Raw genomic sequence first — 45515 nt, 5'->3', positions numbered from 1 at the left:
GGGGCCTGCCGGGCCGATATCACCTGCATCACCTTTTGCCCCTTGCGGACCTACAGGGCCAGCTGGACCTACGGGGCCTGCCGGGCCGATATCACCTGCATCACCTTTTGCCCCTTGCGGACCTACAGGGCCGGCTGGACCTATCGGGCCTTCGGGGCCGGCTGGACCTACGGGGCCTGCCGGGCCGACATCACCTGCATCACCTTTTGCCCCTTGCGGACCTACAGGGCCGGCTGGACCTATCGGGCCTTCGGGGCCGGCTGGACCTACGGGACCTGCCGGGCCGACCTCACCTGCATCGCCTTTCGTCCCTTGCGGGCCTACAGGTCCAGCTGGGCCTGCCGGGCCGACCTCACCTACATCGCCTTTCGTCCCTTGCGGGCCTACAGGGCCGGCTGGTCCCGGGTTGCCTCCTGCGGCATACAAAGCAAAAGGCACGCTCATCAATTGCATCGTACCCAAATCTGTATATGTGCCATTGTCTACTGCCACTTCAACTTTAACAAATTGATTGGCATCGCGCCACGGTATGTCCGAAAACGTTCCCTGCGAGGCCGATCCTTTGCCAATCTGCAACGTGAAAAGACCCAATGCATTGGTCTTTACCTGGTGTTCTTCCCGGTACTGCACCGCGCCATTCGCCGAACCACCTAAAATGGATATACGCACACCGACGTCTTTGTCCGCCATAACGGTTCCGTTGACATTGCGGGCAACCGCTTGGTAATTGATTCCGGTCAGTCCCGATTGTGCCTGCGCCCTTAAGACCAAAAGCGTCAGGAAAACGCCCATACCATATGAAAAATACCGCTTCATAACTTGTTCTTTTCTGATTAGCCAATTTGGTTCATTGCACTTCTTTTGCATTGCCCTGGGTGGGCGGTGCTTGCGCAGGAGATATCTCCTTGTCCACGGTCTTCTTCACTTCTTCCGACGACAATTCCGACGGCAGCTTATCGGCACCCGAGGCCCGCAAGTTTTGCGGGCCTGCCGTTGCCTGCCGCATGGCGCCCCCCGGTGGCGTGTAGTTATCGAAAATCTGCTCACGCAACGCTTGCGGCGTGGCCGGAGAAGCCGCGCCCGTAAGATTGACCGAGCGCATCTGTACCCGCTGTACGGTTTGGGGCGCGAATTTAAGTGCCGTTTTTTCGGTATCTTCCGGAGACTGCAAAGCACGTATACGCTTTTCCGAAACGCCACTTTCCGCGGTCTGTGCCTGCGTCTGCATGGCCGCGACCGACGCGAATGCCACGATTAACATGGCGTAGATTGTCTGCCTTTTCATATTTTGTTTGTTGTTGATGTTTGTACTGCTATGTTGTTATACAATCGATATTTCTCAATCCTGGTCCAGCATATTGTTTGGGTGGAAACTCACGGTGAATTTAAGTTCATTGCGAAACGTATACCGCCGCGCCATGGGCGCCAGGTAACCGATGTCTACCTGAAGTGATTTAACGCGAAACCCAACACCTGCAGCAAAATGCTGCCGATTACCCTTTTGGGGATCCTCATAGAAATAACCCGAACGGATAAAAAATTGACGATAATAACAAAACTCGAAGCCCCCTGATACTGCGTCCTCCGATAGCTCCTCGAAAATCCCCTCCCGCTCGTCGAAAAAGGAAGTAAACAAAGCCGTCGGCACACTCCGGTCGGGATCCCTCCCCTTTTCAATCTCAGTGGTTACATTCCCCTGTTCATTTATCCGATATTGGGGGCGTGACGGCACCAAAAGTTTAGTGATATCCAGTAATAACGTTAAGCGGTTATTGGGGTCATTGTTTAAGCCATACCCCACACCCATACGCAGGTTCATCGGCAGAAAGCTTTCCTTGGCATTGGTGTAGTTGAGTTTGGTGCCGATATTGGTTACGTTGATTCCCCAAGCAAAGCGCTTGCTAAATTGCCGCGAATTGATGTAACTCTTCTCCGAATACAGACCAAAGTCGACCGCAAAGGCATTGGCCTGGTCCATGTCTATGCCGTTGTAAGTGCCCGAACCGAGGTTGCTATGAATATACCGCGCCGTAAGTGCCATTGAAAAGTGTTCACCGAATAAACGGGCATAACTCGCATCGATGGAAATTTCACCGGCGTTATACCGCTGCGACAGATTGCCCATTTCGTCCCGGAAATTGATTTCGCCCATATCGAGGTATTTAACCGAAAGCCCGAGTGCTTCGCGTTGGCTAAGTCGATGGAAAGCAGTAAAATAGCCAAGATGCTCGTCTTTTACCAATTGGCGCATCCAGGGCGTATAAGAGAAGCTCAACCCCTTCTCGCCGGCAAAGTTCAACTTTGCTGCATTGACAAAGACCGAATTCGCATCCGGCAGAAGCCCCGTTCCCGCCTCAGCCACCCCCGTGGTCCGGGCATCCGGGCTTAATAGGAGAAAAGAGGCTCCGGTGGTGATGGTGCGGCCGCCAAGTTGGGCCGAAGCACCTTTGGTGAACACCGTTGCCATTACGATGCAGGCAAATGGTAAAATCTGGTGTCTCATGGCAGACTCTTGTAAGTTACTGGATGATTAATTTTTCGGTGTAGGTACGGTAACCTGTCCGGATCACAAGATAATACAGTCCGGATGCATAATTGCTAAGCGGTAGGTTGTAGGTCAAGCGGCCGGCAAATAGCTCCTTAGCTATTGTAGCGACCACCTGCCCCGCATTGTTCACCAACATGAATACCACACGCCCGTCCTGCAGCAAATCAAACTCAAGGTTCACTTGGTCCGAAGCCGGGTTGGGATAGACGATGAGGTCCTTAACGAACGGTGCTTCGGGCGGCTTAATCGGGCCTGTCACTTCGGGCTGCTGGAACCCTTGTGTAAGCAACAGGGGGCCTAAATCCAGCGTGGCCACCATCGGCTCACCAATCGTGTATTGGAATACCACGTGGCCCACAGTCCCCTCGTGGCCCGCATTGGCTACGACTTGCCTTACCAACTCTTGCGAAAATGCCGGGATTGCCGAGCAACAGAACAAACCACAGGCAAGAAAGACGGTTTTCATAAAGGGCTATATTTTAGGCCAATATCGGAAGTTCGGTAGAACCTGACAATACACCAAAATAGGTATTTCGTAATCCGCAGTTGTGCGAAAAACAGGCCGGTCCTCGACGAAACAATCGTACAGATGAGTAGGAATGATTTCATATGGGTAGATGTCGTAAATGCTTGACGCAAGTTATGAAAAAAATAAATTTATGTTGTAAATTAATTCCCCACCAATTTTCTCATCTTTTCGTGTCTTTGGGTTATCATCGTGTACGTTGAAAAAAACCTTCAAAGGCTAAAAGGCATCCCCAATACCCGCCTTCTCCCATAATATCAGCACCTGCTTATCCTCTGTATTGCCAACATATACGGGTATTTGCATTCCTTTTTTAATAAGAGACATATATATTGGATCAATTAGCTTTTTTTCGGAGCTGGCAAACGTAGCTCCGGAATCGGGCCGCACATGGAAGCTGAATTTGTACTGATGGATACTATTGACGATATTACCGGTTCTTTCTATGGATAACAGGGTAGCCATACCGGGGGTGCCGGTACGAATCAGTTCTTCGCGCTCCCGCTCCGAAGGGCCCGATTTAGAAAAGGTGGTGAAGATACCCCATGCCGAGGCGCCGAGGGCAAAGGTAACAACAAGAGCAGCCATTATTCCACCAACTGTTTTCCTTTTCATTCCGGTAGTATTTAGTTTAGATGGGATACTGGTCTCACTTTACACTTATTTCCAAAAAGCCTTCCATAAACTTTGTCCCGGGTTTCATATGCTCGCTTTTTTTCATAAAAGTATACGAGCACTAACGCATCAAATTGTAAAAAAGACGCAATTTTGAAAGGCAGCAGTATTTGCTTCATAAATGGGCGATATTACTTAACAACTCGTCGCCACATGAATACAAAGTCGGGGTTCTCCCGTAAAAAAGTTTAAACTCTTTTATAAAATGAGCCTGATCGTAATAACCAAAGTGATACGCCACATCTGTCCAACGAATATTTTGCTGCCGGCGGATGTACCTGAGTACGGTATTAAAGCGCGCGATAATCTGATACTGCTTGGGCGTAATACCCAACATGGTCTTGATTTGCCGGTCGAGCGTAGTTTTAGTAAAGCCTTCATCGTTACAAATTTCTTTTATTAACTGCGGCTCATTACATCGGGCAACCAACTGCCCCATAACATAAGCCATCCTATCCGCACTAGAGGGCTTTTTTCTTGAAATTAATAGTTGTAGTAAAAATTGTTCTACAATATCCTTGACAGTTGTGGGGGCTTGCGCCCCCTCGATCCGACCACGGATTTCGCGGACGATACGCTCTTCAAAGATGTTGGCAATGTCCTCGGATCCATCTGTAAAGTGGTGTTGGTCAATACCCAATAACCTGAAAGGACCACAGGGCTTAAAAACCACAAAAAGCAAACGATGCTGGTCTATTAGTTCAAGCGTATGGAAGCGGGTCGTTTGCCCCGTAAATGAGATGGACGGAGATTCTATAAAATTTCTGTCGTCGTTTTTAATAAAGCATTTCAAGCCATCGATTTTCACGGCCAAGATGGCACTACCCGCCGGAACGACGGATAATTTCTCGCGGTTGCCCGAAGTGCCTATAACGATAAAAACATAATGCTGAATATAGGGCTGCAATGCCGGATGCGGATAAAAAAGTTGTGGCTGCATTTTGACAGTGGTTTATATCCGTAATAAAGCAGGAGACAAACGTACATAAAACTTATCTTAGTGCAAGCAGCTTTTTTATTCGAACGCTACCTATTCAAAGTCATTTAACTTGACCCCATGGGCGCCCGTGTGCTGTTAGCCATCCTAGCCGATATCGCAATCTTCCATCAGCTGGGCACCTGCATGCGCACATGCCGTCCATTAAGCCCACCGAGCCTAGCGGATAAAAATTAAATAAATGAGGCCCATAATCACAATGGCGAGAATAACCGCCGCCCAGATCGTATTGCTAGCGGGACGATCATTTGGCTCATTGATGGCTTCCGGCGAGGGGGCCGGGTTTTCTTCGTGGGCCGTATAGTTATCTTCCGCTTCCGGCTTGCCGTCCTTGTCCGTTCGGTGACTGTGCGTTTCCATAGCATAAACCTTTGGTGCTGGTAGTTATAACAATCCGCCAAAACGATTGTTTGAAGGTGACGGTCATTTGCCGTCCCCTTCTGCCATCCAAATCACAATCTCATTTGCCGAATGCCAAATCTTTTCCTTATCATTGCACATCATATTATTCGGACATGAGATTCATTGTATCTACTTCCATTTTATTAAAACAACTACAAGCCATCAGCGGAGCCTCTAGCAGTAGTACCGTACTCCCGATATTGGAAAATTTCTTGTTTGAAATTAAGGATAATGTGCTGACTATTTCGGCTACCGATTTGCAAACCAGCATGGTTACTTCCCTGCCTATTGAGGCGAAGGAAGAAGGGCGCGTAGCCATGCCGTCCAAAATATTGATTGAGACACTCAAAACGCTTCCCGACCAGCCCGTTGCATTTTCGGTAGACACCGCTACGCTAGCCATTGAAATCAGTGCCGGTGATGGTAAGTACAAACTCAGTGGTGAAAATGCGGAAGATTTCCCGAAGATTCCCGTGGTAGATAATGCTTCGTCGGTAACCATACCTGCTTCCGTACTGGCCGAGGCCATCAACAAAACGATATTTGCGGTCAGCAACGACGAGTTGCGCCCGGCCATGTCGGGTGTGCTGGTGCAACTGGCCGAGCAATCCGCCACTTTCGTAGCGACCGACGCACATAAACTCGTGCGCTACCGACGGAAGGATATCAGCACCGAAAGCCCCACATCGTTGATTTTGCCCAAAAAGGCGCTTTCACTGCTGAAATCATCGTTGCCGATCGAAGACACCGCCGTGGCTGTGGAATATAACAGTACGAACGCTTTTTTCAAGTTTGGCAATATCCACTTGATTTGCCGGTTGATTGATGAGCGCTATCCCGATTACGAAGCGGTAATCCCCCAGGTCAACCCCAATAAGTTGACGCTCGATCGGCATACGTTCCTTAACTCATTGCGCCGGGTGGTCATCTTTGCCAACAAAACAACGCACCAAGTGAGGCTGAAGATTTCGGGTAGTGAGCTTAACATCTCGGCCGAAGATCTGGACTTTTCCAACGAAGCGCACGAACGGTTGAGCTGCCAGTTCGAGGGCGAAGACATGGAAATCGGCTTCAATGCGAAGTTCCTTGTGGAAATGCTAACCAACCTCGACAGCGAGGAGGTTGTCATCGAAATGAGTACGCCTAACCGCGCGGGATTATTAATTCCCGCTGTGTCGGAAGAAGACGAGGACATTCTGATGTTGGTTATGCCCGTCATGTTGAATAATATGGGTTAACGGCATTGGAGCTTATCTATTCACTGATTGATTTTGTTCTTCATATCGACCAACATTTGGTCGAAATCGTCAACGAGTATCAAACATGGACCTACCTCATCCTATTTCTCATTATTTTCATTGAGACAGGTATCGTGGTGATGCCCTTTCTTCCGGGAGACTCCCTGTTGTTCGCAGCCGGAATGCTTGCCGCCCAGCCCAACGAGCTCAATGTCGGGATTGTCATCCTCCTTTTGTTAGTGGCGGCAATTACCGGGGACTCCCTCAACTACGCCATCGGAAAACGTTTCGGGATGCAGGTGACCAAATTCAAGCTTTTTGGCAAACAGGTCATCAAAGAAGAGCAATTAGAAAAAACACACTCGTTTTACGCCAAATATGGCAGTAAGACCATCGTAATTGCCCGCTTTGTGCCGATTGTCAGAACATTGGCGCCGTTTGTAGGCGGAATCGGAAGAATGAACTACGGCACTTTTTTAACCTATAATGTGATAGGGGCCGTTTTATGGGTAGTGGGTATTACCTTGGCGGGATATTTTTTGGGCAATATCCCCATTATAAGGGATAACTTTTCAAAAGTGGTGTTGCTAATCATCGTCATCTCCATCCTGCCCATTATTTTCGAATTGGTAAAAGAAAAGTTCCGGAAAAACGCGGCATAATCCTTGCGTATTTTACGATACCATAATGATTTCGCCTATGAGGATAATTGCGTGTTTAGCCGCATGCTGGCTTTTTTCTGCCTTTTCGGCACCACTTCCAGTCCGGCCAAAGATAGAACGTAAAGAGGCCTTGGCCGCCTTTACCCTGATCAATAAGATCCGTCAAAATCCGCGTGCCTTCCGCCGTGAGCTGCATTTAAGCCCCCGCACACCCATAACCCAGACCCCATTGCGGTGGAACCCCACACTGGCAAACGTTGCCGAGATGAGGGCCTTGGATATGGCCCGACGCGATTATTTCGACCATACCGACCCAGACGGATTCGGCCCCAATTACCACATCAACCGCGCCGGTTATACATTGAATCCCGACTGGCTGAAACGCCGCGCAGCGAATAACTTTGAATCCATCGGCGCAAACCACCCAACAGCCATCGATGGGGTAAAAGCGATGATTATTGGTCGGAACTCACCCGGCTACGGTCACCGTAAGCACTTGCTCGGCATGGATGAGTGGAATGGCTCCTTACAGGATATCGGTATCGGCTACGTGCGTGTACCTTCGGGAAGCACGTACCAATCATACCTGTGCATCCTCATCGCCAAGCACGATTGGTAGCGAATGCACCGGCAGCTGCTGGGCGAATAGGCTGCGACAACAAGCAATGTAAGACGAAGCTGTCAAAAGCTGGCAGCTAATTATTACATTTGCACATGATTAAATCCATGACTGGTTATGGCATCGGGACCAGAGATAACCAGAAGGTAAAGTATACCGTCGAAATCAAATCGCTGAACTCAAAATTCCTGGAGCTTAACCTGCGGCTTCCCAAGGCATTCTCAGACAAAGAACTCATGCTGCGGGGCGAATGTTCCCGGCTCATTGAACGGGGAAAAGTAAACCTTAACGTAGGGGTGGAATACATCGACCAAACCGCGGGGGCGGCAACCATCAACGCTCCCTTGCTCAAGGGCTACTATAAGCAGCTTGAAGCCATCGCACGCGACCTCAACACCGACCAAGGAAACCTTTTTGAATTGGCGCTCAACATGCCCGAGGTGATCAGCCATAACGAAGAACAGGCTGACGAGTCAGAGGCGGCTCTCCTCGTGGGCGCATTCCAGGATGCGGTGGCGCAACTCAACCGCTTCCGTGCCGACGAGGGCGCCGTGCTGAAACAGGATTTGGCAGCACGCACACAAGGTATCGAGCGCCTGCTCACTGAGGTTGAGGCTGTGGAGACAAATCGGATCCCCCTCATCCGCGAACGGATAGGCCAGTACCTTGATGAGGCTGTGGGCAAAGAGCAGGTGGACATGAACCGCTTTGAACAGGAACTCATCTTTTACATAGACAAGCTCGACATCACCGAAGAGAAGGTACGGCTCCGGAGCCACTGCAACTATTTCCTCCAAGCACTCGAAGATGCTGATGCAAATGGAAAGAAATTAGGCTTCATTTCGCAGGAAATGGGCCGCGAGATCAATACGCTGGGGTCCAAGGCAAATCACGCCGGTATCCAACAAGTGGTGGTACGGATGAAAGAAGAGCTCGAAAAAATCAAGGAACAATTGCTAAACGTACTGTGACGCCATGGAAGGTAAACTCATCATTTTTTCTGCACCCTCCGGCGCCGGTAAGACCACCATCGTGAAGCGCCTGCTCGCGGACCACCCCGACAAAATCTCATTTTCCATCTCTGCCAGCACCCGGCAGCCGCGCACCGGCGAAGTAAACGGCAAAGATTATTATTTCATCTCGAAGGAAGAATTCCTACACCGGATTGCCAAAAAGGAATTCATCGAGTTCGAAGAAGTTTACTCAGGTACCTTCTATGGCACGCTGCGGGCCGAAGTAGATCGGATATGGGCTACGGGAAAGCATGTCATCTTCGACATCGACGTCGAGGGTGGCCTCCATCTAAAACGCAAATTCGACGACCGGGCACTGGCGGTATTTGTACAACCCCCATCGTTAGATGTGCTGGCAGCGCGTCTCCGTGGGCGCGGCACCGACAACGAAGAGAAGCTCCAAGAGCGCATCGTAAAAGCGGAAAAAGAATTGGGATATGCCGACCGGTTTGATGTCATCCTCCAAAACGATGACTTGGAAAAGGCATGTGCTGAAGCCGAACGGCTATTGCTGGGCTTCCTCGGCGAAACATAAACAGAAACGTATGCAATATATCGGGTTGTTTTTCGGATCGTTCAACCCCATTCACACGGGTCACCTCATCATTGCCAATTACATGGCAAATTATACGGAACTGGACGAGGTCTGGCTGGTCGTAACCCCGCACAACCCACTGAAAAAGAAAGACTCGCTAATTAATCAGTATGATCGCCTGGAGATGGTAAACCTCGCCATCGAAAAAGCGGAAAACATCCGAAGCTGCACCATCGAATTCTCCCTGCCACAACCGTCGTACACGATAGACACACTCACCCATCTAAACGAAAAGTACCCAGAAAAGGCGTTCGTTCTCATCATGGGATCGGATAACCTGGTCTCTTTCCATAAATGGAAGAACTACGAGATGATCCTGCGGAGCCATCGCATCTTGGTATACCCACGACCGGATTTCCCCACCCCGGCCGAGTTCGTCGGCCATTCCGCAGTCACGATCACCGATACGCCGCTGATGGAGTTTTCGTCTACCTTCATCCGAAACGCTGTGAAAACCGGCAAAGACATCCTTTACTTCGTTCCCGACGGCGTCAAAGCCTTCATCGAAGGCAAAGGGTTGTATCGGTAGTTACCTTCCCATCCACCCACCGTCTACGGTCAGCACGGTCCCATGGACATAATTAGCGGCGTCGGATGCGAGGAATACAGCCGGCCCTTTGAAATCGTCCGGCTCGCCCCAGCGGCCCGCGGGAATACGTTCCAGGATAGAGCGGCTACGCTCAGGGTCATTGCGCAACGCTTCGGTATTGTCTGTAGCGATGTATCCAGGTGCGATTGCATTGACATTGACTCCCTTTGACGCCCACTCATTGGCAAATGCCTTGGTAAGCTGGGCGACCGCGCCCTTGGAAGCCGCATAGCCCGGCACGTTGATGCCACCTTGGAAGGTAAGGAGGGAGGCGGTGAAAACAATTTTCCCACTTCCACGCCCCACCATGTCCTTGCCGATCTCTCGGGTAAGGATAAATTGGGCGTTCTGGTTGATTTCGATGACCCGGTCCCAATAGTCATCCGGGTGCTCGATAGCAGGCTTACGCAAGATCGTCCCTGCGTTGTTGAACAGAATATCGATCCGGGGATGGTCCGCTTTCACTTGTTCAATAAATGTATAAAGCGATTCACGGTTACCGAAGTCCGCCTGGTAAGCGTAGAAACGGCGGCCCGTGGCTTCCACGGCTTTGGATACGCCGCTCCCCTCCAACTCCAGCGACGCCGAAACACCGATCACGTCCGCTCCCGCAGCGGCCAACCCTTCGGCGATTGCCTTGCCGATGCCCCGCTTGCAGCCCGTCACCAAGGCTATTTTTCCACTCAGATCGAATTTATCTCTTATCATCTCAAAAAATCTAATCGAATAAAATGTTCATTTGATCTCCACTTGCAATGGGAAGGTTTCCTTCTCCTTCGCCGCCCGCAGGTATGCAAACCATTCATCTGCCGACGCGATACGGCCCCCACGGTCCCACGCACCCCCGTTATAATACACAATAGGTTCGCTATCGTGGGCCGTAAGTACCGAAAGGTATTGCTTGGGCTGCGCAATGAACTGTTCGAATGGTCCATCCGTTAAGATCACGCCCACTCCCGTGGTACCATGCGCCGCGTCGGTTGGTTCCCAATAGCCAAACATACCGTTATCTTTCTCGCTAAGGAGCCTGCCTTCCGTCGCCCGGCGCGATACCCCAATCGCCACAGGAAGGGTCCCGTCGCCATCGATGGAATAGATAACCTCAACACGGTTCAACTGGGAACCGACATCCAGGGTATACCGCTTGCTCACCGAAACGGTTTTTTCGCCCACCTGCCAAGGTTCATAGTCCAGTTGGAATGTGGTGCGCAGCGGACCATTGTCCAGCACCTCATGCCCACGATAATGTTTCGAATAAACTACTTCGCCCCCGGCCAGCGGGGCAACGTCTCCCGCACCCAATGTCATGCCCACCGAATAGTAATCCATGCCTTCTCCATGGTCGGTATGGTAGTCGCCGTTAGCATACCATTTATCCACAACCAACCCCGGGGTCCGCTTCGACCATAGGTCTAAACCGTGGGCATCATCAGGACGTCCCTCCAGTGCCTTTCCGTACATCCGGAAAGCAACGACATCATTTTCCCAAGCGAAGTCATCATACCGTTCGGGTACATACCTTGCAAACGTCTTGGTCGGCACGGGTGCCGGGGCGGCCTTCTCGACGAGGAGCTCAACATTGCCCGATGCCGGGACCGACACATAGAGCAGGATATGCTGCGGCGAGGGTCTTCCCTGGGTCTCCAGTTGGTAGGGTATTTCAGCACCATTTGCCGCATTCACCACTTTGAATACGCTGTCCGATCCAAAAGCTGTGACAAACGCTTCATAGGGAACGGCGACAAGCTCATGCCGTTCAATACCCAATGGGTTGGTTACCACGATGGAAGGGGATTGTTCGTGGCCTCCGCACGCCATCGCTGCCACCGCTAGCGGCAACAAACTGTAAGCCTTCAACTTGTTCATAATCATTTTAATGCTAGTTATTTGAGGTCCGTAATGGCACATCCATCCATATCGCCATAATCCAAGTTTTCGCCTGCCATGCCCCAAATAAAGGTGTAGTTACTGGTCGCTGCACCGGCATGCACCGACCACGGGGGTGAAATGACCGCTTGTTCATTCTGCATCCAGATGTGGCGCGTTTCCTGCGGTTGGCCCATGAAATGGCTTACCGATTGTCCATCGGGCACTTCAAAGTAAAAATAGACTTCCATACGGCGGTCGTGCGTATGCGCGGGCATGGTATTCCATACGCTCCCCGTTCTAAGCTCGGTCATGCCCATCTGCAGCTGGCAGGTATCGACCACGCTTGCCACGAGCAACTTGTTGATGACCCGATGGTTGGCGGTTTCCAAGCTCCCGAGTTCCACGACCTCCGCCTCTGCCTTGGTTACCTTCTTGGTGGGATAGGCCTGATGCGCCGGAGCCGAATTAAGGTAAAATTTGGCCGGATCGGCGGCGTCATTGCTCGAAAATATAACTTCTCTGCTCCCCTTGCCCACATATAGCGCCTCCTTGAAGCCCAGCGTATATTCCTCCCCGTCAACCGTCACCTGCCCGCTTCCGCCAACGTTGATCACACCCAGCTCGCGCCGTTCGAGAAAATAAGGAGCCTTCAATGCATCGATGGTTTCCAGTTCGATGGGCTTATTTACCGGCTTTGCGCCTCCGGCGATATAGCGATCGTAATGGGTATATACCAATTGGATTTCATCGTCGGCAAACACCGTTTCGATCAGAAAGTTTTCTCGTAGGCCAGCCGTGTCCAAGCCTTTTGTTTCCACGGGTCCCAATGCATAACGGGATTCATAATGTACGCTCATTCCGCTTTTCGTTGATTTTGTTTATATTTTGTTTTGTATCGGCCACCAAATACCCGGTGGCGCGACTAAGATAAGGACATTTTATATAGGTTGCAAACGTTTACACTGTTGTTTTGCACAGTCGGATGGTGATGATGAAGCCGGACCCACAGGTCCGACCACGGGTGGGTCAAAAATCGAATTTGATTCCCTGCGCCAAGGGCAGTGAGTCCGAATAATTGACCGTGTTGGTCTGTCGGCGCATGTAGGCCTTCCAAGCATCCGACCCGGATTCGCGGCCCCCTCCCGTGTCCTTTTCGCCGCCGAATGCGCCGCCGATTTCCGCCCCCGACGTGCCGATGTTGACATTCGCGATACCACAGTCCGACCCGCTCGCCGCCAGGAATTGTTCCGCTTCGCGGACATTTAGTGTCATGATCGCCGAAGACAGCCCTTGGGGCACATCATTCTGCATGCGGATGGCGTCATCGAGCGAAGCATACCGCATCATATACAATATCGGGGCAAAGGTTTCCGTCTGAACGATCGCCATATCGGGCGAAACCTCGGCGACGCATGGCTTTACATAACAACCCGATTCGTATCCTTCGCCTGTCAGCACCCCTCCCTCTACCAGGAAGTGGGCACCTTCGCTTTTGCACCGGGCGATCGCCGCTTCATACTTGTCTACCGCTTCCCGGTCGATCAGGGGTCCCACATGGTTGTGTTCATCTAACGGGTTGCCGATACGGAGCTGTGCGTAGGCCCCGGCCAGCCGCTCCTTAAAAGCCTCGTAAACCGCCTCCTGGATAATCAATCGCCGCGTGGTCGTGCACCGCTGCCCGGCCGTACCCACAGCGCCGAACACTGCCGCGGGAAGTGCAACGTCCAAATCGGCATGCGCCGTAATGACCATGGCGTTGTTCCCTCCCAATTCTAAAATACTTTTGCCCAGCCGCGACGCTACGGTCTCCGCCACCGCTTTGCCCATTCGCGTGGAACCTGTAGCCGACACCAACGCAATCCGACGGTCGCCGGCAAGTCGCTCGCCGAGCTCCCGTCCCCCCTGCACCAAACACGAAATGCCATCGGGCATGCCGTTCCGCGCCAACACAGCAGCAACAAGCCGTTGGCATGCCGCCGCCGTGATGGGGGTTTTCTCCGACGGTTTCCACACGCATACATTCCCACAAACCCATGCAATCGCCGCGTTCCAACTCCACACGGCCACCGGGAAATTGAAGGCGGAAATGATACCCACCACACCCAGCGGATGCCACTGCTCATACATCCGGTGGCCCGGTCGCTCCGACGGCATAGTAAGGCCATAGAGCTGCCGGCTCAAGCCGGTTGCGAAATCACAGATGTCAATCATCTCCTGCACCTCGCCAAGGCCCTCTTGGAGACTCTTGCCCATTTCATAGGACACCAATGTGCCGAGATCCTGTTTGTGCTTACGGAGCTCTCCACCGAACTGCCTCACGATTTCCCCGCGTTGCGGACCAGGTACCTGCCTCCAGTGGGCGAACGCCGATACCGCGCAATCAACCACATCGTCGAATGCTTCAGCGGTGGTTAGCCCCACCGATGCGATATGCCGGCCATCCACCGGAGAATGGCTGCCCATGCCGGCTTCCTGCCCCGTTCCACATGCCGTTCCGGTACTCCAAGCCGGGTTTTCGGTTTTGATCCCCAACCGGTCGAGTATCTTCGAAATATCAATTGCTTCCTTCATGCTAACTGGTTTTGATGGTGCTGTGCCTATACCAAAGATACACTTTTCGATTAGTATTACGTATCTTTGCATCGTTATTTGGAACCCACTTGGTGAATAATGAAAAAGGGAACGCAAGGAGTTCGTGTTGAAGGGAGTTCGTTTGTTGACAACCCCACATGTCGTAAGCAGTTGATTTTCTATGGGTTTTGACCGAATATTGAAAATTGTTGAAAACTTGTGTTCACAATATCATCCGACAAGCCCTATTTTGTTATCATCAAAAAGCGACTCAGGTAAGGTCCGCTAAGGTGTTAGTTCTTAAACAAGGAGAGATAGATGGAAGACGATTTCGAATATGGGCCCGCTGAAGACCCTAAGCTTTCGGTGGAGCGCTACGAAGAAATGATTCGCAATAAGGATCAATACTTTTTTGACGCGCAAGCTTTTGAGGGGATCATTGACTATTACATGGAGAAGAATGACCCGATAAAAGCACTGCAGGTTGTTGATTATGCCGTTAGTCAGCACCCGTTTGCCGCGGTCTTTTACCTCAAACAAGCCCAGCTGTTTGCAGTAACGAACCAGTTCGCCCACGCCCTTGATGCGTTGGATAAAGCCGAAACGCTCGAACCGTCCGAAGGGGACATTTACCTGATCAAGGGCGGCATACTGGGCAGCCTGGAACGTTACGACGAAGCCTTCCGGAGCCTCAATAAGGCCCTCGAACTGGCGGAGAATCCGGATGATATTTATTTGCAAATAGCGCTTTTGTATCAAAATAAGGGCGATTACGATGACGCCATCCACTACCTGAAACGCAGCTTGGAGCAAAATATGGAAAACCAGGATGCCCTGTACGAGCTGGCTTTTTGCTATGACGTGCTCGATAGGCAGGAAGAGAGCATCGGGTTTTATAAACAGTATATCGATAACGATCCCTACTCGTATGCCGGGTGGTACAACCTCGGCAACGCCTACCACAAGCTAGGCCGATACCCCGAGGCTATCGATGCCTACGATTACGCCATACTCATCAAAGACAATTTTGCGTCGGCTTATTTCAATAAAGGTAACGCACTGGTGAATCTCGACAAATACAGTGAGGCCATAGACGTGTACAAGCAGACCTTCGAATATGAGCCACCCGGGGCGGAGACTTATTGTGCCATCGGCGAATGCTACGAGAAGTTGGAACAGATGGACGAAGCCCGGTCTTATTACAAGAAAGCGGTCAAAATCGATGTCGCGTTGGCAGACGCATGGTTCGGGATCGGCGTAACGCTTGACTATGAAGAGCGCTACTTCGAATCGTTGCACTTCTACAAGAAAGCACTCGACCTCGAACAAGACAACCCCGATTACTGGTTTGCCATTGCCGATGCGAGATACAAACTCAAGCAATTCGACGAGGCAGAAGCCGCTTATGAGAAAGTGGTGGAACTCAATCCCATAGATCTGGAAGCATGGCTCGACTATTCGTCTATCCTTTACGAACGCGACAAGCTGGAACGGGCCATCGAAACCATTGCCGAAGCCATCAAGAACAATCCCGATGGCGCTGAACTATACTACCGCATGGTGGCTTACCTGATTGCCGCGGGCAGGTATAACGAAGCATTGAACTACCTCGAACTGGGGCTTGGCGCAGACCCACAGAAACACGGCGTGTTGTTTGAATATCTGCCCCAATTGCGCGACAATAGGGCCATCGCCGAAGTGATCAGGAAATACATGCCCTAACCCCGAAACCTATGGTAAATGGCCACCGGTATGCAGGCCCGTTGCATGGGCGTATTTCAGAAAATTTTCAGATTTTTTCTGGTTATTTGCCTATAATATTCCATTTTCGCCACTAACAACAATTTGCATATAGATGAATTTTCAGCTTAATAATGTTCCTTCACGAACGCAAAAACCCAGAAATAACGGGTTAACTATGGTCATGGACAAAGGGCTTAGCGTACGCCAGGCCGAAGACCTCATGGCCGTGGGCGCGGCGTATATCGATTTTGTGAAATTGGGGTGGACTACCGCCTATATCATCCCACAATTGGAGGAGAAGCTGGCCGTTTATCGCAACGCGGGCGTACATCCTTATTTCGGGGGTACCTTGTTCGAGGCATTTGTCGCCCGCGACCAATTCGACGAGTTCCTTCGCGTGGTAGAAAAATTCGGGCTGGCGTATGCCGAGGTGTCCGATGGGTCCATCACGCTGCCACATGAGAAAAAATGCGAATACATCGCTGCCGTTGCACAACATGCTACCGTGATTTCGGAAGTGGGATCGAAAGACAATACCAAGATCATGGCTCCCTATAAATGGATTTCGCTGATGAAGGCCGAGTTGGAAGCCGGCACATGGCGGCTCATCGCCGAATCGCGCGAAAGCGGCAATGTGGGCCTTTACCGCGAGTCGGGCGAGGTGAGGCAGGGGCTTGTCGACGAAATACTCAACGAGATTCCCAACGAAAAAATCATTTGGGAGGCGCCCCTCAAAGCACAGCAGGTATATTTCATCAATCTCGTGGGTCCCAACGTCAACCTCGGCAATATCAATACCAATGAAATCATCGCCCTAGAAACCACCCGGATGGGACTCCGGGGCGATACGTTCCATAATTTTATTTAGCGATGAAGACGTTCGGGCTGATCGGCTTCCCGCTGGCACACTCCTTTTCCAAGAAATACTACGATGCGAAGATCGAGCGGGAGCGAATCCCGGGGGTAGGCTACGAACTGTACCCCATCCCCGACATTACGGATTTCCCCGGTTTGGTCGAGAAACACCCGCGGCTGATGGGGGTTAACGTAACCATTCCCTATAAAATAGCGGTAATGGATTACGTCGACCGGTTGTCTCCCGAAGCGGAAGCCATTGACGCGGTCAACTGCATCCGTATCGAGCGCGGAAACAGCGGCAAACCCATACTGACCGGTTACAATACCGATATATATGGTTTTACCGAATCGTTGAAGCCCCTGCTCAAGCCCCACCATAATGCCGCACTCGTCCTCGGCAACGGGGGGGCAGCCAAAGCCGTTTCCTTTGCCCTCGGCAAGTTGGGGATTGCCCACACCCTTGTTTCGCGGTCGGCCCGGCCGGGACAGCTTGGGTACGCGCAGTTGGATTCTGCCGTCATCGGGATCCATCCCCTCATCATCAACACCACCCCGTTGGGTACCTTCCCCCATGTTGCAGACTGCCCCGACATCCCGTATCACCTGCTGGACGACCGGCACCTCCTTTACGACCTCGTCTACAACCCGGCGGAAACCGCGTTTCTAAAACAGGGCAAGGTAAGGGGTGCGGCCATCAAGAACGGACTTGAAATGCTCGAGCTCCAAGCCGAGCGGAACTGGGAAATATGGAACGCGGGCGGATAAGGTTGTCTTCTACCCTGTGGGTGGCCCCTTTCCTCCTCCTCGCCCTCTGTGCTTGGGGTTGCCAGCGACATTATTCGCCGAAGCCCCGTGGCTATTTCCGTATCGAACTCCCCGAGAAAACCTATACCTCCTTTTCTCCTGCCGATTGTCCCTATTCGTTCGACATCCCCCTATATGCAGAGATGGTGCCCGATCGGTCGGCAGATGCGCAGCCTTGTTGGACAGATGTTTATTTTCCGCGGTTCAACGCTCGCATCCACCTGAGTTACATGGCCGTTTCCAGCCCCGAAAACTTCCGTGAGCTCGTGGAGGATGCCCGTACATTCGCCTTCAACCACACCGTCAAAGCCACAGCCATCGACCAGCAACGCATCCGCCGCCCCGAAGCCGGTGTGTATGGGCTCAAGTACGAAATCAGCGGCAACACCGCCTCCAATATCCAGTTTTTCGTTACCGACAGCACGCACCATTACTTGCGGGGTGCACTTTATTTCCACGAAAAGCCGCGGTTGGATTCCATACAACCGGTATTGGAATTCCTCAAAGCCGATATCGATACCCTGATCGGCTCCTTGCGGTGGAAATGAATAGATGCGCAAAAAGCCCTACATTTGCCCTATGATCCATATCAAATCGTTCGTGTGCAACCCTTACCAGGAGAATACCTATGTATTATATGATGATACGGGGTCCGCGGCCATCGTGGACCCGGGCATGTACGGCCCGCAGGAAGAAAAAAAACTGAGCGACTTTATCAGCGCCGAGGGGTTGAAGCCGGAATTGTTACTCAATACGCATTGCCATATCGACCATGTGCTGGGCAACCGGTATGTGTACGAAACGTATGGCCTGTTGCCGCAGTTCCACGAGGGCGAACTACCCCTCCTCATCGAAGTACAGAACTACGCCCCCCAAATGGGCATACGGTACGATGTATCGCCCATTGCCGAATCATTCCTCCCCGCGTCAGGGGCCGTCACATTCGGCAGGCAGGAGCTGGCGCTTATCTTCGCACCCGGCCATTCGCCCGCTCACCTGTGTTTTTATAGCAACGCCCACGGGTTCCTTATGGGGGGAGATGTCCTTTTCCGGAACAGCATCGGCCGTACCGATTTGCCGGGGGGTAATCACCAACAGTTATTGGATAGCATCGCGCAGCGGCTTTATGTGCTGCCGGAAAACACCGTTGTATATCCGGGCCACGGACCGGAGACCACTATCGGCCACGAGAAGAAGACCAATCCGTTTATCAGGGGGTAGCCTATGAACACCGCACTATACCTCGCCAAGCGTTACCTCTTTTCGAAAAAAACGGTCAATGCCGTCAATATCATTTCCGGTATCAGCGTGGTCGGCGTATTGGTCAGCAGTGCATCGCTCATCATTATCCTGTCGTTTTATAACGGGCTGGAAAAACTGGTCCTCTCCATGTTCGGCGCATTTGCACCCGAGCTCCGTATCGAACCCGCTACAGGCAAGGGCTTCGTGGTGGATTCGGCACTTACCTACACATTGGAAAGCCGCACCGATGTGCACACCTACCGTGAGGTATTGCAGGAACGCGTATTGCTGCGCTATGGGGAGGGTCAATACATCGCCACCATCAAAGGGATCACCGTAGACGGCAAGGTGCCGCAGCACATGGATACCCTATTGCAACGCGGACACTTCGCGTTGCACCGGGACGGCGAGGATTACGCCGTGATGGGCGCGCGCGTGCAGGGCATGCTTGGGGTATCGCTGAATGACGAGTCGCGCGTGATTGAGGTCTTTTCACCCCGCAAGGGCAGCACACCCGGCGGTCTCAATCCAGCGGATGATTTCACTATGCGGACCATACGACCCAGCGGCGTATTGCAATACCAACCGGAGTTTGACGACCTGCTGATCGTGCCCCTGGCATTTGCACGGGAGGTCGTGGGCGAATATGCCCGGGTATCGGCCATCGAAATCAACCTCGTGCCCGGCAGCGATGTTCCGGCCGTGCAACAAGCGCTTTCCGCCACCTTGGGCAGCGATTTCGTCATAAAAGACCGTGAGCAGCAAAACCCCACGCTATACAAAATCGTGCGCACGGAAAAGTGGGCCGTTTTCGTCATCATTGCTTTTACGGGCATCATTGCCCTCTTCAACATCGTGGGTTCGCTGACCATGCTGGTCATCGACAAAAAGAAAGACATCTCGGTACTAATGGGCTTGGGAGCGAATGATGGCCTCATCCGCCGCGTTTTCTTTTATGAGGGTCTGCTCATATCGCTCATCGGCTGCGTGGCCGGGTTGGTACTGGGCCTGCTTTTTTGCCTTTCGCAACAAGCCTTCGGCTGGGTCCGGTTTGGCGAAGGCGAAAACCTGATTACCGAAGTTTACCCCGTGGATATCCGATACAGCGATTTCCTGCTGGTTTTCCTTACCGTATTCGTTATTTCCGCCCTTATTTCATTGGTGTCTTCGCGCCTGAGCGTAAAGCAGACCGTACGGTTGTCTTGATGTGGGCCTGCTTTTTCGAGGGACCATTCGAAAGCGATATATTAACCAGTTAACCTAATGACTTGACAATATAAACAGAATCATCTAATAATCTCGCCATTATTTGAAGTTCTTCTTTCTAGAATCACTACCGGTTCTTTTGATGGAATGAATTTCCTATACTTCTCAGTAATTTCATATTCAAACCCTTCCCAAACCTTGGTGTTATCATCATATCGAAATGCCAAACGCTGCACTTTATTATTATCTTTTGTGGTAAATTCAAGAATACGATAGTCTTCATAGTGGATTCCTGGAGGTGAAAAACTTACCGTTCCCGCTTTGTAAGTTATCCACTCTGGATGGCCTTCGATTTGCCCATTTAGTTTAAACTTAACATTTGTTCCTATTCCGTTAATCGAAGTGCGGTAATCGCCGGAAAGCAATACTGAATAGTAAGTGGTATAAGGCTTCTCGAATGCATACGGCCCTAAACTTTTGATAAAATAGATACTGTCAATCCTCATACCCCTTTTGTAGTCCATTTCAAGTAGCATTCTATCGGGATTCTCATAGGATATGAAAAAGCGGGTATCGTCATATTGCCCCTCCCGAAAATATTTTAGGTTCAATATGAGTGGCCGAATCAGTTTCTTCTTTTTTCCTTTCTTCTTTATTTTGGGCTTGTTAAGTTTTCCGTGGAAGGATAAGACATAAAGTTCCTCGTCGCATATCGCAATGGCTTGTACGGGCCCGCTAAACCTCGGATAATTTGAAATGGTGTGTTTCGTCAGGATATCTTCTATCGCTTTTTCGGGCAGCCATATTTCTTCACAATCCGTCCATCGTTCCGGCAGTTGCGCAAACAGCGGTTGCATACACATGTGCAGCGTGAGACAACTCATTAGAATGCGGATAATCATAATTTTCAATCTAACGGATAAAACCAAATTCCCTCTGCGTCATAATATCCAGATTGAGTAAGGCCGTACCCTGCATAAACGTCTATATGGTTTAAACCTAGCATACTAAAATAATATGCTATAGCAATATGCGGGAAGCTTCGTTGTCCCATATTTCCAATACAAAGTTATTGACTTTCAAGTTAATTTTGATGTTTGTCGTTAGTGATCAGAACTGTTACCTTTGGCATTTATAATTCTATCTAAATAAAGAAATCTAAACGTTATTTTTTTGGTTTCGGTGAGGGAACTTGCCCCTTAACCGCTTCAATAACATCCGGCTTTCCGACTACTTTGGTCACTGGCTCTATACTGATAATCCTTTTTAACAGGAAAACATTATAGTGGTCAAATTGAAGGGTATTTGGCGTTATACCTTGTAAAGACGTTGGCTTTTCATTAACTTCAAACGCCTCCCATTCACCCTTAAGTACCCAGAACTTCCCTACATATGTGTTGTTGTACCAAGTAAACACGTCGTTTGTTGCTTTGAGTTTATTCATGTCGATTTGGGGCTCCGATTCGGCCCCCGAAAATATATGGTCAATCGAATGATAAAACTCATTTTGTGCTCCTTCCACCAACGAAGAAGAAAGATAAACGTCGTTAAACATATAGATGTACGGGTGATTGCTTACGAGGTCTCTGAAATGTAATGCAATGTGTATAGGATCTCCATTGCTGAGTTTTTTATCATTTGGCAGTATTTGACAGGAAAAAAAATCTTCGGCAGACCCCATGCTGAAGCGCTCAATGGCCTTCCCTTCTGCATCGATGCTATCGACCGCTGGCGGCAGGCCCGGCACTAAAACGTTCTGACCGCCCATTAAATATACAAGAAGAGCCTCTTTCTCCACAATCCCTTTACGCTCATATTGGAGCTGGGCATATGCAGGATCAACTCGCAGAGTTAAAATAACAACAATAAATAGGCAACAAATTCTGAAAAGAATGCCAGCAAGGTCAATATTAAAAACGAAGTGATAATGCTGGGATGAGCTCAGTATTGGCATTTTATATTCAATACATTTCCTAGTATCTAACGTCTCTATTTCTTTCTGCAATAGCTCCAATGCCAATCGAACTTCTTGATTTCTTTTCATAATTATTTGATTTATAATTCCTAGAATAGCCCCAAAAATATGTGGGCAATATACGGTGATTATTAATCTACATATCGGATTACCCCTGCGGTTTCATCTATGATCTTTTCAATCTGTTCATGGGTTGTCGGTTCTTTAAAGAAATAGCTGATTTCGATGCAACCTCTACCTTTCTTCTGGATGAAAACGACCTTGCTGTATGGATACTTTTCCTCGTACATAGAGGTGCAGTTTCGGTAGAACTCGCCTCCGTTGTCTGCATTGTATTTCTTGATGAGAAAATTTGGTTTATAGTAGGTGATTTTGTGATTGATTGTGTCGGCAAAGCGTATGATATGCGCAAGATACACCTTGTCGGAATCATATTCAGGTTGCCATGCGGCTATTTCTTTCGTAAAAGCTTCAGCCAAGGGCCGTAACACAGCAAACCCGATCCGGATGCTATTGTCGCCATTGCCTATCGTATAAATCATCGTATTGTTTATTTCCCGTTGAAGGCAGGTGAAATCCTTACCGGAGTCAAGCTCACGGAAACCTTCTGGCATACTGAAAGTCGCACCTACCGTCTCTAACGCTGTCTTAAACCTCGTGTCGATTGCCCTAGTAGCTTGCGCTGATGCATGATGGTTAAAAAACGAATTAAATGAAAATGCAAGGCAAAACGCTAGTGCCGTCCTCTTTGAAGAAACAATCATAACGTTTGATCTTTAAAACAAATAATCCCCGCCGTTTGGTCGATTACATCCATCACGTAATCCTTGGCACTGTCAGTATAGAAGTAGGTTATTTCGATATGCCCCCGACCACGTTTGTAGACAAAGACGATTTTATGGTATGGATACTTATCTTCATAGGGAAGGGTGCAGTTCCGGGTATACATCGCCCCGATATCCGCATTGAATTTTTTCAGATGTTGGTTGTTAAAAAACAACACCTCATGATTAATCGTGTCTGCTTGGGCTTTTATGGTGTTTAGGTGGGCCATTTTAACTTCAAAATTGGGGTTTTGCCGCCTCATTCGGTTTAAAATCCTTTCCGAAGGCTCGCTGACAAACGAAAATGCAATACGGATGCTACTGTCCCGATTGCATATCGTATAAAGCATGGCGTTTGTAATATTGTAATCCCCACATGGAAATCGCCTACCAGCGTCTAGCTCTGAAAAGTTGTCCGGCATGGTGAATTCGGCATTAAAACTAGTGAGACCACCTGCCATCCTTTTAAAGTACTTTTCCTGATAGGAAACAAAGGAAGCACTGATAAAACCTACCCACAAGAAACCGATCAACACTTGGCTGCTGAATCGCGGTACAACCCATTCCTTGGTCATTGCTTTTCCAGATTTCGTTAACGCTTACCGATCTATCGATAAACACTTAAGATAAAGGTAGTTGGTTTGAATTAAAATGCAAGAAAAAAAAGAAACCCACGTTTGCGGTTGTTGTTTTTCACCGGTTCCGCTGCCGGCTCTTGTTCCCTTCGGAAATCTGGCGGATGAAGTTACCCCAAGCGAAGGGGCTCAACAGCGGGTTCGCCATGCGCTGGTTTACCGCTTTGTTGGTGAGCCCGATGTGGTTTTGCGTAGCACTATAGCTTTGTATTTCCTGCGCACTGCGGGGCGTCACCGCAGCTAATGCAGCCAACGACTCAGGTGAAAGGTTCTTCTTGGCTACCACGATGTCATCATCAGCGATTTCGAGCGACATGAAAGCCATGTTGAACTCGTCGATACTGGCCCAAGGATAGGGGGTTACCATGGGCAGCTCCTTGAGCTCAGCCTTCATGTTTACCATCGCCGTATACTTGTCCTCAGATACTTTCGGGATGATTACACGTGCCGATAGGTAACCCACCGAGGTGAAAAGGATGGTGTCGCCCTCATGTGCCACAAACGAAAAATAACCTTGGTGGTTGGCATTTACCGTATGGTTCTTGTATGATAAATTCGTGACAGACACATAGGGCACGACGACGTTTGTGTCGGCATTGTGGATGACCCCACTGAACTGCACAAGTTTCTTTTGCTGCGCAAACGACATCGTTATCGTTCCCACGGTAAACAAAACAATCAGTATGTTGCGGATCATCCTCATAGCTATGCAACAAAGCTACGTATTCGTAAGTTCGTGCCCCGTTAAATAATGTTAAATCGCCAAATAGGGCTAACCACCCACCCGCGGCATAGGCATGGTGGCGTTCGGATCGTCCATGTCGGTAATGTTGATGGCCTCCACGGCAGTAACCTCCGGAACAGCCTTTTTGATGGCCTGCTCTAGGCCCGCCTTGAATGTCATGATGCTCATGGCACACGAAGCACAGGATCCCAAGAGCTTTAGTTTCACCACATTATCTCCCGTGATCTCGTCAATGCTCACGTTACCCCCATCCGTCTCGAGATACGGCCTGATGGATTCCAAAGCCTGTTCTACTCTTTCCCGTATTTCCATAACCTCTATGATTATTACAAGTCTGTAAAGATACGGATATTTTCCTAATAATGCATACCGCGCCCATCTGTTAAACTCTGTTAAACTGCTTGCCACCACCGCTTTTTCGCCATACCTTGCGCTAAAAATATAATTGACAGGTATTTTAAATTCACTTATCTTTGCAGGATGTTTATAAACAGGCGAATAACGGCATGGATTGCCGGGGTGTTCTTGGTAGTGATGGTTGCCGGGTGTAAGAGCAGGTTTGAAAAGCTACGGGCCAGCAACAACATTGCCCAAAAATATCAGGAGGCGCTGAAATATTATAACAAGAAAAAATACAGCAAAGCCCTCATCCTGTTTGACGACCTTGCACAGCGGTATCGCGGCCAGGCAGAGGCGGAAGACTTATATTACTACGCCGCATATACCAACTATTATTTGCGTGATTATACATCAGCAAGGTTCCACTTTAAGCAATTTACGGATACTTACCCAAACAGTGCCCGCGCCGAGGAGTGCCGCTACATGGGCGCTTATTGCTACTACCTGGAGTCGCCAAAAGTAGGGCTCGACCAGGAATACACCTACAGGGCCATCGAAGCGCTGCAGCTTTTCATCAACCTCTATCCCGATAGTGAACGGGCAAAGGAAGCCGCAAGCCTCATCGATAACCTTCGTGATAAACTCGAAACCAAGGCGTTCAACAATGCGAAACTCTACCTTGATATGGGGCTGGATGGTGACTACCGTGCAGCGGTAATCGCGTTTGAAAACGTGTTGATCGAATTTCCCGACACGAAATATGCGGAAGAAATGGAATTCCTGAGCATCAAGGCGCAGTGCCTCTATGCCGAGCAAAGCCGCATGGCACGACGGGAAGAGCGTTATGACAAGGCACTCGATCTTTATGCCAGCTTTGTGGCGGATTATCCGGACAGCAAGTTCCGTAAAGAGGCCGACCAGCTCAAACAGGATGCCGAAAAAGGCATTGAAGCAGCCCAAAAGTACGCTGCACAGGTGGCCTCAGCAAATGCCGACGCGGAGTCGGCCGAAGAAACGATCGAAACAACAAATTGAAGGAATACATTTCAAAAGATATGAGTACTCAAATTAGCAATACCACCCCCAACACAACGGTTACGCGTGATTTACGCGACCTAGACAAAAAAACGGACAATATCTATGAGTCCATCGTTATCATTGGGAAACGTGCTAACCAAATCTCGGTAGACGTGAAAGAGGAATTGAATGGCAAGCTTGCCGAGTTCGCCACCACCAACGACAACTTGGAGGAAGTGTTTGAAAATCGTGAGCAAATCGAGATCTCCAAACATTACGAACGTTTACCCAAGCCTTCCTTGGTAGCCATCGACGAATTCCTGAATGACAAGGTTTACTTCAGAAACCCAGATACGGAAAGCGACGAATAGTGAGCATCCGGGGAAAGCATGTCCTGCTAGGTGTATGCGGTAGTATTGCCGCTTACAAATCGGCCCACCTGACTCGCCTGCTAATCAAGGCGGGCGCGAAGGTACAGGTCGTCATGACTCCCGACGCCACGAATTTCATCACACCGCTTACCCTGGCCACCCTTTCGGACAACCCCGTATTGGTAGATTATTTCCATCCCACATCTGGCGAGTGGAATAACCATGTGCATCTTGCGCTGGCTGCCGATGCGGTAGTGGTGGCACCAGCGAGCGCCAATACGTTGGCAAAATTTGCGCAAGGATTGTGTGATAATCTCCTTTGTGCCATATATTTATCGGCAAAATCACCGGTTTTCGTGGCGCCGGCCATGGACCTCGATATGTGGCAGCACGGCAGCACCCGGTCTAACATCGATCGCCTCAAGGCCTTCGGTAACCACGTCATCCCTCCGGGAGAAGGGCCGCTGGCCAGCGGTCTTTCAGGAGCGGGACGCCTTGCCGAACCCGAAGAAATCCTCGCCTTTGTCGAAGCACATTTTTCCGGGGGATATCCGCTGGCTGGGAAAAAAGCCTTGGTCACGGCCGGCCCCACACAGGAGGCCATCGATCCGGTACGGTATATCGGTAATCATTCCAGCGGCAAAATGGGATACGCCATTGCCTCCACGCTGACCGATTTGGGCGCCGATGTGACGTTGGTAAGTGGCCCAACCACATTGCCTGCACCACCTATGGTAAAAAGGGTATCGGTCATATCGGCCGCTGAGATGCTCCAGGCCTGCCTAACCCATTTCCCTCATGCCGACATCACCGTGATGAGTGCCGCTGTGGCCGATTTCACACCCAAAGATGCCGCCACCCAGAAAATCAAAAAGGGGAATGAGCACCAACTGGACCTTGAGCTTGTTAAAACGACCGACATCCTGGCCACACTGGGCCAACAGAAACGGAAAGGGCAGGTGCTTGTGGGTTTTGCCCTCGAAACCGATGACGGCCGGGCCAGCGCACAAGATAAACTCCGCCGGAAGAACCTCGATTTTATCGTCCTGAATTCAACGCGCGACAAAGGTGCCGGTTTCGCAGGCGACAGCAACAAAGTTACCATCATTGACCAACACAACTCCATCGAAGAATTTGACCTGAAACCCAAGACGGAAGTTGCAGCCGATATTTGTGCTCGTATCGTTGGGCTAATCAACGCTTAAGTTGACTGGACTCCCGCACGTCAAGCCTTACGGGAAGCTTGACGGTTTCAACCTCCCTATGCGCCTTCCGTTCAATTAAACCGACAAGCAAGTCAGCCGCCTGCCTGCCGATTTCGAATGCGGGCTGATACACCGTAGAAAGGGGTGGTGTAAGCATTCCCGCAAACTCGGTATTGCTGAAACCAATAAGCGCAAGATCGGTAGGAATACGGTAACCCAGCTCGTGCAACGCGCTAAGGCTATGGGTGGAGAGCTGATCGGTTGTGGTAAACAGGGCCTCCGGCCGCTCGTCCAGTCCGAAAAACGAACGTATGTTTGCGGCTACGCCTGCCTTCAGTGTTTCGCCGTCCGTCGGCGCACAGATCCGTACATAATCCGCCCGATAGTCTATTCCATTGGCAGCCAATGCCGCACGGTAACCTGCCCCTCGCTGGTCGGCAAAATAGATGTCCGGCCCAATATTGAGCATCGCGATACGACGGTAGCCATTATCGATCAAATGCTGGGTGGCCAAAAAGGCTCCCTCGCGGTTATCGATACCCACTTGGTAGGTGTTGGGCCGCTCGCTGATGCGATCGAAAAACACAACCGGCATACCCGTCGCCGCCAGTTGATCGATATGGCCCATATCTATCGACTCGGCAGAGGGAGAAATCAACACGCCCTCCACACCACGGGCCACCAGCTGCTTTAGGCAAGCCTGCTCTTGGAGCAGGGACTCCTTGCTCTGCATAATGATGATGTCATACCCCGAAGCCACACAGGTGCCGTCAATACCGTCAAGCATCCGCGACACGAAGCTATTGTCTATGGAACACACCACAACCCCTATGGATCCGCTTTTGCCTTCCTTGAGGCTTTTCGCCATCCGGTTGGGGAAATAATTGTGCGACTGAGCGAAATCGACCACGCGCTTTTTGGTCCCCTCGCTAATTTCATAGCTGTCCCGCAATGCCTTGGATACCGTAGAAACGGATAGACCCAACGTTTTGGCGATATCACGTAATGTTATGTTAGGCATGCTACAAACGTAATGAATCCATAAAGATAAGTATTCCTAGTCTAATCGCATCATGCTGTGAAAACGTTATCTTTGTTGAAAGCTTCAGTATCAAGTTATGAATAAATACTTGCTTCGGGGGATTATCGGCACCGCTTCAGGGCTCGCATTGGGTATGCTTGGCCTGTATCTCATGCGTGGCGGCTTTTTGGGTTACAAGTGGATACTCGTCTTCGGGGTTATCGTCTTCGGGGTCGGTTTTTTGACCATCGTATATAGCCTCATTCGAAAAATCGAACGCAAAAGCCTATTGGATGGACGACGGAAAGACCCAACGGATAATGATGACTAGGCGGAAGCGGAACCCCTTCACCGATGCGTTCAACGGTATCGTAGCATCCTACCGAAGCGAGCGGAACTTACGGATCCATATCGCCTTGGCCCTGGTCGCTATCATACTTGGTTGCTGGTTCGGCCTGAGCCGGGCAGAGTGGTGTTGGATCGCACTGTGCATTGCGATGGTCGTGGTTGCGGAACTGGTCAACACGGCCATCGAAGCATGGATAGACCTCGTATCTCCCCAAGAGCACCCCCTAGCAAAAAAAGCGAAAGATGCGGCGGCGGGCGCCGTGCTGGTTGCCGCTGCCTTTGCCGCGGTTGTGGGTGGAATCATTTTCTTTCCCAAGGCCTGGACCCTAATTGTTGGATGATATGCTGCATAAAACCCGAGGGATCGTATTGAAATCAACCCATTACTCGGAGAGCAGCGTGGTTGTCCAGGTATTTACCGAGAAATTCGGCTTGCAATCGTATATCGTCAACGGCGCCCGGAAACCGAAGGCAAAGATCGGCATCACCCTCCTACAACCCCTGCATCTGCTCGATATGGTGGTATATCATCGCATAGGCCCTTCGTTGCAGCGTATCTCCGAGGCCCGGCAACGGCCGGCTTTTCAGACCATACCCTACGACATGGGTAAAAGTGCGGTCGCGCTCTTTCTGAATGAAGTGTTGTATAAATGCCTCCGTCATCAATCGACGGATGAACCTTTGTTTAACTACGTGTTCAATGCCGTGTCCTGGCTGGATAATACCGAGAAAATGTCAGCCAATTTCCACCTCCTCTTCCTACTTAAGCTATCGCGCTACTTAGGCTTCCACCCCGCGCAACCGAAGCCGGGCCAAGCGTTCTTCGATTTGAAAGACGGCGTATTCTGCAGTCGACCCCCCGCACACCCGTTGGTGTTGGAGCCACCATATACCGCGCTGTTTGCCGATTTGCTGGCCACTTCTTTCGATCAGTTGGAAACGCTACGGCTTTCGCTGGCAAACCGCCGTTTCTTACTCGGCAGGATTCTTGATTTCTATCAATTCCACGTAGACAACTTAGGCGAAATAAAATCACATGAGGTGCTGGAGGCCGTACTCGACTAACAGGATCCGAAAACAAAAACCGCTTTCAGTTGTTTCGATAATGCATAATTTAACCCCCAATTTCCTTACTTATGTGGCAAGAACAGAACAACACCCTTTATCAGTCGTTTACTTTCGGAAACTTCTCCGAGGCCTTCGCTTTTATGCTTCGGGTGGCCCTGCTGGCTGAACAACACAACCACCATCCTACGTGGACTAACACCTGGAATAAGGTGGAAATATGGCTTTCCACGCACGATGCGGGTAATATTGTGACCGAAAAAGACCGGAACCTGGCAAAGGCCATTGATAACGTACGATAATGCAATCCGGAAACAACCCGATTAGCCGCTTCAATCAGGTCTTGCTCTTTGTTGTGCTTTTTTTCGGCATCCTCTATTTCGCTAAGCCATTTTTCATCCCCCTTGCCATCGGTACGATGATGGCCATGTTGCTCGTACCGCTTTGCCGGCGGCTTGAGCGGCTCCATATGCCCCGGGGGCTGGCCGCCGTAGGATGTACACTATTTGCACTGGTACTGCTCTTGGGTATCGGTTACCTGCTGATCAACCAGATCATAGCATTGGGGAACGATATGCCGCTTATCGGCAAGAAGCTGAACGACATGCTCAACTCGGGGCACGATTTCATATCCGAACACTTCCAGTTGCCTATAGATACGCAAAAGGCCTACCTGCAAAACCAGATCGAGGGATTTTCAACCCTCGCCGGAAAATATGTTGGCGACATCTTCCGCTTTATATTATCCTTCCTCGTCCACTTGCTGATCATCACAGCCTATACCATCCTACTGCTCATCTATCGCCGACGATTCAAAAATTTCGTGCTGGCATTGGTGGTCCACTATGCCGGACCTGCAAATTTGGATGAAGCCCGCGGCGTGGTTGACAAAACCACCGACGTGGCCAGTTCGTATTTGACTGGGGTTTGTATCGTAGCCCTGATTTTTTCGGTCATCAATACCATCGGCCTAACCATCATCGGGATTGAAAACGCGCTTTTCTTCGGCGTTATGGTCGCATTTATCAATATTATCCCTTATATCGGCTCGGTAGCGGGCAGCGCCATCGTGGTGCTCTATACCCTCATCACGCGCGATTCTTTGGTTACCCCTGCTGTTGTCGCCTTATTCTTCATCGTATTGCAACAGATAGACAGTTACGTCCTCACACCCAAAATAACAGGGAGCAAAATCCAGTTGAATGCCCTGGCTACCATTATGTCCATGCTGCTCGGCAGCCTGGTGTGGGGAGTAGCGGGCATGATCCTATTCGTACCCTTCCTCGGTGCCGCCAAAGTGGTGTTTGACCATGTCGACTCCCTGAAACCTTATGGAAGCTTGATCGGTGACCGTGAGGCACCGCCCCTAAAAAAAAGCCGTCCCGATAAAGAATATCGGGACGGCCAAATACAATAAATATAGTGATAGATAACCCTTAGATTACCTTAACATTTACCGCATTTAGTCCTTTTCTACCTTGTTCAACATCGTAAGAAACGTTGTCGTTTTCACGAATTTTGTCGATCAGGCCTGATGAGTGAACGAAAATTTCACTTTCACCCGAGTTAGGAACGATAAAACCAAAACCCTTGGTTTCATTGAAGAATTTTACTACTCCTTCTGCCATTGTATTGAAAAATTAAAAATAATAAAAACCAAAGGTATACATATTTATTTGTAAGTCAGCCAAAAATAATTACCTTTTCCTGCCCCCAATTTCCAACCTTCCGATTATAAGAGCCTGTTTAAATCTTTTTTTCCCTATCTTAGCACATATCGTCCTTGTCTTTTGTTGTTTATCAAAAAGGACGCAACGCTTTCAATTTTTACGCAACACCCCATACGAACTAAACGACATGGCTTATCAAACTGCATCGCTAAAGAAACTGGCTGAAGAAAACAATAGGATAACAAAACTTCCTTTCTCCATCCGCATACTGCTTGAAAATGTACTGCGTAACCACGATAATTTCGCCGTTACCGATGAACATTTAAATACCCTCATCAACTGGGACCCTTCCGGCACCGACAAGGATATCCCTTTTAAGCCGGCCCGCGTGCTGATGCAGGATTTCACGGGCGTACCTGCCGTCGTAGACATCGCGTCTATCCGTGCGGAAGTAATCCGGAAAGGAGGCGATGGCAGCCGGATCAAACCGGCCATTCCCGTAGACCTGGTCATTGACCATTCCGTCCAGGTCGATTATTTCGGAACGAATTATTCATACCAGAGCAACGTGGAGCTTGAGTACGAGCGCAATGCCGAACGGTACCAATTGCTCAAATGGGGCCAACAAGCGCTTACCAATTTTACCGTGGTGCCCCCCGGAATGGGGATATGCCACCAGGTGAATCTGGAATACCTCGCCCAAGGTGTGATCACCCGTGACGGGTGGGCGTTTCCCGATACACTGGTAGGAACGGATTCCCACACACCGATGGTCAATGGCATCGGTGTAATCGCTTGGGGCGTCGGCGGTATAGAAGCCGAAGCCGCCATGCTTGGCCAACCTATCTATTTTACCTGCCCACAGGTGGTCGGGCTGAAGCTGACGGGGAAAATACCTGCCGGATGTACGGCCACAGATATGGTACTAACCATCACCAAGCTACTGCGCGACTACGGGGTGGTCGGCAAATTCGTTGAAGTCTTCGGGGAAGCACTCGATCACCTCAGTGTTACCGATCGGGCCACGATTTCAAACATGTCCCCCGAGTTTGGTTGTACCGTTACCTACTTCCCGATCGATAACCAAACGCTGGAATACATGCGGCGTACCAATCGGTCGGAAGAACAAATCGATCTCGTGGAAGATTACTGCAAGGAAAATCTGCTGTGGCGTACAGGAAACGAAGAAATCCAATATTCGCACGTCCTTGAACTGGACCTGAATACACTGCAACCCACGGTCTCGGGCCCAAAGCGGCCACAAGACAAAATATGGGTGAAAGATTTGAATACCCAGTTTTCGCATCTTTTGGAGCAAGAATACCAACGTACGTACTTACCCGTAAAAAACCGGCAAGAACATGCATGGTTATCGGAAGGGGGATCGGGCAGTGAATTTACGTATGAGCACCGGGCTAAACCCAAAGAAATTCAGGTAGAGACTGATGACCTCCGGTCCGTTCGCATAAAGATAAAAAACAAAGAGTACGTACTTAGCGATGGCAGTATCGTCATCGCGGCCATTACCAGCTGTACCAATACTTCCAACCCGGCGGTGATGGTGGGTGCCGGGTTGGTTGCCCGAAAAGCCGTAGCACGGGGCCTGCGCACCAAAACGTGGGTAAAAACGAGCTTGGCACCCGGCTCCAAAGTGGTCACCGAATACCTCCAACGGGCCAACCTCTTGGAAGACCTGGAAGCTTTACGCTTCCATACCGTCGGATATGGCTGTACTTCGTGCATCGGCAACAGCGGCCCCTTGCCGCCGCACATTGCAGAAGCCGTGGATAAAGGCGATCTCGTGGTAGCCTCGGTACTCTCGGGAAACCGTAATTTCGAAGCCCGCGTACACCCGCAGGTAAAAATGAATTTCCTGATGTCACCGATGCTGGTGGTAGCCTATGCATTGGTCGGCCGAGTCGATATCGACCTCATCAACGACCCATTGGATTACGACCCTAACGGAAACCCCGTTTACCTGCGCGACATCTGGCCTACGCAACAGGAAATCGTGGATACCATAAATAGCTGCATGCGTGTTGAAGATTTCAAGGCTGTCTATGATGTGATCTTCGACGGCGGGGATGACTGGAAACAACTGGTCGCTCCCGAAGGAAAAAACTTCGGTTGGAATGATAAATCTACCTATATACAGGAAGTTCCGTTTTTTAAAGACATCAGCGATGAACCGATGCCCACGCAGGATATCAACGATGCCCGGGTATTGCTCTCACTCGGCGACTCCGTTACAACCGACCACATATCGCCAGCGGGTTCGTTTAGTGCGGATTCAGCGGCGGGGCGATACCTGGTGTCAAAAGGTGTGAAACCGCAAGATTTCAACTCCTACGGGTCGCGGCGGGGCAACCACGAAGTGATGATGCGCGGTACCTTCGCCAATGTCCGCATAAGGAATAAAATCACCACGAAAGAAGGGGGGTACACCACCTATTTCCCTACCGGTGAAACATTATCCGTCTATGACGCAGCGATGAAATACATCGAATCGGGTACACCGCTCGTTGTATTGGCCGGCAAGGAATATGGTAGCGGATCTTCCAGAGATTGGGCGGCTAAGGGTGCAAACCTACTCGGTATCAAGGCCGTCATCGCCGAAAGTTTCGAACGTATCCACCGCAGCAACCTCGTGGGGATGGGGGTGCTACCACTGGAATTTCCCGAAGGGAAAAATGCGGAAATTTTGGGACTGGATGGTTCGGAGACTTATTCCATTACGGGCGTTTCGAGCGAGCTCATACCGCATAAACTCATGGAGGTAACGGCCACAAAAAGCAATGGCCAGGTCGTCTCCTTTCAAGCCCGGGCCCGTTTCGATTCGGCTATCGAGGTAGAATATTACCGCCATGGCGGTATATTACAGTACGTACTTAGGGGATTCCTGAAACAATGATGTACTTATGTAACTACTGAGCGGAGCCAAAGGCGTTCCATCCCTGCGCTTTGATGGGATGGACATTGCCCGATTTGGAAATCAGTTCATGGCCGGCCGACTTCTCCGTAATATGGCCAATGATACTGATATCGGCTTGGCCCGATAACTTGTCGTAATCTACCTGGTTTACCGTGAACAAGAGCTCATAATCTTCACCGCCATTGAGTGCGCAAATGGTCGGATCGAGTGCAAATTCACGCGCGGTATCATAGGTCATCGGGTCAATGGGTATCTTTTCCTCATATAGCCGGCACCCTTTTTCCGAAGCGGTGCATATGTGCAGGATCTCGGAAGCCAGTCCATCCGATACATCGATCATTGCCGTGGGCTTTACATCCAACGATGCCAATAACTGGATGATATCCCTCCGGGCTTCCGGTTTAAGCTGGCGTTCCACAATATAATCCTTACCTTCCAAATCGGGCTGGATAGAAGGGTTCTCCAAGAAAATCCGTTTTTCGCGTTCCAACAACTGTAAGCCAACATACGCTCCGCCCAAATCGCCCGATACACAAATCAAATCACCTTCTTGGGCCCCGCTGCGGTAAACAACATCCTCCGCTTTGGCGTGCCCTATGCTCGTAACACTGATGACCAAGCCCTGTGCCGAAGCCGATGTATCGCCACCAACCAGATCCACTTGATACTTCCTGCATGCCAACAAGGCACCGGCGTACAGCTCCTCAATGGCTTCGAGTGGAAACTTACTGGATAGGCCAATTGAAAATGTTACCTGCGAGGCCGTACCATTCATCGCGTAGATATCACTCAGGTTTACCTGTACCGCCTTATACCCCAAATGCTTGAAAGGCATATACCGCAGATCAAAGTGGATTCCTTCCAGCAGCAAATCGGTGGATACCAGAGTCTTGAACCCCGAAAAATCTAAAACAGCAGCATCGTCACCGATGCCCTTCGTTGTGGATTTCTCCGTATATTCAACGGCTTTCGTGAGATGGTCTATCAGACCAAACTCGCCCAGCTGATCGATATGGGTGTGTTCTTTGTTATCAAACATATTAAAGTCCTAATTTCGCAGAGATTTCCAACATCCGCTCGATCGGCCGCTTGGCCCGATCGATGACATCTGCCGGCAATACGATCTCGGGTTGCTCAAACTTCATGCAGTTATACAGTTTCTCAAGGGTATTGAGCTTCATATATGGACAATCGTTGCACGCACAAGTGTTATCGGGCGGCGCCGGGATGAACGTTTTATGCGGACTCGCTTTCTGCATTTGGTGGATAATACCACTCTCGGTAGCCACAATAAATGTGGTTGCTTGCTGTTCCTTGGTATATTTCAACAGGCCCGATGTAGATCCAATGTAGTCGGCCGTATCCAAGATATGTTCCTCGCACTCGGGGTGGGCGATAAACTTGGCTTCAGGATACTCGGCCCGAAGCGCATCGATACGCTCCTGCGAAAAAATTTCGTGTACCATACAGGCCCCATTCCAGAGCACAAGGTCCCTACCTGTTTTTTTCTGTACATAGTCGCCAAGGTTCTTGTCAGGCCCGAAAATGATCTTCTGATCGGCTGGCAAGCTATCCACAATCTGTACCGCATTGCTTGATGTACAGACAATATCGCTCAAAGCCTTCAACTCGGCCGTACAATTCACATAGGTAATCGCAATATGATCGGGGTATTGCTCCTTGAATTTGGCAAAGAGATGCGGCGGACAACTGTCCGATAATGAACAGCCCGCTTTCAGGTCTGGCAACAGCACTTTTTTCCCGGGGGATAAAATCTTCGCTGTCTCCGCCATGAAGTGAACGCCCGCAAATACAATCACGTCTGCATCGGTCTTGGCTGCCTGTTGCGACAGGCCTAGACTGTCGCCGATATAGTCGGCAATATCCTGTATTTCAGATTCCTGATAATAATGGGCAAGGAGGACGGCGTTCTTTTCCTTCTTTAATCGATTGATTTCATCGACCAAATCCAATGCGGGGTCAATCGGTGCATCGATATACCCTTTGTTGTCCAATTCAGTTAAATATCCGTTCATGACCATACAAAGGTAACTAAACAAATTGATTTGGTTTCCGGTTTCCAACAGGTCCAATAAGTAATAAATATTTTAAATAAACCTTTTATTATTGTTTGTTAGGGTGTTGGTTTTGTGAAGAAAGTATGGGGTTTTTATTTTGATTTGTGGCTATTGTTTATTTTTTAACATCTTATTAACAAAAAATTGAGGTGTTGTTATTGAGTTACAATGGTTTTTATTTTGCCAATGGTTTTGCATCCACATTATTTTGTATAGTATTTATTCGGGAGGATTTGTTAATATTGTAGTGTATTTCTAACGGTTTTCGATGGCGGTTTGTGCAGAAAATATAGAAAGTTGGCCAAGGATGGAGTTATCATTTTTATTCAACCGTTATTAGACACGTTATTCACACGATTACAGACATTGAACCAGGTAGTCAGTTTAGCCTTTTTTTGTTTATGCGTCAGGTAGATTTTTTAGTTATCGGTTCGGGGATAGCCGGGTTGAGTTTTGCCTTAAAAGCGGCTTCACGTGGTAAGGTGATGATCATTACCAAATCTAATGAGGACGAGTCGAATACCAAATACGCGCAGGGCGGTGTCGCCGTTGTTGTGGATAAATCGGATTCATTTGAGAAGCATATTGCTGATACCCTGATAGCTGGCGACGGATTGTGCGATAGAAAGGTTGTGGAAAATGTGGTTAGGGAGGGTCCGAAACGGGTTCAGGAGATTATAGACTACGGAACCCATTTCGATAAGAAGACAGATGGCGTGTACGATTTGGCAAGGGAGGGAGGGCACTCCGAACATCGGGTACTCCATCATAAAGATATCACAGGTTTCGAGATCGAACGCGTATTGTTGGAGAAGGTCCACGAAAATCCCAATATCGAAATATTGACCCACTATTTTGCGGTGGATTTGATTACCCAACACCATTTGGGGACGTTTGTGGATAGAAGTACCAGGGATATCACGTGCTACGGGGTCTACGTGTTGAATACGGTAGACCATAAGATGGAGCGGATTTTGAGTAAGGTAACCGTGATGGCGTCGGGCGGTGCCGGGCATATTTATTCGAGCACCACGAATCCGGTGATTGCAACGGGAGACGGCATCGCTATGGTATACCGTGCGAAGGGAAAAGTACGGAATATGGAGTTTATGCAATTCCATCCGACAGCGCTTTACAATCCGGGGGAGTATCCCGCATTTTTAATATCGGAGGCCGTGAGGGGTCTTGGTGGGGTACTCCGTCGGGGAAACGGCGATAGGTTTATGCGGGAATATGATGAACGGGCGGATTTGGCACCGCGAGATATTGTCGCTAGGGCAATCGATGCGGAAATGAAGAAGTCGGGTGATGATTTTGTCCTGCTCGACGTTACCCATCGAAGCAAGGCGGATATATTAGCTCATTTTCCGAATATTTATGCCAAGTGCTTGTCCATTGGAATTGATTTGACGCGTGACCATGTTCCCGTGACACCAGCGGCACATTACCTTTGCGGAGGCATTATGGTAGATGAACACGGACGATCTTCGATTCGTAATTTGTACGCCTGCGGCGAATGTTCTTCAACGGGTCTTCATGGTGCTAATAGATTGGCGTCCAACTCATTACTTGAGGCGACAGTGTTTGCCCATCGTATTTACGAGGACGCTGTGTCAATGGTGGATTCACTGGTATTGCCGACTGGGATACCGGATTGGGATGATTCGAATACGGAACTTTCCAATGAGGATATTTTGGTAACGCATAATTTGCGCGAGACGCAGAAAGTAATGAGTGATTATGTAGGTATCGTACGTTCGGATTTTCGGTTGGAGCGGGCCATGCGGAGGCTGGGCCTCCTATATGATGAAACGGAAAGTTTTTATAAAAATACCCGATTATCAGTAAAATTATGCGAACTTAGGAATGTTATCCAAGTTGCGTACTTGGTTATTAAATCGGCGATGAATCGTAAGGAAAGCCGTGGTTTGCATTATACCACGGACTATCCGGAGCGTGCCGATAGGTTGGTTGACACCATATTTTAGCTATATATCCCTTGTATTATGCCATTGATTCTTCCCGTCGAAGGGACGTACCCTGTTATTGAATCGGATTGTTTCATCGCGGATAATGCGACGGTGGTCGGCGATGTGAGGCTGGGAAAGCACTGCTCGGTATGGTTCAATGCGGTAATCAGGGGTGACGTGAATCGGATTCGGATCGGGACATATACCAATATCCAGGATGGTGCGGTTATACATTGTACCTATCGGACGGCTCCTACGATAGTTGGTAATTTTGTGAACATCGGGCATAATGCCGTGGTACATGGTTGCGAACTGAAAGATCGGATATTGGTAGGCATGGGTGCCATTGTAATGGATCACGCGGTAGTGGAGGATTACGTGATTATCGCGGCGGGGGCTGTGGTGCTATCGGGAACCCACTGCGAAAGTGGTTACCTCTATGCGGGGGTCCCGGCCCGCAAAGTGAAGCCGATTACACCCGAGCAGCGTGTAATGCTCGATGAGTTGCCGGACCGCTATGTGATGTACTCGGAGTGGTTTTCCTAACAGTTATTCAGGCACCGTTATGATTTCTTCTTGTTCCCAATTGGCCCTGATAATAAAGGTTTTACCTAGGTACCATACCCGCTCGGGTTGTTTCGTCTCATAAACATCGCCCGTGTCCCATTTATGGTTGTTGTTTTCGTCGTATACTACCCTGATGGTGTATTTGCCGCCGGGGAATTGACGGAAAGGGATGTCGGTGGATTTGCTTATGGGGACGCTGCGATGGATGACGTCCATTTTTTCATTTATAAGCTGGATAAGGTACTGATGGGCCGTATCAGGAACATTTATTTTCAGTACGATGTCGCCGAAGTCCTCCGTTTCGTCCATGGTGAATGTTTTGGTGATGGGCTTATTTTTATCGGAAAAATAACCTACAAAAGCTCCTTCTTCAAGCGTGAGGATATAGTCGCGCTTCGGCCGCCAGTTATATCGTAAAATGTAGCGGCGCTGGGCGGCCGTATCTTTGGCCAACTGGAAGTTCGTGACCGGGACGGAATCAGCGAGGAGCGTGATTTTGCTCCTGTCAATTGATTGGACAGGTGAACCTGCGGTGAGTTGGATGTGCTGTATGCGATTGACTTTGTTCCCCGAAAGATTGTCAGTGATGATGAAATCGCGATCGTATTTGTCATTGCGCCCGCGGCGTATCGTCACCGTATCTAACGTTTCCCCGTGGTTACTGAAACTTACTGTCAGTGAATCAAAAGTGAGATCGTTGACCCATAACACGGCGGAATCCTGATTGGCGGCGTACTCAACGTGTTTATCGGCATCGAGGTTTGGGGGGTGGATTATCTGCAGCCCTGCATTTTCCAATGGTTTGTTAAAGGAAAAGGTGATTTTCCCATTGGATTCGATTTTCCTGTCGAGCAAACGGAAGTCCCGTGGTATACCCTTTGACACTTCAAGCAGTATTCCGGCAGTGTCCTTATCAAGCGTAATAGAATCGTTGAGGAAGCCGATCGACTCGCCGGGCGCATTATATACTCTGTCGTTATTTTCTTCTTTCAGGGCGTATATGCGGTAGGTGTCTTCACGTAGATTTTGAAGTTTGAAAGCGCCGGCGGAATCGGTGAGTGTAAAGATGTTTGCTTTTCGTTTACCAAATATGGTGTCTTGGCGGGTTGGTATAAGTAGAACGGTGATTTCTTTTTCAGGCAGCTTGGTAAGGGCATTGACTACTTTTCCGGAAATACCCAGGGAGTCGATGATGTTTCCGGTTGAGAACACGTAACTGTAATTGAGTAGCGGATTTCCTTCATTGAAATCACCAATGGCTTTTCCGAAGTTGATGGTGTATGTGGTGTTTTCCTCTAGGGTGTCCGGAAGGGTGATTTCGATATTTTTACGCTTTACCCGAGGGTTGATGGGTTGTTCGAGATCCGGAGATACACTGATTTCTTTAAAAGGGTTGGAAAGCTTGATGAACTCATCGAACTGGATGACTATTTTTTTGGCATCGAAGTTCCGGGTAAGGTTCGGTGGAGTTTCTCCCAGTATGGTTGGCGGGATGGAATCCTTGGGCCCTCCTTGAGGCTGTTGGATGCTGGCACATTGCCAGGTCAACGCAATTAGAATAATAAAAAAGGGGAAAATAACCCATTTTCCGTTTGAGGCTATTTTTAAGCGATTTAAGCTATTTTTATTTCTTGACGTGTCTTGCATTGGAAAAATCGAGAAAACTCCTTGTGAAGGATATATGGAGCTTAATTATAATTTTATCTAAACAATTGTAAATCAACAAATTAATTCAAATGTACCATTAAAACGGATATATCCGATGGTGAAACGCCAGAAATCCGAGACGCTTGGCCGAGTGTTCGGGGTTTTACCTTGAGAAGTTTTTCGCGGGCTTCTTTAGATAGCGAAACCAACGAAGCATAGTCAAAATTCGGATTAATTTCTTGGTCTTCCATCCGTTTCATTTTGTCAACGATTTCTATTTCTTTATCGAAGTAGCTTTCGTATTTGACTTGGATCTCCGCCTGTTCTACGATTTCGTTATCGTAGGAAACCAACAGCTCCGCGAATTTCGGATCCGCTTGTGCGATGTGGTGTACGTGCACATGTGGGCGGCTGAGTATATTAACTAACCGGGTTTTCTGCATGATGGGGCTGGACCCCAATTCAGCTAATATGGGGTTTATATTTTCGGTCCCAACGGAGTTTTTGCGGAGATAATCGACGAGCTTCGCTGCAGAAGCAATCTTGGTTTTTACTTTTTCCAATCGGTCGTCATTGACCATTCCCAATTGGTGTGCTATGGGCGTGAGCCGGATATCCGCGTTGTCTTGGCGGAGCAGGAGCCGATGTTCCGCTCTTGAAGTGAACATGCGATAGGGTTCTTCGGTTCCTTTGGTTACTAGATCGTCAATCAATACACCGATATACGATTCTGACCGCTTCAAAATAAGTTCGTGGCCATCATTGATTCGTTGGTGGGCATTGATTCCTGCAACCAAACCTTGGCTCCCCGCTTCCTCATAACCGGTCGTGCCGTTTATTTGTCCAGCAAAGAAAAGATGCTTAATAAGGTGGGTCTCCAGGGTAAGATCTAATTGCAAAGGCGGAAAGTAATCGTATTCAATGGCGTATCCGGGTCGGAACATTTTTGCATTTTCGAAACCGGGGATAAGTTGCAGCGCTTGCTGTTGAACCTCTTCGGGAAGGGATGTCGAAAAGCCATTGACATAGATTTCGACCGTTTTCCACCCTTCTGGCTCGACGAAAATTTGATGGCGTTCGCGTTCGGCGAAGCGATTGATCTTGTCTTCGATGGAAGGGCAGTACCGGGGACCCAAACCTTGAATTCGCCCGGTAAACATAGGGGACTTCTCGAAACCCTCTTTCAGTTTGTCATGTACGGCTTGGTTGGTATAGGTAATCCAGCAGCACCTTTGTTCAGAAGGAAGCTCTACATCCGTGAACGAGAAGCGGCCCCGCTGTTCGTCTCCCCATTGCTCTTCCATTTTGGAGAAATCGAGGCTTCGGCCATCCACCCTCGGTGGTGTGCCGGTTTTCATTCGTCCCGATTCGAACCCCAATTCCACCAGCTGTTCCGTTAGTCCGGTGGCCGCTTTTTCTGCCGTTCTCCCTCCTCCAAAGCGCTTTTCGCCTATGTGGATGGTTCCGTTCAGGAACGTCCCGTTCGTAAGGATGACGGCGTCGGCATCAATGGCTATGCCCAGGGAAGTGACGACCCCTGTCGCCCTGCCGTTTGTCACTTGTATGGCTTTTACGGTGTCTTGCCAGATATCGAGATTGCTCAACGATTCCAGCTGGAGGCGCCATTCTTCAGCGAAACGCATGCGGTCATTCTGGGCCCGTGGGCTCCACATCGCTGGGCCTTTCGATTGGTTGAGCATCCGGAATTGAATGGTGGTTTTATCCGCAATGATACCCGAATAGCCGCCCATGGCGTCGATTTCACGGACGATTTGGCCTTTGGCGACCCCCCCCATGGCCGGGTTGCAGCTCATTTGGCCGATCGTGGCCATATTCATAGTAATCAACAAAACCGAAGAGCCCATGTTGGCAGCCGCTGCAGCGGCTTCACAACCGGCGTGCCCCGCTCCTACTACGATAATATTATATTTTTTAAACATCTACTTCTAATTTGTTCCACGTGGAACGTTTCTTTTTAATGATGTTCCACGTGGAACATCATACATATTCGCTTAAGGCGAGCCAACGCGTTGTTTTGGCGTCGAGTTGCTGGGTTAGCCGATCTATCGTTTCGGCCATAGCGGCGATCGACTGGTAGTCCGTTTCACCGGCCAGCTGATTCGTTTGTTCTGCAATTTGCCGTTCCAGATTGGGAATTTCGTTATCTAGTAATTCGTATTCCCGTTGCTCACGGAAGGTGAGTTTGGTCTTGGTTTCCGGCTTGGCAGGTTTTTCAGCGGCTTTCGCTGGACTTGCTTTTTTCGGAGCATTTTGCTCGGCCTCCCGCTGTTCGGCCTTGAATGCCGCATAATTGCCGTTATAGCAGATGACTTCGCCCATGCCGTCAAAAATGAATAACTGGTCCGTAAGGCGATCCAATAGGTAGCGGTCGTGCGACACCAATAAAAGGATACCTGGATAGTTTGCAAGGAATTCTTCCAATACATTGAGGGTATCGATATCGAGGTCGTTCGCCGGTTCGTCTAAAATCAATACATTCGGATTCTTCATCAATACCCGCATGAGTAGCAATCGCTTGCGCTCGCCGCCACTAAGCTTGCTTACCAGTCCGAATTGCTTTTCGGGGGGAAATAGAAACAACGTAAGGAGTTGGGCCGCGGTGAGGGTGTCGCCGTTGCCCATGGTAATATACTCGGCTACGTTCTTGACGACATCGATGACCCGGGCACCGGCATCCACGGTCAGCCCGGTTTGACGGTAATATCCGAAGACCACCGTCTCCCCCACGGCGACTGTGCCCGAATCGGGTTCGGTGACTTTGGTGACCAAGTCGAGGAATGTACTTTTTCCGGAACCGTTTCGGCCGGCTAGGCCAATGCGGTCGCCTTTCTTGAACACGTAGGAAAAGGCGCGGATAACATGCTTTCCGTTGTATGATTTGGCAACTTCTTCCAGTTCCATTATTTTTCCACCCAATCGGCTAACTTTAACGCTTAATTGTACCGAACCTTGAGCCTCGCCCTGTTGCGTTTTGTCTTTCAGTTCATGGAATGCATCGATCCGGGCCTTTGATTTTGTGGCCCGCGCCTGCGGCTGACGTCGCATCCATTCCAATTCACGACGGAGCAAGTTGCGGCTCTTCACCAGCGCCGTTTCAGCTGCGGCGACCCGCTCCGCCCGCTTTTCGAGGTAATAACTGTAATTTCCGTTATACCGTTGTAAGGAGCCACCCTCCAATTCGTAAATAGAGGTACAGACGTTATCGAGAAAGTATCGGTCGTGCGTAACCAACAGCACGGTCTTCTGGCCGGTTACCAGCCATTTCTCGAGCCATTCGATGGTTTCGATGTCCAAGTGATTTGTCGGCTCATCGAGGATATATACGTCGGGCTCGTCGATGAGCAACTTGGCTAGCGCCAATCGTTTTCGTTGACCCCCCGAAAGCGTGGCGATCTGCTGGGAGAGATCGGTCAATTGGAGGCGTGACAGGATTCCCTTGATGGTGTGCTCGTATTCCCATGCATTGGCCGCGGAGAGTTCGTCGCTCAATTCGGCTAATTTAATCGCGTCGGCAAGGGGGTCAGATACCAGTTCTTCATACCGCCGGATGAGCTGCTGTTGTTGGTGATCCGCGCTATAGATAAAATCCGAAATAGTAGTAAACTGTTCGAAATCAGGGTTTTGTTTCAGATGGCCCCAGCGGGTTCCCTTCTCGCAGACAACCTGGCCCTCCGAAGGCTCCACGGCACCTGAAAGGATACCGAGCAGGGTGGATTTGCCCGCACCATTGGCACCGACCAACGCGGTCCGCTCACCCCGTTGGAGAGCGAAGTGTAGTTCCTTAAATAGCCACTTGTCGTGGTACGAATGCCCCAACCGTTCGGTCGACAAAATACTCATATCCGTTTTTTTATATCCGCCCAATGGTACGTATGGACGCCCTGCTCACCTGTTATAGCCACCCGGCATAGCGCTTTCGACACCCATGCGGCCGGAATGGCCTTGTATTTAGATAATCCGTTGATTAATAAAGAGTTAATCACCTTAAAGATGGCACGACCCAGCGATTCCATTCCCCTTTTTTCCCGGCGGTCGCCTGTCAATAGCGACGGTCGGAAGACATGCGTTTGCTCAAAGCCCAACCGAATGATATCCCGTTCGGTTTTCCCTTTCATCCGAAGGTAGAAATTTGACGATGCCGGATTGGCCCCTACTGCCGAAACGAGCAAAAAGGCCGATGCCCCATTATCCTTCGTATACTGTGCTGCGGCGACGGGATAGTCATGGTCGATCCGGTAATATTCATCCAGGTCGGGAGTTTTCTTTTTCGTGGTGCCCACGCAGCAAAAGATGTGGTCGCCCCTAAGCTGTTCTCTGATATTATCCAATGACCGGTGGTCGGCAAACAGTTGGCTCAACTTGGCATGCCTGACGCCGGTGTCGCGACGGACAACGATTGTGACCGCCGCATATGCCGGACAGTTCAGCAGCTCTTGCAAGAGATGCCCGCCGATTAATCCGGTGGCGCCGAACAGGATAGCTGATTTCCGAGTTGCCATATTCCGGTGCAAAAATACGGAAATTTTGCGGTTCCATGTGGAATCGCGAAGAAGTGTTGGTAATGTAGGGTTTTACCGGAGCGTGATCATTCCGAAGGAAGAAACACGTCTATGATGTCTAGGGCGTTCAACATCGGGCTTTCGATCGGTACGGGGTATCCTCCTACTTCCTTGAAGAAGGCGAGCCCGAGGCATAGGACCACGGGTAATCCTGCGGCGCCGGTATCGAGCCAAAACCGTTGCTGGGGCATTTGCCCCGAGGCAGGAAGGATGGGAGAATGTTCGTGACAGCTGTAATAGGTCTCTTTTTCGACATCTATAACGATGGCAGCCACGGTGAAGCGCGCCCCGGTTGCCTCTTTCGGTAACGACAGGGTGGCTGCGGCCCATTGTTCCCGAAAGATGACCTGTAATTCCCCCGAGTCCTTG

48 protein-coding genes and 1 pseudogene are annotated in these 45515 nt (G+C 49.8%); 23 read left to right on the top strand and 26 right to left on the bottom strand.

Translation table 11 applies throughout. The features are described 5' to 3' along the window. The 7 genes and pseudogenes from ACO1NT_RS00510 to ACO1NT_RS00480 all read right to left on the bottom strand — a co-directional run. Positions 1–816: pseudogene (locus tag ACO1NT_RS00510) on the bottom strand (hypothetical protein); the annotation flags it as partial. A gap of 31 nt (positions 817–847) precedes the next feature. Further along, positions 848–1285, bottom strand: coding sequence for a hypothetical protein (locus tag ACO1NT_RS00505; RefSeq protein WP_449046351.1), 438 nt, complete (start codon positions 1283–1285; stop codon positions 848–850). A gap of 54 nt (positions 1286–1339) precedes the next feature. Continuing rightward, on the bottom strand, positions 1340–2503 hold the full coding sequence (gene porV / locus ACO1NT_RS00500; RefSeq protein ID WP_449046349.1) for a type IX secretion system outer membrane channel protein PorV: 1164 nt from the start codon (positions 2501–2503) through the stop codon (positions 1340–1342). Between the two features lie 16 nt (positions 2504–2519). Continuing rightward, on the bottom strand, positions 2520–3014 hold the full coding sequence (locus tag ACO1NT_RS00495; RefSeq protein WP_449046348.1) for a T9SS type A sorting domain-containing protein: 495 nt from the start codon (positions 3012–3014) through the stop codon (positions 2520–2522). A gap of 279 nt (positions 3015–3293) precedes the next feature. Continuing rightward, positions 3294–3689, bottom strand: a complete 396-nt coding sequence (locus tag ACO1NT_RS00490; RefSeq protein ID WP_449046347.1) for a hypothetical protein — start codon at positions 3687–3689, stop codon at positions 3294–3296. A 175-nt stretch (positions 3690–3864) separates the two neighbouring features. Then, a complete protein-coding gene (locus ACO1NT_RS00485) occupies positions 3865–4689 on the bottom strand; it encodes an AraC family transcriptional regulator (protein ID WP_449046346.1) in 825 nt (274 codons plus the stop codon). A 216-nt stretch (positions 4690–4905) separates the two neighbouring features. Further along, complete coding sequence (locus ACO1NT_RS00480; RefSeq protein ID WP_449046345.1) at positions 4906–5106, bottom strand: hypothetical protein; 201 nt, start codon at positions 5104–5106, stop codon at positions 4906–4908. Positions 5107–5261: 155 nt separating this feature from the next. Between ACO1NT_RS00480 and dnaN the strand changes: the two genes are divergently transcribed. From dnaN to nadD, 6 genes are all read left to right on the top strand, one after another. Then, complete coding sequence (gene dnaN, locus ACO1NT_RS00475) at positions 5262–6386, top strand: DNA polymerase III subunit beta (protein WP_449046343.1); 1125 nt, start codon at positions 5262–5264, stop codon at positions 6384–6386. A 5-nt stretch (positions 6387–6391) separates the two neighbouring features. After that, positions 6392–7048 carry a DedA family protein gene (locus ACO1NT_RS00470; protein ID WP_449046342.1) on the top strand — a complete coding sequence of 219 codons (657 nt, stop codon included), beginning with the start codon at positions 6392–6394 and terminating at the stop codon, positions 7046–7048. A 37-nt stretch (positions 7049–7085) separates the two neighbouring features. Then, positions 7086–7667 (top strand): CAP domain-containing protein, encoded by a 582-nt coding sequence (locus ACO1NT_RS00465; protein ID WP_449046340.1) that lies wholly within the window; start codon positions 7086–7088, stop codon positions 7665–7667. 95 nt (positions 7668–7762) lie between these two features. Further along, positions 7763–8638: a YicC/YloC family endoribonuclease gene (locus tag ACO1NT_RS00460; RefSeq protein ID WP_449046338.1), complete on the top strand. Its 876-nt coding sequence runs from the start codon at positions 7763–7765 to the stop codon at positions 8636–8638. 4 nt (positions 8639–8642) lie between these two features. Then, positions 8643–9215 (top strand): guanylate kinase, encoded by a 573-nt coding sequence (gene gmk / locus ACO1NT_RS00455; RefSeq protein ID WP_449046337.1) that lies wholly within the window; start codon positions 8643–8645, stop codon positions 9213–9215. A 10-nt stretch (positions 9216–9225) separates the two neighbouring features. After that, positions 9226–9804: a nicotinate (nicotinamide) nucleotide adenylyltransferase gene (nadD, locus tag ACO1NT_RS00450; RefSeq protein WP_449046354.1), complete on the top strand. Its 579-nt coding sequence runs from the start codon at positions 9226–9228 to the stop codon at positions 9802–9804. Here the strand turns inward: nadD and ACO1NT_RS00445 are convergent, their stop codons facing one another. From ACO1NT_RS00445 to amaB, 4 genes are all read right to left on the bottom strand, one after another. Further along, positions 9805–10569 carry an SDR family oxidoreductase gene (locus tag ACO1NT_RS00445; protein ID WP_449046353.1) on the bottom strand — a complete coding sequence of 255 codons (765 nt, stop codon included), beginning with the start codon at positions 10567–10569 and terminating at the stop codon, positions 9805–9807. Between the two features lie 30 nt (positions 10570–10599). Next, the gene (locus ACO1NT_RS00440) at positions 10600–11730 is read right to left on the bottom strand and encodes a DUF4861 family protein (RefSeq protein ID WP_449046336.1); all 1131 of its coding nucleotides are present in this window, start codon (positions 11728–11730) and stop codon (positions 10600–10602) included. 17 nt (positions 11731–11747) lie between these two features. Continuing rightward, positions 11748–12590: a 5-dehydro-4-deoxy-D-glucuronate isomerase gene (gene kduI, locus ACO1NT_RS00435; RefSeq protein WP_449046335.1), complete on the bottom strand. Its 843-nt coding sequence runs from the start codon at positions 12588–12590 to the stop codon at positions 11748–11750. Positions 12591–12759: 169 nt separating this feature from the next. Then, positions 12760–14304 (bottom strand): L-piperidine-6-carboxylate dehydrogenase, encoded by a 1545-nt coding sequence (gene amaB, locus ACO1NT_RS00430; RefSeq protein WP_449046334.1) that lies wholly within the window; start codon positions 14302–14304, stop codon positions 12760–12762. A 318-nt stretch (positions 14305–14622) separates the two neighbouring features. Here amaB and ACO1NT_RS00425 point away from each other — a divergent pair, with 318 nt between their 5' ends. The 6 genes from ACO1NT_RS00425 to ACO1NT_RS00400 all read left to right on the top strand — a co-directional run bounded on the left by ACO1NT_RS00425 (position 14623) and on the right by ACO1NT_RS00400 (position 20157). Further along, positions 14623–16026: a tetratricopeptide repeat protein gene (locus ACO1NT_RS00425; protein WP_449046332.1), complete on the top strand. Its 1404-nt coding sequence runs from the start codon at positions 14623–14625 to the stop codon at positions 16024–16026. Between the two features lie 133 nt (positions 16027–16159). Then, positions 16160–16915 (top strand): phosphosulfolactate synthase, encoded by a 756-nt coding sequence (locus ACO1NT_RS00420; protein ID WP_449046331.1) that lies wholly within the window; start codon positions 16160–16162, stop codon positions 16913–16915. Positions 16916–16917: 2 nt separating this feature from the next. Continuing rightward, positions 16918–17670 (top strand): shikimate dehydrogenase family protein, encoded by a 753-nt coding sequence (locus ACO1NT_RS00415; protein WP_449046330.1) that lies wholly within the window; start codon positions 16918–16920, stop codon positions 17668–17670. Then, positions 17652–18257 carry a gliding motility lipoprotein GldD gene (gldD, locus tag ACO1NT_RS00410; RefSeq protein WP_449046328.1) on the top strand — a complete coding sequence of 202 codons (606 nt, stop codon included), beginning with the start codon at positions 17652–17654 and terminating at the stop codon, positions 18255–18257. Before ACO1NT_RS00415 ends, gldD begins: the two co-directional genes overlap by 19 nt. 31 nt (positions 18258–18288) lie before the next feature. Further along, a complete protein-coding gene (locus ACO1NT_RS00405; RefSeq protein WP_449046327.1) occupies positions 18289–18930 on the top strand; it encodes an MBL fold metallo-hydrolase in 642 nt (213 codons plus the stop codon). 3 nt (positions 18931–18933) lie between these two features. Continuing rightward, complete coding sequence (locus ACO1NT_RS00400) at positions 18934–20157, top strand: ABC transporter permease (protein WP_449046325.1); 1224 nt, start codon at positions 18934–18936, stop codon at positions 20155–20157. Positions 20158–20237: 80 nt separating this feature from the next. Here ACO1NT_RS00400 and ACO1NT_RS00395 read toward each other — a convergent pair whose 3' ends face one another. The 6 genes from ACO1NT_RS00395 to ACO1NT_RS00370 form a co-directional block, all read right to left on the bottom strand. Continuing rightward, on the bottom strand, positions 20238–21059 hold the full coding sequence (locus ACO1NT_RS00395) for a hypothetical protein (RefSeq protein ID WP_449046324.1): 822 nt from the start codon (positions 21057–21059) through the stop codon (positions 20238–20240). Between the two features lie 263 nt (positions 21060–21322). Continuing rightward, entirely contained in the window at positions 21323–22201 is an 879-nt protein-coding gene (locus tag ACO1NT_RS00390; RefSeq protein ID WP_449046322.1) for a hypothetical protein, read from the bottom strand. 62 nt (positions 22202–22263) lie between these two features. After that, positions 22264–22674, bottom strand: coding sequence for a hypothetical protein (locus ACO1NT_RS00385; RefSeq protein WP_449046321.1), 411 nt, complete (start codon positions 22672–22674; stop codon positions 22264–22266). A gap of 218 nt (positions 22675–22892) precedes the next feature. Then, the gene (locus ACO1NT_RS00380) at positions 22893–23531 is read right to left on the bottom strand and encodes a hypothetical protein (protein WP_449046320.1); all 639 of its coding nucleotides are present in this window, start codon (positions 23529–23531) and stop codon (positions 22893–22895) included. A 118-nt stretch (positions 23532–23649) separates the two neighbouring features. After that, positions 23650–24294 (bottom strand): hypothetical protein, encoded by a 645-nt coding sequence (locus ACO1NT_RS00375; RefSeq protein ID WP_449046319.1) that lies wholly within the window; start codon positions 24292–24294, stop codon positions 23650–23652. Positions 24295–24363: 69 nt separating this feature from the next. Further along, a complete protein-coding gene (locus tag ACO1NT_RS00370; RefSeq protein WP_449046317.1) occupies positions 24364–24648 on the bottom strand; it encodes a NifU family protein in 285 nt (94 codons plus the stop codon). Between the two features lie 168 nt (positions 24649–24816). Between ACO1NT_RS00370 and ACO1NT_RS00365 the strand changes: the two genes are divergently transcribed. The 3 genes from ACO1NT_RS00365 to coaBC are packed head-to-tail and all read left to right on the top strand — an operon-like array spanning position 24817 to position 27268. Beyond that, entirely contained in the window at positions 24817–25710 is an 894-nt protein-coding gene (locus tag ACO1NT_RS00365) for an outer membrane protein assembly factor BamD (RefSeq protein ID WP_449046316.1), read from the top strand. Between the two features lie 20 nt (positions 25711–25730). Next, on the top strand, positions 25731–26063 hold the full coding sequence (locus ACO1NT_RS00360; RefSeq protein ID WP_449046314.1) for a DNA-directed RNA polymerase subunit omega: 333 nt from the start codon (positions 25731–25733) through the stop codon (positions 26061–26063). Next, on the top strand, positions 26063–27268 hold the full coding sequence (gene coaBC, locus ACO1NT_RS00355) for a bifunctional phosphopantothenoylcysteine decarboxylase/phosphopantothenate--cysteine ligase CoaBC (protein WP_449046313.1): 1206 nt from the start codon (positions 26063–26065) through the stop codon (positions 27266–27268). Before ACO1NT_RS00360 ends, coaBC begins: the two co-directional genes overlap by 1 nt. Here coaBC and ACO1NT_RS00350 read toward each other — a convergent pair. Further along, entirely contained in the window at positions 27258–28289 is a 1032-nt protein-coding gene (locus ACO1NT_RS00350; protein WP_449046312.1) for a LacI family DNA-binding transcriptional regulator, read from the bottom strand. The genes coaBC and ACO1NT_RS00350 overlap by 11 nt on opposite strands. Positions 28290–28386: 97 nt before the next feature. Between ACO1NT_RS00350 and ACO1NT_RS00345 the strand changes: the two genes are divergently transcribed. The 5 genes from ACO1NT_RS00345 to ACO1NT_RS00325 all read left to right on the top strand — a co-directional run bounded on the left by ACO1NT_RS00345 (position 28387) and on the right by ACO1NT_RS00325 (position 31119). Then, entirely contained in the window at positions 28387–28620 is a 234-nt protein-coding gene (locus ACO1NT_RS00345; protein ID WP_449046311.1) for a signal peptidase, read from the top strand. Next, on the top strand, positions 28613–28978 hold the full coding sequence (locus tag ACO1NT_RS00340) for a diacylglycerol kinase (protein WP_449046310.1): 366 nt from the start codon (positions 28613–28615) through the stop codon (positions 28976–28978). The genes ACO1NT_RS00345 and ACO1NT_RS00340 overlap by 8 nt, the downstream gene beginning before the upstream one ends. A 1-nt stretch (position 28979) precedes the next feature. Further along, on the top strand, positions 28980–29702 hold the full coding sequence (gene recO / locus ACO1NT_RS00335) for a DNA repair protein RecO (protein WP_449046309.1): 723 nt from the start codon (positions 28980–28982) through the stop codon (positions 29700–29702). Between the two features lie 71 nt (positions 29703–29773). Next, positions 29774–30004, top strand: coding sequence for a 4a-hydroxytetrahydrobiopterin dehydratase (locus ACO1NT_RS00330; protein WP_449046308.1), 231 nt, complete (start codon positions 29774–29776; stop codon positions 30002–30004). Beyond that, the gene (locus ACO1NT_RS00325; protein ID WP_449046307.1) at positions 30004–31119 is read left to right on the top strand and encodes an AI-2E family transporter; all 1116 of its coding nucleotides are present in this window, start codon (positions 30004–30006) and stop codon (positions 31117–31119) included. Before ACO1NT_RS00330 ends, ACO1NT_RS00325 begins: the two co-directional genes overlap by 1 nt. A 19-nt stretch (positions 31120–31138) precedes the next feature. Here ACO1NT_RS00325 and ACO1NT_RS00320 read toward each other — a convergent pair whose 3' ends face one another. Beyond that, positions 31139–31330, bottom strand: a complete 192-nt coding sequence (locus ACO1NT_RS00320) for a cold-shock protein (RefSeq protein WP_090626780.1) — start codon at positions 31328–31330, stop codon at positions 31139–31141. 136 nt (positions 31331–31466) lie between these two features. On the opposite strand from ACO1NT_RS00320, the gene acnA reads away from it, so the two are divergent. Further along, positions 31467–34283: an aconitate hydratase AcnA gene (gene acnA / locus ACO1NT_RS00315; protein WP_449046352.1), complete on the top strand. Its 2817-nt coding sequence runs from the start codon at positions 31467–31469 to the stop codon at positions 34281–34283. A gap of 13 nt (positions 34284–34296) precedes the next feature. On the opposite strand, the gene thiL is transcribed toward acnA, so the two are convergent. Next, positions 34297–35343: a thiamine-phosphate kinase gene (gene thiL, locus ACO1NT_RS00310; protein WP_449046305.1), complete on the bottom strand. Its 1047-nt coding sequence runs from the start codon at positions 35341–35343 to the stop codon at positions 34297–34299. A 1-nt stretch (position 35344) separates the two neighbouring features. Beyond that, entirely contained in the window at positions 35345–36340 is a 996-nt protein-coding gene (gene nadA, locus ACO1NT_RS00305; RefSeq protein ID WP_449046304.1) for a quinolinate synthase NadA, read from the bottom strand. 443 nt (positions 36341–36783) lie between these two features. On the opposite strand from nadA, the gene nadB reads away from it, so the two are divergent. Beyond that, positions 36784–38370: an L-aspartate oxidase gene (gene nadB, locus ACO1NT_RS00300; RefSeq protein WP_449046303.1), complete on the top strand. Its 1587-nt coding sequence runs from the start codon at positions 36784–36786 to the stop codon at positions 38368–38370. Between the two features lie 18 nt (positions 38371–38388). After that, on the top strand, positions 38389–38898 hold the full coding sequence (locus ACO1NT_RS00295; RefSeq protein WP_449046302.1) for a gamma carbonic anhydrase family protein: 510 nt from the start codon (positions 38389–38391) through the stop codon (positions 38896–38898). Positions 38899–38901: 3 nt separating this feature from the next. Here ACO1NT_RS00295 and ACO1NT_RS00290 read toward each other — a convergent pair whose 3' ends face one another. From ACO1NT_RS00290 to ACO1NT_RS00270, 5 genes are all read right to left on the bottom strand, one after another. Next, positions 38902–40467, bottom strand: coding sequence for an Ig-like domain-containing protein (locus ACO1NT_RS00290; RefSeq protein ID WP_449046301.1), 1566 nt, complete (start codon positions 40465–40467; stop codon positions 38902–38904). Positions 40468–40646: 179 nt separating this feature from the next. Continuing rightward, on the bottom strand, positions 40647–42506 hold the full coding sequence (gene mnmG, locus ACO1NT_RS00285) for a tRNA uridine-5-carboxymethylaminomethyl(34) synthesis enzyme MnmG (protein ID WP_449046300.1): 1860 nt from the start codon (positions 42504–42506) through the stop codon (positions 40647–40649). 58 nt (positions 42507–42564) lie between these two features. Further along, positions 42565–44427 carry an ABC-F family ATP-binding cassette domain-containing protein gene (locus tag ACO1NT_RS00280; protein WP_449046299.1) on the bottom strand — a complete coding sequence of 621 codons (1863 nt, stop codon included), beginning with the start codon at positions 44425–44427 and terminating at the stop codon, positions 42565–42567. Then, complete coding sequence (locus ACO1NT_RS00275) at positions 44424–45086, bottom strand: NAD(P)H-binding protein (protein ID WP_449046298.1); 663 nt, start codon at positions 45084–45086, stop codon at positions 44424–44426. The genes ACO1NT_RS00280 and ACO1NT_RS00275 overlap by 4 nt, the downstream gene beginning before the upstream one ends. Positions 45087–45172: 86 nt before the next feature. Beyond that, positions 45173–45515 (bottom strand): hypothetical protein (locus ACO1NT_RS00270; RefSeq protein WP_449046297.1); only part of this gene is annotated, 343 nt, incomplete at its 5' end.

The sequence above is a fragment of the Parapedobacter sp. genome, from assembly GCF_053550995.1.
This window is presented reverse-complemented; position numbering and strand designations above follow the sequence as displayed.

Excerpts from the sequence above, each read along its gene's own strand:
- ACO1NT_RS00505 (WP_449046351.1), bottom strand. The coding sequence starts at position 1,285 with ATGAAAAGGCAGACAATCTACGCCATGTTAATCGTGGCATTCGCGTCG.
- porV (WP_449046349.1), bottom strand. The coding sequence starts at position 2,503 with ATGAGACACCAGATTTTACCATTTGCCTGCATCGTAATGGCAACGGTG.
- ACO1NT_RS00495 (WP_449046348.1), bottom strand. The coding sequence starts at position 3,014 with ATGAAAACCGTCTTTCTTGCCTGTGGTTTGTTCTGTTGCTCGGCAATC.
- ACO1NT_RS00490 (WP_449046347.1), bottom strand. The coding sequence starts at position 3,689 with ATGAAAAGGAAAACAGTTGGTGGAATAATGGCTGCTCTTGTTGTTACC.
- ACO1NT_RS00485 (WP_449046346.1), bottom strand. The coding sequence starts at position 4,689 with ATGCAGCCACAACTTTTTTATCCGCATCCGGCATTGCAGCCCTATATT.
- ACO1NT_RS00480 (WP_449046345.1), bottom strand. The coding sequence starts at position 5,106 with ATGGAAACGCACAGTCACCGAACGGACAAGGACGGCAAGCCGGAAGCG.
- dnaN (WP_449046343.1), top strand. The coding sequence starts at position 5,262 with ATGAGATTCATTGTATCTACTTCCATTTTATTAAAACAACTACAAGCC.
- ACO1NT_RS00465 (WP_449046340.1), top strand. The coding sequence starts at position 7,086 with ATGAGGATAATTGCGTGTTTAGCCGCATGCTGGCTTTTTTCTGCCTTT.
- ACO1NT_RS00460 (WP_449046338.1), top strand. The coding sequence starts at position 7,763 with ATGATTAAATCCATGACTGGTTATGGCATCGGGACCAGAGATAACCAG.
- gmk (WP_449046337.1), top strand. The coding sequence starts at position 8,643 with ATGGAAGGTAAACTCATCATTTTTTCTGCACCCTCCGGCGCCGGTAAG.
- nadD (WP_449046354.1), top strand. The coding sequence starts at position 9,226 with ATGCAATATATCGGGTTGTTTTTCGGATCGTTCAACCCCATTCACACG.
- ACO1NT_RS00440 (WP_449046336.1), bottom strand. The coding sequence starts at position 11,730 with ATGAACAAGTTGAAGGCTTACAGTTTGTTGCCGCTAGCGGTGGCAGCG.
- kduI (WP_449046335.1), bottom strand. The coding sequence starts at position 12,590 with ATGAGCGTACATTATGAATCCCGTTATGCATTGGGACCCGTGGAAACA.
- amaB (WP_449046334.1), bottom strand. The coding sequence starts at position 14,304 with ATGAAGGAAGCAATTGATATTTCGAAGATACTCGACCGGTTGGGGATC.
- ACO1NT_RS00425 (WP_449046332.1), top strand. The coding sequence starts at position 14,623 with ATGGAAGACGATTTCGAATATGGGCCCGCTGAAGACCCTAAGCTTTCG.
- ACO1NT_RS00420 (WP_449046331.1), top strand. The coding sequence starts at position 16,160 with ATGAATTTTCAGCTTAATAATGTTCCTTCACGAACGCAAAAACCCAGA.
- ACO1NT_RS00415 (WP_449046330.1), top strand. The coding sequence starts at position 16,918 with ATGAAGACGTTCGGGCTGATCGGCTTCCCGCTGGCACACTCCTTTTCC.
- gldD (WP_449046328.1), top strand. The coding sequence starts at position 17,652 with ATGGAACGCGGGCGGATAAGGTTGTCTTCTACCCTGTGGGTGGCCCCT.
- ACO1NT_RS00405 (WP_449046327.1), top strand. The coding sequence starts at position 18,289 with ATGATCCATATCAAATCGTTCGTGTGCAACCCTTACCAGGAGAATACC.
- ACO1NT_RS00400 (WP_449046325.1), top strand. The coding sequence starts at position 18,934 with ATGAACACCGCACTATACCTCGCCAAGCGTTACCTCTTTTCGAAAAAA.
- ACO1NT_RS00395 (WP_449046324.1), bottom strand. The coding sequence starts at position 21,059 with ATGATTATCCGCATTCTAATGAGTTGTCTCACGCTGCACATGTGTATG.
- ACO1NT_RS00390 (WP_449046322.1), bottom strand. The coding sequence starts at position 22,201 with ATGAAAAGAAATCAAGAAGTTCGATTGGCATTGGAGCTATTGCAGAAA.
- ACO1NT_RS00385 (WP_449046321.1), bottom strand. The coding sequence starts at position 22,674 with ATGATTTATACGATAGGCAATGGCGACAATAGCATCCGGATCGGGTTT.
- ACO1NT_RS00380 (WP_449046320.1), bottom strand. The coding sequence starts at position 23,531 with ATGACCAAGGAATGGGTTGTACCGCGATTCAGCAGCCAAGTGTTGATC.
- ACO1NT_RS00375 (WP_449046319.1), bottom strand. The coding sequence starts at position 24,294 with ATGAGGATGATCCGCAACATACTGATTGTTTTGTTTACCGTGGGAACG.
- ACO1NT_RS00370 (WP_449046317.1), bottom strand. The coding sequence starts at position 24,648 with ATGGAAATACGGGAAAGAGTAGAACAGGCTTTGGAATCCATCAGGCCG.
- ACO1NT_RS00365 (WP_449046316.1), top strand. The coding sequence starts at position 24,817 with ATGTTTATAAACAGGCGAATAACGGCATGGATTGCCGGGGTGTTCTTG.
- ACO1NT_RS00360 (WP_449046314.1), top strand. The coding sequence starts at position 25,731 with ATGAGTACTCAAATTAGCAATACCACCCCCAACACAACGGTTACGCGT.
- ACO1NT_RS00350 (WP_449046312.1), bottom strand. The coding sequence starts at position 28,289 with ATGCCTAACATAACATTACGTGATATCGCCAAAACGTTGGGTCTATCC.
- ACO1NT_RS00345 (WP_449046311.1), top strand. The coding sequence starts at position 28,387 with ATGAATAAATACTTGCTTCGGGGGATTATCGGCACCGCTTCAGGGCTC.
- ACO1NT_RS00340 (WP_449046310.1), top strand. The coding sequence starts at position 28,613 with ATGACTAGGCGGAAGCGGAACCCCTTCACCGATGCGTTCAACGGTATC.
- recO (WP_449046309.1), top strand. The coding sequence starts at position 28,980 with ATGCTGCATAAAACCCGAGGGATCGTATTGAAATCAACCCATTACTCG.
- ACO1NT_RS00330 (WP_449046308.1), top strand. The coding sequence starts at position 29,774 with ATGTGGCAAGAACAGAACAACACCCTTTATCAGTCGTTTACTTTCGGA.
- ACO1NT_RS00325 (WP_449046307.1), top strand. The coding sequence starts at position 30,004 with ATGCAATCCGGAAACAACCCGATTAGCCGCTTCAATCAGGTCTTGCTC.
- ACO1NT_RS00320 (WP_090626780.1), bottom strand. The coding sequence starts at position 31,330 with ATGGCAGAAGGAGTAGTAAAATTCTTCAATGAAACCAAGGGTTTTGGT.
- thiL (WP_449046305.1), bottom strand. The coding sequence starts at position 35,343 with ATGTTTGATAACAAAGAACACACCCATATCGATCAGCTGGGCGAGTTT.
- nadA (WP_449046304.1), bottom strand. The coding sequence starts at position 36,340 with ATGAACGGATATTTAACTGAATTGGACAACAAAGGGTATATCGATGCA.
- nadB (WP_449046303.1), top strand. The coding sequence starts at position 36,784 with ATGCGTCAGGTAGATTTTTTAGTTATCGGTTCGGGGATAGCCGGGTTG.
- ACO1NT_RS00295 (WP_449046302.1), top strand. The coding sequence starts at position 38,389 with ATGCCATTGATTCTTCCCGTCGAAGGGACGTACCCTGTTATTGAATCG.
- mnmG (WP_449046300.1), bottom strand. The coding sequence starts at position 42,506 with ATGTTTAAAAAATATAATATTATCGTAGTAGGAGCGGGGCACGCCGGT.
- ACO1NT_RS00280 (WP_449046299.1), bottom strand. The coding sequence starts at position 44,427 with ATGAGTATTTTGTCGACCGAACGGTTGGGGCATTCGTACCACGACAAG.
- ACO1NT_RS00275 (WP_449046298.1), bottom strand. The coding sequence starts at position 45,086 with ATGGCAACTCGGAAATCAGCTATCCTGTTCGGCGCCACCGGATTAATC.